A 49,109-nucleotide genomic window follows, 5' to 3' on the forward strand; every position below is an offset into this window, starting at 1 on the left:
TACATTATTCATTTACAAATGATATTATACTATATCTAATGTAATAGCATATAAACTCATACCAAGAGCAAATGAAGAGTATTCACTCGAAAGAAAATTATAATAAAAATGTACACCTAAAGCCAAGATGAACAAAAAAAATAGAAAATAAACAATATTGAAACAAATAAACACTTAAAAAAAAGGTATTTACAACAGTATACCCAAACTTGCGATTCATCCTCGACTTAAGAAGTCGAGTTATTCTCGCATTTTTAAGATAAAAATTAATAACACTTTCCTACTTAACTTAACAAATTGCTATCAAAAAAAACTTCATGAATAATATGCATCGATTCAATCTCAGTATATCTTACCATATTCTTTAATGATCTTCTCGATTGACATATCATTCTGGAGAGATTGCAATATGTCCTTTCCTGGATTGGTGTGCTTTTTAATACGTTCATATAATGGTTTTAAGAATATTTCCTCACCAATTGCCCTATTTTTTAGGCCATCTGCCGCAAGATCCACTATATCTTTGGATAACCTGCACAAATCATTCTTATCAATAAATGATGGAACTTCATCATGAATCAACAGTTTCCTAAGTTCCGATGCAGTATATCCGTTATGATAGATTACATCGTCATTATCAATGATGTAGCTTAACTCATCCAAATTGTCCTTTAAACCTAAATGGAATGCTGCAACACACATTGAATCCTTAATCGGCTGAGTGCATATGCTTCTGAATTCAACTGTTCCCCTAAAAGTCAGATTGATGAATTTAAATGGCCTTAGATATTTTATATCATTTATGCAAGGCCTAATGTCAATTTTTCTATATTCTCCCCTGCAGTATATTTCACCACTTACATAGTCACTTGCGAAATAGTCCAAGAGATTCATTGACGGAAAGTTAATGTATGCCCCATCCCTCATGACGCAATAGATATTCAGTGATTCAAGGTATGACTGAAGATCATTGATGTCCTTGAAATCGACATCATATGCACCGATATTATGCGGATTTACACCATGGGTCGAATACTCCCAAAGCGCATCCCTAAAGCAGGTCAAGTGATTATGTTCTTCTATCAAAACGGAATTGGAGAACAGTAAAGCTTTGATCGGCTCTATTTTTGAAAATATATTAATGGTTTTTATTAGATTGTCTTTTTGAACATCCAACTGAACCTGGGATGCTGATGAAAACATACCATATTCAGGGTATTTATGAAAATACATCGGAATGTTGTTATAATTCTTAAACGATTTCAAGTGATGATAGAGCATCAGGTATCTTTCTGAAGGAATTGGCTTGTTAATATTGTATTTTCTGTATGGATTTATTCCCATTCCTGTTAATATATGATCATACTCTTCAAATGACTCCTTAACAAAAGAATAATAGTCACAAAAGCGTTCATTAATGGAAAACAGTTCTTTTTCCTTACCCATTGCAAATTCGATATTATTGTATGAACAGTCATAGCAAACGATATCATCGGTTTCAGGATTTTTCAGGGAAAACACATTGCCGTCATAGTCAATTCCATCTTCCTTAAAATCACAGTATTGCTTTTGAAATTCGGAAGTTACTTTGTGAACCACATTAAAATCCACCGCTTCCCTGTTCAAGTTGATGATTGGAATTTCAATTTCAATACCTATGTAATTTTTAACCTGATTTGTTGGTTTTATAAACTCCTCATACAATTTACTTCTAACCAAATCATGACTAATCATTTATTTCATCCCGACTAATTGCTTTTAAGAGCTCTTCCATTGCTCTTTCATGTTCTTCAGTTAAAATGAATTCATTTTCATGCTCTTCACTTTCAAAAATGATACTCCCATCTATCAATCCGAATAACTTATTCAATTCGACTGATTTCCAGTTTTCATCATCAGTCAATGGTGTGGATGCCACCAGGAATTCCTCGTCATTTTTAAGATAATACAAGGAATCCCTCATGTTGGAGTGGATATAAGTCAAGTCCCCATCATAAAACATAAGATTGAGCTTGTTGTTCCTGGATAAATCAGTGATTACTTCTGTTAAAAGATTGAATCTTTCCTTAATTGTTGATGGTGCATTTTTAGCTTTTTCAAACTCATTTACTTTATCGATTATGTATAAAAGTATTCGCTCAGAATCAGTGTCACCATTTTCCACATCCCTGTATTTATCCAGTTCAGGGAAATCGAAAATGGTTCCGTTGTGTATTAACATCCATGATCGATTATTATCATCCGCTTCAATAAATGGATGACAATTGGGAGATATAATTTCGCCCACAGTTGCTAATCTGATGTGAGCGAATACATTTTTACCAACAACGGGGTTGGATAATATATCTCTCAAGTATTGACTACATGTTGCTTTTATTGGTTCTTTACGTATAACAAATTCATCTGATTGCATGGTTGCCAATCCCCATCCATGTGGATGCTCTTCTGAATGATTGTAGAAACATTCAAGGCACTCATTTACTTGTTTTGGCGTATTTGAATTAAAACAAAAAATTTCACACATCGTATATTATCCTCCCGTAATTTTTTATCACAATTGTTATATTATGATAACTATTGTTATATTATTCTTAGTATATAAAAGTAATGCTAAAAAAAGAGTGAGAGGCAGTGATTAACTACCATCCCAAAAAATTTTATCCTCAGAAATTGGTTTTTTGAGAACGCCCAACTCAACTTCCAGATTCATGAACTCGTTTACATCATCCTTGAAACTTTCATTTAGACCTGAAATGAATGGGAAACCTGCAATAGCTTTTTTCTCAACCTCAACATCACTGACAATGTCAGAAGGTAAAAGAGTAGCTGCTTCATCAGTGTTATTGTTGATGAAATCTGTTGCATTCTTGTGGATTTCAAGAATTGCTTTGGTTTCATTAGGATGAGTTTCAATGAACTTATCGGAAGCCACCACAACACAGCATGGATGGTCTGGCAAAATGTCAGATGAATCGACCAACACTTTTGCACCATTCTGCTCTGCAATGCTTACATAAGGTTCAAAAGTAATCATACCGTCAATATTGTTGGTCTTAAGAGCATCATTCATTGAAGGCACTTTCATTGCTGAAACTTTCAAATCATTAATGGACATGCCATTTTGCTCCAAATAGTAAGTGAGCAGCATGTGCTGGATTGAAGCTTCACCAGGAGTGGCTATTTTTTTGCCTGCGAGGTCTGAAACGGAATTGATGTTGGAATTTTTCGCAACGACAATACCTGATCCTTCAGTTTGGGCAGCTGAAATAACCTTGACAGGAACTCCTTTTTCAATTGAAGACAATACAGGAGTTATTCCAACATAACCTACATCGACATCACCACTTGCCATAGCAGTCATCAGGTCTCCTCCGTTATTGAACTGGACTAATTTAGTGTTAATACCGTTTTCTGCATATTTGCCCTGAGCATCTGCAACAAACAATGCTGCATCGTGATCAGACGGCAAATAACCAATTGTTACTGTGTCACTGCCACCGCCCATGAGGAAATATCCTCCAATGGCAACAACAGCAATAACAGCAATGATAATTGCGATAATCTTTTTATCCATTTAATCACCATATAATAATTAGATTGAAAAATAATTAAAGGTTATGATTATGGTCGCAGAAAAGATTACCCAGTGCATGAAGCCTCATGGTGAGGAAGGTGTTGAAACTATCCAAAACATGAATGAAAACCACAAGGAAATATCCGAATTCGCTTTTGAAAAGATTAATGTCGGAGCAAATGACAAAATACTGGATATTGGTTGTGGCGGTGGAGTCAACATTGAAAAGTTCCTTAAACTGACTTCAGAAAACGTGGACGGTCTGGATTATTCTGAAGTTTCAGTGGCCGAATCCATCAAAAGAAATCAAGATGCTGTAGACCGTGGAAGATGTGAAGTCATACAAGCCGATGTCAGGAATATGCCTCTTGAAGATGAAAGCTATGACCTAGCAAGTGCATTTGAAACAATTTACTTCTGGCCGGAGATTGGCGAGACATTCAAGGAAGTTTCAAGAATTATTAAACCAAACGGACAGTTCATGATAGCTCAGGGAACAGACGGAAATCATCCTGATGATGAAAAATGGCTGGCCACCGTTGAAGGCATGCATGTCTATACCGCCCCAGATTTAGAAAAATACTTGCTTGATGCTGGCTTTGAAAGTGTTGAAAGTTATGTGAAGGAAAATGACTATATCATGGTGGTAATTGCTAAAAAATAGCTAACCCCCATATATAATCTGAACCAGCTGAATCTCATCACCATCCTCTATTACACTGTCCTCAATTGTCAAATCCCCATTCTGTTTTGCAACAACAGTTTGTGCAGACAAATCCAATTCAGACAATAGATCATTGATTGTAAAATTCTCAGCTAACTCTCTAATCTCATCAATTTGTTTATATTTTAATCTAAATTCCATATTTTTCATCCTCCAGATTTTGATTTACTATTTTTGCCACTTTTTTTGCTATTGCAACAATTGTCAATATCGGCGGCCTTCCGGGAGCTTCAGGAATTACGCTTGCATCACAAACGTACAACCCATTTATTTCACTTTCAAAATTATTGTCCACAACTTCACCAACAGCTGCAGTCCCTCCGGGATGCGCTCCCTTAAGTGATGTCGCAACAATCGATTTAGGATCCACTCCCAATTTTAACAATATTTTTACTGCTTTATCATATCCTTCCTTTATTAAATCAACATCGACTTTAGCAAGTGTTTTTTTGATTTGGCCTTTCTCGTCTATGTTTCCGATACAAGTATCTGCGAATTTAAGCATTAATCCAATTATGTCTTTATCATCTGCATTAATACCCTTTTTGGCCATTAAAGGTTTCAATTGCATTGAGTAATGAGGTGATAAAAAATAAGGTCCGAATTCTGCCTTAACTCCCATCATAAGCTCATTTTTTAAATTTGCATCTTTTAGGTATCCTCCAACTGTTGTGAAAATATCAAAGAAAATGCTCTCGCCTACATTCTCAACACCTGAATTTTTCAATATCACTGGCGTGTTTAGGGCTCCTGCTGAGACAATAACCCTTTTTGCCTTGAAGATATGCTTTTCATTATTTTTATCAAGTCCAACCACACCAGTTACTTGATTGTTTTCATGTAAAATTTCAAATACTGTAAAGTTTTCAATTAGATTGGCACCATATTCCACAGCTTCACGAACGAAGTATGTCGCATCCCATTTTGCATCAAATACACAGCCATTAACACATTTTCCACAAAATTGGCATTTTTCAAAATTGATGAACTTTGGCATCGGCTCAACAATGTAGCCCAGCTCCTCACCGGCACTTGCAATTAAATTAGTGGAATGACCCCATAATTTCTTGGGGAAATATTTAACGTTAAGCTCGCCACTAGCTTCCAGAAGTTCTTCAAAGATATTTAAGTTCTTATCTTCAAACTGCTGCATTATTGAGTTTGTATAACACCCACTGCATGAAAAACATGCATTTCCTATTGAAGAAGTAGTTGTTCCCCCAATCTCTTCGATGTTAGTTAAATCCAAAGGATATGTCAAAAATTCATATTTCAGTTTATCTTCATCTGAAAGATTATTTTCTAAATGAATTTGCCTTGTTTTCATATGTTTTACATAGGTTCCATTATTTTGATTGCTTCCCTTGTCTAGAATTAAGATGTTTTTTGATTTTAGACTTAAATCCTTTGCAACAGTTGCACCTCCGGCACCTGTTCCGATTACAATAGCATCGTAGATAGGCTCACCTCCAAATAATATTAACAATTGTTATATAATTTTCATATCATTTAAATCTTACTATACCATTACAAAATAATCTCAAAATAATCAGATAATGTTTAATTATCTTTAAAAAATTATTTACAACAATTACAAACCCATACAAAAAGATTTATATATTAAAATATACAATTTTAATTTAGGAAAAAATAACTATTGTTATATTTCCTAGCTCGGGTAAAATATTTCAAGCAAAAGTACATATAAACTAACCTAATTGTTTTAAGACTCCAAAATTAAAACATACACAGTTTGAAATATTAAAACATGACTCCTTAATTCCAAGAGCATCTCTGATGCTCTTTAATTATTTAAAGGGATAAAATGAATTTAGAAAATAAAATTAAAATTGTTGAAAATATTTTAAAAGACAAAAAAGTTGCAATCGGATTTTCAGGAGGTGCCGATTCAACATTGATTGCATACTTATCATCCAAGGTAGCGAAAGACACATTGGCAATTACAATTGACAATCATTTGCTGCCAACAGGTTTTGTTGAAAATACAAAAAGAGTTGCAAAATCCTTTGGAATAAAACACGAAATAATTGACATTAACTTTTATGAAAAGGAATATTTTCTTTTAAACGATTCCAAAAGATGCTATAACTGCAGAAATCTGATGTATTCAAAAATTGAAGAGTTTGCCCTTAAAAATGGTTTTGATTTTATTTGCGATGGAAATAACATCAGTGATCTGGTAATCGACAGACCAGGAATATTGGTTACCTATAAAAAAGGTTTTAAAACACCATTTATAACTGCCAAGTTAACTTCTAAAGAAATTCACGCATACTTAAATATGAACAATATTCCATATTCCAGATCAACTACATGCCTTGCAACTAGAATCCCCACAAATACCCGAACCACTCCTGAAAAAATTCAAAGGATTAGTCATTGCGAAGACTACATTTTGTCTAACACTAACTGTGAAATCGTTAAAGTTAGAGACAATGGAAAGTTTGGTATAGTTGAAGTGGATAACCTGAATGAAATTTTATCCAACGACAACTATAAACAAATCAATGATGAATTAAAAAGCCAAGGATTTAGAAAAGTTGGATTAAATTTATCTCCAATCGATGATGATGAGTTCATCAGCATTGACTTCTGCGAGGATTCATTTTCATACCAACTCCCATTTACAATAAACCTTGAAAATACAAAAAAGCAGCTGGATGAAATAAAACTGGAAACAAAAGAAAAAATAAAGCTTGAAAAGATTACAATCCATGAAAGCGGATTAATAGAGGGACATGATTTTAAAAATTATGAAACCGCATTAGATGTGTTCATGGACATATTGCCAAAATTAAGAAGAAACATAGGTGATTAAATGCCAACAAGATACATAGGTGACGGATACTGGGAAATAGCTTCCAGACAAATGAGCATAGTGACAAGAAGTGAACAGGAAAGATTCAAAGATGCAAAAATCACAGTGATAGGCTGTGGTGGAATCGGCGGCGAAACCATTGAAATGCTTGCAAGAATGGGAATTGGCGAACTGGTTTTGGTTGATAAGGATGCATTTGATCTTTCAAACCTGAACAGGCAAACATTGGCCAACATTGGTGATTTGGGTCTTGATAAAAGTGCAGTGGCAAAGGAAAAAGTTAGATTAATCAATCCCTATGTTAAAGTTACCACATACAATGAACACATCGACCAAAGCAACATCGACAAAGTTATTGGAGACTCAGATATTGTAATCGATGCACTCGACAATGTTTTAACAAGAGTCATTGTTTCAAGAAAAGCAAAAGAAAAAGGAATTCCATACATTCATGGAGCAATACATGGAACTTTAGGTCAAATCACCGTATTTTTACCAAACAGTGATAAAACTTATGAAGAAATGTTTAACCTGCCTTCAATCGGCAAGGAATTAAACGAAGAAACAGTTGAAGCTTTAAAAAATGTAACTTCAGGAGTACCACCAGTCATCGGACCGACACCGAATTTAATAGGATGTCTTGAAGCATTTGAAGCATATAAAATAATAACTGGAGTAGGTAAAGTTACCGTAGCTCCAAAAATATTTACCTTTGACTTATTGGATTTAAGTTCATTCTCTTTAGATGAACTTTAAATCATCTATTTTTCTAAATTTACTCTTTCCGGTGCGGTATAAACAGTAAATCTGTTGTCACGTACAAAACCAACCATAGTGATGTTTCCTGCACGTGCCACATCAATACCTGATGATGCAGGTGCGGCATTTGAAATGATTATCGGAATTCCAACCCTGATTACTTTTATCAGCATGTCAGCAGGCATTCTTCCACTATATGAAATATAACATTTTGAAAAGTCATAACCCTCTTTTGAAGCGGCACCTATTACCTTGTCAACCGCAACGTGACGGCTCACATCTTCACGGATGATAATGTTGTCACCATATTTCAGCTGTGCAACATGCACCCCTGCGGTCTTTTGCCAGATTTTTGCTTCATCAGTCAGATGTTTGATATCCTTGATTATCTGTGTGGCGTCAATACTTAAATCGGACATGTTCGGTTCAATTGTTTTTAGCTCGGATCTGATTCCGCCTGCATTATCTGAATTCACTCCCTGATACTCGAGAAGTCTGCAGACACAGGCATGCTCACAGTTTCCTTTCCTTTCCTGAACAATGCCTTCCTGTTCCATGTCCTCTTCAGGATTGTGTGTGAGTTTTGTTGAAACAAGGACATTTGTACCGTCGAGCTTTATTGATTCAATGTCTGAATAATCCTTAATCAGACCTTCACCAAGACAATATCCTATAGCAAAATCCTTCAAATCTTTCGGATATGTGGAAAATTTCCTCGGAGGCAAATAATCAATGAATAAATAAGTATATTCGTCATCAACACTGTTTTCTTTAATGGTTTTGTATTCACCGTCTTTCCATTGGATAACCTCAGTTTGTCTTAAAAATTCCATTTTCGTCAACCTCAATTATAAATATTAACAATTGTTATATTTATATTTTAAAAAAAATTATTCCAAAAGATTTGTTAAAGCTGAGATGAAATCCTTTAAGAATCTTTCACGTGTTTCACAATCTAGCTCTAAAATAGATAGATATGGATTTAAATCCTCCAGTTCCACCAACAGTAACTCCCCGTCCTGAGTTCTGCAGGCATCTACACGCTGAATTCCATTTTCAATGTCATTCCATTCAATGAATCTCCTGGCAAATTCCTCATCTTTTTTAGTGAAATCATATTTCCTAAGCTCCCACCGTTTAGTTTTATCGGGAGCATACATGGCATATTCCAAAGTATCGTTAATGAAATAGAAAGAAACTTCATATTCAAAGTCAATTGCCGGCTGAATTAACATGTTATCCAATTCTTGGCCAAAGAGCTCTTGTTTAGTTAAAAATTCCAGACCTATTGAATCAGCACCGTCTTTTGGTTTGATAACATATTTATCGGATTCAGGCAACAAATCAAAGTTTTCAATTGAATCAATGGTTAGAATAACCGGAAATCCTTCTAAAGTCAAATCAAGGAGATATTGTTTACCGCACATGTCCGCTTTTCCGGTGAATTCATTGAAAGTCATGATGTTGTTTGATTTGACACGTTTTACAAATGAATCATATACATCTGGAAATTCGCTGACGGGACCTGTATTTCTGAAAATAACCAAATCAACATCTCTTTCAAAGCTTTCAGAATTCTTCGGATTGCATAAGACCAAATCAAAACTGTCTTTTAATCTTTCAGTGATATATAAATCCTCTTCGAAGTAGTCTCTTCCCTTAGCTTCATAATACAGGTCTGTTAAATACAAAATCTTTCATGATAGGATTCCCAAATTCAATTAGTTAAATATTGTTTACAATCATATTTAAACTATTCAATTAAACAGACACTTTCCTTTTTCCAATAACAGTTATTGCAGGTCTTACACTCAGATTTTCCATGACCTTCCGCTTTCCATTTGGTTAAAAATGTAGGATCCTTTACAAAAGGCCTTTGCATGGAAATAAAATCTATATCGGTAGTATTGATTAACTCATTGATTTTGTCCATATCAGACCTGCCCCCACCTAAAACAACTGGAATAGAAACATTTTTTGCGACTTTATCAGCAAAGCCAACCAGCATATCCTGATTTGATTGGCCTTTTCTAAAGTACTGAGGTGACAGGAATCTGGTGATTTGTAAGCTGTCAGCACCATTTTCTGCCAGAATCTTGCAAATTTCCAAAGAGTCGTCTTCATCCTGGTATAAATTAACTTTACAGTGTATATGCAAGTCAGTGGTATTTTTAATCAGTTTGATAATTTCCAAAACCATTCTTACACGATTATATGTGCTTCCGCCGTAATCGTCACTGCGTGTGTTTTCAAAAGGATCCATCACACGGGACAGATAGAAATTGTTACCAATGCATAGCTCTATTCCATCAAAGCCTGCAAACATTATCTTTTTAGCTGCCACAACATAATCAGCCTGAATTGTACGGATATCTTCAATAGTCAAGTCATTGACTTCCATCATCTGCTTGCCATTGATGTTGCAGTTAACAAAACCAATTTGAGCAAGTATCGGAGTGTTGTGCTCATGAGCAATGTCAGTTACTTCCTTAAAATCCTTAATGAATAGTGGAGAGTTAATGTAATGAGTATAGTCACTGAATCTGTCATGACTGTACATTGAAATTAGCTCCGTAGTTATTACTCCAACATTGTTCTTAGCCAATTTTTCATATCTGTCAAATACTTCTTGAGTTAAATTTTTTCCGGAGTCATTTTGAGATTCCCACAGTCCATTTCTAATAATGCGGCTGGAAACGTCAAGATTTCCAAATTTAGTGTTATCAAATATGCCTTTCATAGTTACATATTAGAAAAAAGAATATAAAAAGGAGAAAGTAATTCATGAATTACTTAGATTTAATTAACATCAGAATAATTCTTTTTCAGCCAAATATTTGCCTGTTAAACTTTCAGGAGCGTTAATAATATCATTCAAACTTCCGGTGGCTAAAATTTCCCCACCGCAATTTTCACCATCAATTCCAATGTCAATAATATGGTCTGCATTGGCTATTAAGTCCAAATCATGCTCAATTACGATTACAGTAGCTCCCCTATCTATTAGATTGTCGAATACATCAATCAATACCTTAACATCCAAAGGATGAAGACCGATTGTCGGCTCATCGAAAATGAAGATGGAGTTCTTTTGTGACTTGCCGATCTCAGATGCCAGTTTCAGCCTTTGCGCTTCCCCACCGGACAGGCTTGGAGTGGCTTCACCTAATGTCAGATAACCCAATCCCAAATCGGACAGCTTCTGCAGTTTGGAGGTTACCTTCTTAAGTTCAAACAATTCTTCAAGAGCCTCATCAATTGTCAGTGACATCAAATCTGCTAAAGATAACCCGTTGAATTTTGTCTTTTCAATGTCCGGATTATATCTTGAACCTTCACAGTCAGGACATGTCATTTCAACGTCAGGAAGGAACTGCACATCCATTGACACGCTGCCTGTTCCGTTGCAGGTTTCACATCTCAGCTTTCCAGTGTTGTATGAAAAATCAGCTGTCTTATATTCATCAGACAATTTAGAGAATTCCCGTCTTAACTCATCAAGAACCTTGGAGTATGTCGCAACAGTGCTTCTTACGTTTTTTCCGATTGGTACGCTGTCAATCAAATCAATCTTTTTAATGTCCCCACAATCCAAATCATAAACCGTATCAGGCAATTCTTCACCGTTAATGTGAGCTTTAACAGAAGGATATAATGCCTCCAAAAGCAATGTTGTTTTTCCACTTCCGGAAACTCCTGTTACGACTGAAAGCTTGCCTTTTGGAATTTGAACATCTATAGGTTTTACATTATGAATTTCAGAGGTTTTTATCTCGATAGCACCATTTTCAAAAACATCACCTGATTTGTCTCGAATGATGATCTTTTCGGAATTTGATAAAAATGGAGCGATTTGTGAAGAATCATTACCCATAATTTCATCAAGGGTTCCCTGTGCAATGATGTTTCCACCGTCAGCACCGGCAGTCGGTCCCAATTCAATCATATAATCAGCAATGCCCAATATTTTTGTGTCATGGTCAACCAGAATTATTGAATTTCCGTCATCAACCAGATGTCTGATGACACTGATTAATCCGTTGACATTATCCGGGTGAAGACCTATTGACGGTTCGTCCAGTACATACAATACTCCTGTAGTGTGGTTTCTTAAGGTTTTGGCAAGCTGCATTCTCTGCAGTTCACCGGTTGATAATGTATTGGCGGGCCTGTCAAGTGAAATGTAGCTTAAACCCAAATCAAGTAAAATGGTGGCATTGTCCATGAATTCCTCAAGAATGTTTTCCGCCATCTTCCTGACACCGCCTGGAAGCTCACTTACAACTTCCTGAATCCATATGACAAGCTCCTTTAGATTCATCTGACATGCTTCAGCCAGATTGATTCCGCCTAAAAGTGTTTCCCTTGCTTTTGAATTGATTCTTGCACCATTGCAGTCAGGACAAACCTGTGTTGTTAAGTATTTATTGATTCTTTGAAGACCCTTTTCTGTTTTTGCCTTTTTAAGAGCCTCTTCAACAGCCTTATGGGCATTCCTATACTCGGCATTAAGTTCAAATAACTTCCCGTTTTTAGATGGGATATTGATGTATCTTTTAACGGCAGGACCTTTATAGACAATGTCCTTTTCCTCATCAGTCAAGTCCTTGAATGGGACGTCAATCCTTACGCCCAGCTCGCCTGCAACATGATACATCCATGAAATTCCGAACATGTTCCATGACTCAACGGCTCCCTCCTCAAGTGTTTTTGTTTCATCTCCAACCAATGTTGAATCGTCAATGCCCCTTATATAACCTGTTCCGCTGCATGTTGGGCATGCGCCGTCTGAGTTGAATGCATATTCCTCTGCACCCAATCCATAGAATTCCTCACCGCAAACCGGACATTTGATTGGGATTTCACGAGCCACATTCAATGTTGGCTCCTGCAGGTGTCCGTTTGGACAAGTGTAATTACCGCATCTTGAATACAATAATCTTAAGGAGTTTAAAAGTTCGGTTGAAGTTCCAAATGTTGATCTGATATTGGGAACGTTAGGACGCTGATGAAGTGCCAGTGCTGCCGGAACATATTGTATTGAATCAACCTGTGCCTTTTCAGTTTGTGAAATCCTACGGCGAGTATAGGTTGAAAGTGCATCCAAATATCTTCTGGAACCTTCAGAATACAATACTCCTAATGCCAATGAGGATTTACCGCTTCCGGAAACTCCAGAAATTGCAACAATTTTTCCAAGAGGAATGTCAACATCAATATTCTTTAAATTATGAACTTTTGCTCCTCTAATAATTATCATATCTTGGTACATACATTAACATTAAGTTTTAAAGTATAATAATTTTGCCAATCAATAGCCCTGACTGTCAAAGTGCTCTTTAATTTTCAGATAAAATTCATCACTGGAAAATCCAAAGTCATTATTGAATGACTTATAAGCCAATTCACAGTCTTTATTTAAGTTGAATCTGAAATCAGGCCTTTTATCGAATAATTTTTTAAAACAAGATTTGGAATGCTCAGGCAACGGCACATCTTCAAATGAAAGCTTTTCAACAATCATAATCATTGAAAGAGAAAGAACTGTAAATTGAAGAGCGGATGCGTAGGCGTCATAATATTCCCCATAATCCAGATTGACATCAAAATAGATTAAAAAATTAACAAGCACGTGGGAAATCCATATCAGTGAGTTCGGCTCAAATTTTTCCAGCTGCAAATCAGTGAATTTGAAAAGCAATTTTTCCAAATCAACACCCTCATTCTCCTCACAGTATTTAACAAATTCAGTGAATGAATAATTAGTAAGATATTTGAGATAAGCATCTTTTAACTGCTCATCACAGGAATATTTTTCAATTTTTTTAAAATCTTTCTTTCTTAATACTTTTGGATATGTAAACATTAAATTTCTCCTCATTTCAATTTTTATCATTACTTACACAGTTATTGTTGCAATATACTCAGTGAATTCATCAGAATCAATTTCAGGGTCACAAATTACAAATTCACCATCACAAACACTTAAAAAGTGACAGATTGCAATTCCAAGGTCAATTTTTTGCACTTCCCAGTCAACAATGGATACATAACCCTCAGCATGTCTTACATAGAAATGATAGGAATTTCCGACTTTCACTATCCTCCATGGCTGCCTGTTAGCAGCAGATGGTGCCCAACGAACCGCTTCAAGACAATCTTCACTAGATTCCATCGGGTTTGAGAAATCCCCTTCAAAAAACAGTTCAGATGACGGGAATCTTTCATCTCCCCTAACGCTTTGCCTCAATTTTGAATCAACCTCAGATTGAGTTTCAGACGGATATCCCAGAGGAGTCACTATCATCATGTATTCATCGTCCTTTGTATCCGCAGCCCTTTCAAAAAGCTCACGGTTTAATGTTCCGCCAATCCAGGTGGTTCCGATTCCAAGGGACCATGCATACAAAACCATTTTTTCAAAGGAATAGCCGAAAGCCTCCTCGCAGTGTTCAACTTTAGGTACCTTTGCGGCAATGTAAATATCTTCACCTTCAATAACCGGAGATGACAGTCCGTATTTTTCCTTATCAAGTATCATGAATTCAACAGGAATATCATAGGGGTTGTCGATTGTTTTAATGTAGTTGCATAATTTTTTTAAGTCACTTTCAGAAATTTTTGTACCGTCAAAAGTTCTGAAACTTTTTCTGGTCTTGATTAATTCCATCATATCCATTATTATTCACCAGTTCAGCAATTACCTAAAAAATAGGATTTAATTATTAAATTGTTTTTGAAGTTTAAAAATTTAATTATGAATAGATAATGTAAACAAAAAATAGAAAAAAATAAGCCCAAAAAAGAGGGCTGAATTAAAGAATTATAACAATTCTTTTCTTAAATCAATAGTGTCTTTTAAATCTGGTCCAGTTGAGATGATAGTAACTGGCACACCAGTTTCAGTTTGAATGTCTTCAATGAAAGCTTTGGTTTCAGCAGACAATTCATCATAGTTTTGTACGCGAGCACAGTCGAATAATCTGTCGACACATGTTAAAGCGATTTGAGTTGCACCGTTGATTCTGCATGATTCTTTAGCAAGTTCCATATCAAAGTAACCGATTCTTCTACGTCTTCCGGTTACTACACCATACTCTTCAAGGCCTTTGCTTTCAGCTTCTTCTTGAGTCATCTCGGTTGGGAATGGACCTTCTCCAACACGGGAAATGTAAGCTTTAAATACATCAATGACTTCATCTACTTTAGTTGGTCCAACTCCAACATCCGCAGCAAATGTGGATGCTGTTGTGTCTTTACTGGTTACGAAAGGATAAGATCCATAATAAAGTGAAAGAGCGAAACCTTGTGATCCTTCAATGAATACATCTTCACCATTGTCGATAGCTTCATTAACTTCAAGGGATACATCGGTAATGTAATCTTCAAGCTCAGGAATATCTTTTGCCAAATCAATAGTTCTCAATACACGGTCTGAATTAGCTGGTCCACAGCCTGAACCAGTACTTCCTATTTTTTTAGCTAAATGTTCTGATTTGACATCACGTTCCATGTGGTCCTCAGAAATAATTGCGCATCTAGGATCAACACACATTCTTTCTTTTACATTATATTTTTTTAAGTCTTCAAATTCTTTAAATAACACATCCGGATTTACTAAAACTCCAGCACCAATCATGAGTTTAGCATCAGTATGCAGGAAACCAGATGGAGTTAATCTTAAACCATATTTTTCGCCGTTAAATTCAACGGAATGCCCTGCATTTGGCCCAACTCCTGCACGAGCAATAATATTTGGTTTATCATTGTCACAAAGGTAAGTGATACATTTTCCTTTACCTTCGTCACCCCATGCTCCACCAACTAAAATACTACAAGTCATCTAATAACTCCTTAAAAATTAATTATTGAAAATTTATAAAATTTTCATACCACTAATATTATATAGTTACTAATTAAAAAGCTTTTCCAAAATACAGGTTTAATATTTAAAAAAATGAGTATAATATAAATACAAAGTATTCAAAAAAATGGAAAAATAGAATAAAAAAATGAATAAATTATTTTTTAGGCATTTTTAACGGATGGTTTTCACACATCGGATCTTTAACAATATTCCTTTTGAGATGATATTTCAAAAAGTAAAGCATCCACTGGTTAGAAAGTTCCCTAAGTGATGAATCGTCCAATTTCTCATATTTGGTGAAGAAATCCATCTGGTCTCCGCCGACGGCAATAGCTATCTCCTTTGTTTCAACCAACATGAAAAAGTCATTGCGGATATTATGAATGTCAAAGTCTTCAACAACAGAAATTGTTTTTTCTTTTTTATAATTGTAGAAAAAGGTATTAAGATATTCAAAATCGACAAACTTAATATCCACTACATCAAACAAGACCTCTTCACTCAATATTTGATTTTTGAAATTATATTTAGCCAAAAAGTCAATATCCCAGATATTATTATAAAATGCAGTGATAAATGAATCAACCGCAAAACGAACTGTCAGTGAAAAATTTTCACTTTCTTTAGGAACGCCAAGTTCAACATCCTGAAATTCAATATATATTGAATCTTGAGCCATTTCTATAGAAGTCCATTTCCCTGAATTGATAATTACATCACGTATTAATTTTAGTGATCGAATATTCATTTTAACACCTACTGTTTACAAAAACGTCATATGCCCCTTCAATTTCATATTCTTTTTCGCCATCAAATGACTTGTCCCATTTGAAAGGATTAATTTCAATTTGATTGTTGATTGTTCCATCCCATACAAGTGAAAAACCTGCAGATTTTAAGCAATCCGCAACAATTTCGCCGATCTGCAATGCTTTTTTCTCATCATTTTCAAAATCGCCGAAAGTGATTTTTAATTTTTCCTCTTCAATTGCTTCCTCTATATCCTCAAATGAGTAGAAGCAAAATCCTTCAGGACGGAATTTATTATTTATAAGATGAACATTTAGTTCAAAAGCATCAGCGACACCCTCTTCGATATCATAACCGCAGTTATGAACCGCTACAATATCCTTAAGAGCCAGTGCCTTGAAAGCTTCTTCAAGTTTATTAAAATTATCGTTTGTGAAATCGTTTAAAGAAATGTTAAACTTAGAAAAATCAATTTCTTCTTCTATGAACTGATCTTCTAAGATTTCTTCAATTTCTTCAACATCAAAAAATCCAGATTTAGTAAGTAACTCTATCAGATATTCGATTTCATCAACTAAATCCTGATCCATAATACCACTAGTCATCTTCTAAAAGCATTTGAATATGAGTGACATTTCCTCTTTCAGTGAAACCTACAATAATTCTGCTTTCACCAAGTTTTGCAACTGCAAAGTCCTCATGTTCCTTAAAACCATATCCTTTTAGTTTTGTATATCCTTCAAATGCAATTTTAGGATATACCTTGAAATTCTTTTGGAAAATTGCAAAGGTATTTCTGAACTTTTCAACAGAGTTATTCTCTTTTATCAAATCAGATTCAACAGCTACAAAAATATCCAAACCGTCTTCGGATACTGCATAGTAACCGTCCAAATCCAAAATTGAAATTGTTGCCATTGCTAAAGCGTGGCATGCATTATAACCTGCATTGATAACTGGAGAATTAAATTCAGGAATGCCGAATTCATCCCCAATAGCTTTCATTTGACGTGCTGATTGAATTATATTGTCATCAAATCCTATGGATTCATTATCCCACGCCCATGACCATTGATTTAATTCTTCTGCAAAGAAACCTAAAATCTGAACAGGCAATTCGATGTCATCAAAGGAAATGACACCTTTTTCAATGTCCAAATCGCCTACTTTATCATCAATCAAATCTGATAAATTTTCTTGCTTGTCTAAAGCTAAAGCACCGTATTTTGATAAAACAACTTTAAATGAATCTCCTTCTTCTATTTGTATTGGTTTTTCAAACTTATCTTTCAAATTAAACACCTAAAATTCTAATTTTGAAATTCTATCCATTGCTTCTTTAGTATTTTCTAATGTATTGAATGCAGTGAGTCTTAAGTATCCTTCTCCGCTTGGACCGAATCCGGAACCAGGAGTTCCAACAACATTAGCTTCGTTTAACAAAATGTCGAAGAATGCCCATGAGTCCATGTCGTTAGGAGTTTTTACCCAGATATAAGGGGAGCTTATTCCACCATAGACTTCAAGACCTATATCGGTTAAACTTTCCCTGATGATTTTTGCATTTGCCATGTAGTAGTCAACTACTTCAGCAATTTGTTTTTGACCTTCAGGAGAGTATGTTGCTTCAGCGGCCCTTTGTACAGGATAGGATGCTCCGTTGAATTTAGTGGTTTGTCTTCTGTTCCATAACGGATTGATTTCCACTTCGTTTCCTTCACTGTCATATCCTATCAATTCTTTAGGTACAACTGTGTATGCACAACGGGTTCCAGTGAAACCAGCGGTTTTTGAGAAACTTTTGAACTCAATTGCAACTTCTTTTGCACCTTCAATTTCATAAATACTGTGAGGAACATTATCTTCATTAATAAATACTTCATAAGCAGCATCAAATAAAATAACAGCTTTATTTTCTTTTGCCCAATCAACAAATACCTTCAATTGGTCTTTAGTTAATGTGGTACCTGTCGGATTGTTAGGGTAACATAAGTAAATTATGTCTACTGGTTCAGATGGAAGTTCTGGAACAAATCCGTTTTCAGCATTGCATTTAAGGTAAGTTAAACCTTCATACATACCGTCATCGCCCATTTCACCTGTTCTTCCAGCCATTACATTGGTGTCAACGTATACTGTGTAAACAGGATCGGTTACTGCAATCTTGTTGTCAATGCCAAATATTTCCTGAATATTTCCAGTATCACATTTTGCACCATCACTTATGAAAACTTCTGAAGTGTCTAAATCAATTCCGTATTTATTGTAATCATTTTTAATAATAGCTTCAGCCAAAAATCCGTAACCTTGTTCTGGACCATAGCCCATAAAGGTGTCTGCGTTGCCCATTTCATCAACAGCATTTTTAAATGCCTCTACAACTGCTGGAACTAATGGCTTAGTTACATCCCCGATACCCATTTTGATAACGTCAGCATCAGGATTTGCTTTTGTAAATTCTGCTTCTCTTCTTGCAACTTCAACAAAAAGATAACTACTTTTCAATTTAAGATAGTTTTCATTAATTTTAACAACCATAATTATTCCTCATAAATAATAATCTAATTTATATTTGATTTTATGAATATATAAATATGAATGTATGTGAAAAAATGATAATTTTTTATTAAATGGAAAAAGAATAATATCACTAAAATAGAGTTAATGAAAAATAATCCAGACTTCTTATTTTTTAAAATAACCATATTTAACCCATAATAAACAATGTTTAGTCATTGAAACTATTTTAATTAAAAAATAAACAAATATAAGAAATAATTTACTTACATATGAAAATATTTAAATTAATGATTTTACATAATATAATATTACTATAAACTAGGATTGGAATTGGGATAATATGAACGGACTAACTATATTACTTTGGATAACAATTTTTATAATTGGTGTAATTGCAATCATTGCAGTTAAATTGCACTACAGAGGATCAGAATTGGAAAAAGATGAAAATTCTATCATACCTACCGATACCATAGATGGGTTGATATCCTTTGGTCAGGAAAAAATTTCAAACAGTAATAATAACAATAATCCTAAAAGTCTTTCCCCTCAATCTTACAATACTTATGATTATCCAATTGAAGAAGTTGTTGAAGAGAAATACGACATATATGAAGCTCCTAAAACCGAGGATTACTCATATGACAAAGTCGAATACGAATCTCAAAATCAAGTACTTATAAATTATAAAAATGAAGTTGAAAAGTTCCAAGAACCAATGACTCAAAGCCAGGTTGAAATTATGACTCAAGATAACGAAAAACATGAATTAAAGGATTTATTCACTATTGATGAACTCATTAAAGAATCTAAAAGAAAAGACAGTGAAAGAGAAAAAGAAGCACAGCAAATTAATAAAGATGATGACGATTTAACTGAAATTAAAGAAAGCATCAGAAGAAGAAAAGAAAATGAGGATGTTGAAGACAGCCTCATTGAAGAAATCTTAGCTGATGAAGAAATCGGAGAAATTTTAAGTTCAGAAGAAACTGTTGAGGAAAAATCCGAACCAACAATTCAAGACATCATTAATGAAAGCGAATCAAAAGCAGCCGAAAGCGTCGAAGAAGCTGCAGTTGAAGAAACCTCTTCAGAACCAACAATCGAAAGCATTATTGAGGAAAAACCTGAAGAAGAAACCATACAAAATGTTTTGGATGTTGAAGAACAAGCTGAAGAAAGTGTTGAAGAAGAAAACGTTTCCCCAAGTGAAATCGAAGCTCCATCACAAAAAGACATTGCAGAAGCTATTGATAATGCATCCCAAGAGATTGAAGAAAATGAAATCGAAAGCATTTCTGAAAGTGACAATATCACTGATGTCTTATTAAACTCAGAACAAGAAGCTGAAGAAGAAATCATTAAGGAACCTGTCTTAAAATCACCAACTAAAATTGATGATACACAAAATGATGATCTCAGTGCTCCAATTGATGACAGTAACTTAACCGAACCTGTAAATGACTTGGATTACAGAAAAGATTTAGCTAAAATCACAAACACCATCAAAGGTTCAAAATTATTCCAAGACGTTAAAGAAAGATTAACAGGAGAACCTGAAGAAGAAATTGACCCAATAGAAGACCTTAATTCATCCTACATCAGAAACGTTAATGAATATGAAGAGGAATACGACGAATATGCACCAATCATCAATGAAACACATGATGAATTCGGTGAAATCTACGAACCAGAAACTGACTATGATCAAGTCATTAGAGAAGAAAACACACGTAGATTAATGAATAATTCCGGAATCATTCCTGAACCTGAAATAGCTAAACCAAAAATTGAAACTATTAAATCCAAACCTTCAAGAGAAAACATAAAAATACAATTAGGCAATGCTGATGTTGTTCTTAAAAAAGGAGACGAAATCATTTTCAAACATGACGGAGAAACATACTCCAGCCAAGTTTATGCTATTAACGGTGATGACATCTCTGTTAGATACAGACGTAAAGACATTGTCATCAAACCTGAAGATGTCAAAAAAATATATTAGAGTTATTTAACTAACTCTTAACTTTCTTTTTTTATTTTTAAACAATTTCATTAATTATATCCAATTTGTCAGATTGAATCATTACTATTTTTCCATCAACAACATAATCAAAATAATATCTTGGATGAGTGTTTTTAACCAAACCAGAGGATTCAGTTGCTGATTCATTCTTAAATATTCCTTGAACGCCATTGATTGTTTTTTCATGATAGCTTCCATCATTTAAGAGATTTATGTCAACATTTTCACCCAAATCATATACTGTAATATTGAGCAACAGTATATCATTCTGATGGAAAGTTCTCTGCTCTTTTATTGCTTTGTGATTCAGTATTTCCGCATCATATCTTAAATCAGAGGAATTTTCATCTTCAAGGAATCCCCATGATATTGGAAAGTCAATACCGTTAATGTTAATATCTCTAGGATCATCAAGATGAAATCTATCAAGAGAAGGAGTGGGACTTGCATGATAATACATCAACAGCACAACCATGCTCAAAATAAAAAAGGTTATGCAAAAAACAGTTTTCTTATTCATTTTATCTTAAAAAAAAGAGATTAGAAGAATTAATTGGATTCTTCTTTGTTTAATTTGTAGCTTCCATTTTCAACTATATATTTTGGAACAATAATCTTGAGGGAACGAATAATATTCAAATAAAAGTCGTCAAGTTCCCTGTCCGCATAAGGATAGGTATATTCAAAAATATACAGGTTATTGTCTTCCACATATAAGAATTCATTGCGGCGAAGCTCATTTTCACCATCTGAAAATGATGAAACGATCATATAGTAAATATCATCGTTTATTGCCAGAAAGTCAGAATTTAATAATGTGATTTTATCCTGATTTCCTATATTCTTCTCAATGTCATCACGAATTTCAGGAAGACCTACCAATGTAGGAGTTGTTGAAAATTTAATGGACATCGGTATTTTAGTATTTACCAGATACATGTCATTAAATTCATCTTTTGTAGCTATTGGCTCAAAATCCTCTGGCATTTCAAGAGTTACAAAGCCGTTTGAAAACAATGTCACAAAAATCACCTATTTATGTGCATAGTAGAATACTAACTCATCATCTTTGATTTCATCCAAACGAGCAAATCCTACTCTTTCAAATTGAACTACATCACCGACGGATAAGTCGCTGAGTGCGCTTTCACCTAAACCGGATTTAACTGATGCGTCATCCATTACGATTTTAACATTGACATTTTCATCTACAGGAACCCATTGGATGATTCTTGCTTTAGCTTCCCTTGCATCTTCAAATGAAGTGGAGTGATAGGTCACGTCTTCACCTTTGATGTCAACATTTACGGCATCCATCAATCTGAATAATCCGTCTTTAACGTCTGAAGCTGCCAAATATGCACTTCCGTCAAATGGCAAGTGTCTGTTTCCCCTGTCCAGGTGGTCTGCATGAAGTGGTCTTTCAATATCAACTTTACCATCTTCATAACCGTCGACAGTGATTTCTACAGGATTTTCACAGAAGAAGTACCTGTTGGCTACAGGTTCCAGGAAGTTACGGTTTAATCCGTAAATCTTTTTCCAGCTGATAGCTGAATCAGCCATTTTAACACCCATTTCAGTGATTAAATCATAGATTGTTCTTGGGTCGATTCCACGTCTTGCAATAGCTCTGAGGGTTCCGAGTCTAGGGTCATCCCATCCGGAGTAAGTGCCGTTTTCAATTCCTTCTTTTGCTTTGGAAGTACTTAATGCAATGTCTTCCATTTTTAATCTTCCGTAGTGGATATATTCAGGCACATCCCATTCCATATGGTCATACAGGTATTTTTGCTTTTCAGTGTTTGCAAGGTGGTCTTTACCTCTCAATACATGAGTCAGTCCCATCAGATGGTCGTCCACTGCAACAGAGAAGTTCATCATAGGATATATTCTGTATTTTGTTCCTAAACGAGGATGTTCCTCATCAACCAATCTCATTGCAACCCAGTCACGGATAGCAGGATTTTTATGTGCAATGTCAGTCTTTACTCTTAATACTGCTTCACCAGCTTCCATTGTATCGAATTTATCCCATAACTCCAGGTTTTCTTCTACGGAGTTGTCCCTGCATGGGCATGGTTTGCAGTTATCCTTAAGCTCCTTGAATGTTGCTCCGTCACAGGTACACATGTATGCGGCACCTTTTTCAATCAACTGACGAGCGTAGTCATAATAAATGTCAAATCTGTCTGACTGATAAATAATTTCATCAGGTTTGATTCCTAACCATGCCAAATCTTCAGGAATCATTTCATAAGCAGGTTCAAAGACTCTTTTTGGATCGGTATCTTCAATTCTTAAGATTAATTTTCCTTTATGTCTTTTTACATATTCTGCATTAGGAACAGCTGCTCTTGAGTGTCCTATATGAAGTGGCCCGCTTGGGTTTGGAGCGAATCTCAATACGATGTTTTCATGAGTTCCTGGAAGTTCCTGAAGGCCTACTTCTTTTGCTTTAGGTTTTTTATCTTCAACTTCCACACCGTATTTTTCCATCTCAGCCGCTTGCTCTTCAGGAGTTAAAGCGTTGACTTTCGCTACAATTTTACCAGACATAGGGCCGATTTCTTTAGCTTTGCTTCTGAGTTCAGGTTCGTTTGCCATGATTGAACCCATTACAGCACCGGGATTTGCACTTCCCTTATGCTTTGCTGCATTAAGTAAAGCATGTTTATAAATAATCTCTTCTAAATCATTCATTTAATCATCACAATTTAATCAATTTTATAAAAATAAGCAATATTATTTATTTATTTAAAAATATATAAATATAGTGAGAGTAGTTATAAAAGAAATTGGAGCTTGAAAAAAATTAGGTTGATATAATGAATGAGCATATCTCAAAAGCAAAGCAATATATTGAAGAAGGCAATTTTAAAGAAGCTCTGAAATTAGCAAGAAAACAGCACGGGAAGGATGACGTAGAATCATATTTATCAATTTTAGACATGCTTGTTGAAGCGGGACATTTGCCTGCTTTGGAAGAGAAGGGAATGTATTACCAGTATTACGACCCAACCCATGACAACGGAGATTATGGTGAGAAATATTTCGATGAATACTTATCAATTCAGCCAAAATCAATCAATGCATTGTGCGATAAAGCAATGTCAAAGTTCAATAAGGGCAAAATTGATGAATCTCTGGAATACATGGACAAGGCCCTTGACAAATACAAACCTTACTCTAAAATTGAAGAGCCGAGACTGTCAAAAAAAGAAATCATTATGGCAAGGATTGAACTGCTTGTTCAGGCGAAAAGATATGACGATGCGCTGAGAAGCCTTAACAACTATGAAAATCAATTCGGTTCCGATCAGAAATCAGACTTATATAAAGGCCAGATGCTTCAAAAAACAGGAAAAAATGAAGAGGCATTGACCTATCTGGAAAAATCCCTTCAGGAAGAGGACACCATAATAGCTTTAAATGCCAAGGGTGATGCATTATATGAGCTTAAACGCTATAATGAAGCTCTTAAAGCATACGATGATTGCATTACCTACGAAAGTAAAATTGAAGATGATTTGGAACTGATTACCAATTTTAACTATAAGGCTGCATTCTGCTGCGTGAACCTTGGGAACAATCAAAAGGCAGTGCAGTACTTAAACAAAACAATCAACATGTTAAATGAACATGGCAGACTTCCAAAGGACATTGAAGCCATTTATCAGAAATGTGCCTTTAAGAAAGATGAGCTCATGAAACTTGGTGATGTGGAAGATAAGGAATTCAAGAAAACCAAATTTCTATCAACCAAACATTCCCTTATCGCATTGGCCATCATTTTAATTTTATATGTTATACTGAAAATGAACGGTTATTAAGATGAGACTTGGAAAAACTGATTTAGAAGTAAATAAAAATGGATTTGGAGCCCTTCCAATTCAGAGATGCACTATGGATGAAGCTGTCGAAATACTTAAAAAAGCTTATGACAACGGAATAAACTTTTATGACACTGCACACTTTTACACTGACAGTGAAGAAAAAATGGGAAAAGCATTCGAGGATATTCCGCGTGAAAGCATTTACATTGCAAGTAAGACTGCAGCGGAAACACCCGAAGTATTTTGGAGTGATCTGGAAACTTCACTTAAAAGCATGAAGACAGATTATCTCGATTTATACCAATTCCACAATATTTCATTTACTCCTAAAGAAGATGATGAGTTATACCAAGCAATGCTTGAGGCAAAAGAAAAAGGCCTAATAAGACATATTGGAATTACCACCCATAAAATCACATTTGCACATGATGCAGTTGAAAGCGGACTTTATGAAACCCTGCAGTATCCATTTTCATATTTAAGCGGAGATGAAGAGCTGGAACTGGTTGAAAAATGTAAAGAGCATGATGTCGGTTTCATTGCAATGAAAGCAATGGGCGGAGGACTGATTAAAAACTCCAAAGCCAGTTACGCTTACATCAACCAATTCGATAATGTGCTTCCTATCTGGGGAATTCAAAAGCTTGAAGAACTTGACGAGTTCCTATCTTATGATGAAAATACCCAGTTAGATGATGCTTTGAAAGCGGACATTGAAAAAGACAAAGCTGAACTTGGTGAAAACTTCTGCAGAGGATGTGCATACTGCATGCCATGTCCTGAAGAAATCAACATCAGCCAATGTGCCAGAATGTCCCTCTGGATCAGGCGTTTCCCGTCAGAGCCATACCTGACTGAAGAGTATCAGAAAATGATGGACAATACCCTAAACTGTCTTGAATGTTACGCATGTGTAGATAACTGTCCATATGAACTTGACATTCCTGAACTTTTAAAAGAAAACTACGAGGATTATCAAAACGTACTGTCAGGAAAGACAAAAATATAGATAGAATGGATACTATTTTAACAAATCAAAACGATGGGAGATTTCTAAAACTTGTAGAAGAACTAGACCAAGGATACTATGAACGCATTGGCGAGGAACTGTCAAGATATGAAAAATATAATGAGTTTACAAAACCTCATACCGTGCTTTTAGCCCTTGATTTGGATGAACCGATAGCCTGTGCCAGTTATAGGGTTTGCAGTGAAAACAATGTGGAATTTAAGAGAGTATACGTAAAAAAAGAATATAGGAAAAAGGGAATTGCCTATAAACTCATAAAACAGCTGGAAAACACCATCGATTCAAGCTACAAGTATTCATACATCGTTACCGGAAAAAACAATTATCCGGCGATAAGATTATATGAAAAATTAGATTATAAGGAAACTCCAAAATTTGGTCAATTTAAAGATGATGAAACTGTAATTTGTATGAAAAAGGAATTCTGGTGATATTATGAAACAATGTATTGAAAATCCCAATGATGTTGATTGGAAAGGTTTCTGGGCTGAAAAACTGGCAAATAAAGTAGATAAGGACTGGGATAAGGCAGCTCCCGGATTTTACAGAAGAACCAAAAAAGAAGACTATAACGATGCACTTTTCTCAAAACTGATTCTTGATAAGAACGATACCGTTTTGGATGTTGGATGCGGCGAGGGATCCATCACTATTCCCCTTTCAAAAAAGGTTAAAAAAGTAATAGGAATTGATTCATCACCAAAAATGCTGGAATATCTCGAAAAAAGAGCAAAAGACAATGATGCTGATAATATTGAAACCGTTCTAAAATCTATTGAAGAAATAAAATACGATGAAATTGGAGATGTGGACATTGTTGTCTGCTCAAGGTCACTGAATGGAATAGTTCCAATCGATGAGGTGTTAATGGAACTTGACAAAATTGCCAACAAATATGTTTTCATAACCATTTTCGGACCGGAAAACAAAAAAATCGAAAAGGACTTCGATAAGGAACTTGGAATAAAAACAGAAGACTTTCCTGATTACAACTACTTTTTCAACATATTGTTCAACCTTGGGATTTATGCCAACATTGAGCGCTTTGACTTGAATAATTATAGGGAATATGACAGCATTGAAGAAGCCATGGACAACGGTAAATTCAGGCTTGATTTATATTCCGATGCTCAAAAAGAGCAGCTTAAAGAATATCTTGAAAGAATATTAACCTATAATCCTGAAACTAAAAAATATTATAATTTTAAAGACAAGGCGGACTGGATAATGATTTGGTGGAAAAAATAGAGATGATTATTAGATGGAATACATCTAATACCACTTTATGATTGACCCATAATTTTCTAATTCGCTAAAAAAAAATGAAGTGATAAAATGAAATTAATCACTTTTAATCATGGTTAAAATCATTTTATATGGACTGTTTTCAGCCTGAAGCGCATGAGGTTCATTTGCAGGCATGATAATCATTTCACCTTTTTTGACAGTGTGTTTTTCACCGGAAATTGTAATTTCCGCTTCACCATCAATAATTTGAACCATTGCATCAAAAGGAGCGGAATGTTCAGATAAACCCTGTCCCTGATCAAATGCAAAGACAGTTACTGTGCCTAACTCCTTTTTGATTATTTCACGGCTGACTACGCTATCTTTTTGATAATCTATTAATAATTCAACATTTAACGCTTGTGATTTGATATCTTCATTCATACTTATTCTCCCATAATGGTTTTGATATCAGCTATCGCATCACCAGAAGTAGGAGTTAAATTGTAGTTTTCAACTAAAACATTTAAGATATCTTCATTACACCATGCAGGGAGCACTGGTCCGAGCCACATGTCGGTTTTACCAAGGTAGAGTAATGCCCAGAGAACTGCAGCTGCTTTTTGTTCCATCCAGGAGAGAACAATTGTTAATGGCAATTCATTTAATTCCATGTCAAATAATTCACATAATGCTACTGCAACATCAACAGCAACAATTGTGTCGTTACATTGACCGACGTCTAATAATCTTGGGATACCTTCAATGTCACCTAAGTCTAAGTCATTGAATTTGTATTTACCACATGCTAATGTTAAGACAACAGTGTCTTCAGGTAAGTTTTGTACAAATTCCCTGTAATAGTCATTGCGTTTTGCTGCTGTGTCACATCCACCTACTACGAAGAATCTTCTGATTTTACCGTCTAAAACTAATTCTTTAATTTTGTCAGCGTGTTCAACGATAGCTCCTGCACTCCAACCAGTAGTGATTGTGGTTAATTCTTCTGCTTCAAGACCACCTAATGATTTAGCACATTCAATTACTTCTGAGAAATCATAATCTTCAATGGTTTTTACGCCATCAAGTTTAGCTACATCCATTGTGAACATTCTTTCTTTGTATGAGTCCATTGCTGGCAATACACAGTTACTGGTTCCAACAATAGCTGCATTGTATTTTTTGAATGTCATTCTTTGATCATGCCATGCTCCACCTAATTGACCTGCTAAGTTTTCGTATTTGTTGAGGCCTGGGTATCCGTGAGCTGGTAACATTTCGGAGTGAGTGTAAACTTTAATGTCTGTTCCTTCAACTTGTTTTAATAATTCTTCTAATGCTTTTAAGTCGTGACCGGTTACGATAATAGCTGGTCCTTCTTGTGCTCCTACTTTTACTTCCACAGGTTGTGGTTCTCCGTATGCTTCAATATGTGCGTCTTTGAGTAATCTCATTACGTCTACGCTGACTTTACCTGCTTCAAGTGCTAAAGCAACCAAATCGTTTACATCAAAGTTGACGTTGGTTAATGTGGTGTATAACCCTTTAGTCAGGAATGCGTCGATTTCAGGATTGTATTTTCCTAAAACATTTGCATTGTAGTTGTAAGCACTGATACCTTTCATAGTAAAGATCAAGTTATCTTGTAATCTTGCTACAGTTGGTTTTTTACCGCAAACTCCACTTACGGTACATCCGGTACCATGAGCAGTTTGGGAACATTGATAACAAAACATATCTAAGCCTTCATTTGCCATAATAATAACCTCTTTAATTTGATGTTACTATTTAACATAAAGAAAGCATATAAAGGTTTTGTCACTATTCAAGGGTGAAAAATAACATTTATATATAAATGGGATTTAAAATTAAAAATATGGATGAAAATATAGAAGTACTTAAAGGAATCGGACTGACAATGTATGAGGCTGAAGCATATGTAACACTCACTTCATTAATCTCATCAAATGCGACTGAAATAGCTGAAAAATCAGGCATCCCTCGAAGCAAAATATATGATGTTTTGAAAGGTTTGGTGAAAAAGAATTTTATTGATGTCGAGGATGGAAGGCCACTGACATACAACGTCAAATCACCTGTAGAAGTATTGGGCAGAGAAAAGGAAAGGCTTGACAATGAAATCGATGATACCATAACCAGACTGACTTATATCTATGAAAACGGTATGAGTCAAGTCCAGGCCCCAATCTGGAGAATATACGGTGTTGACAAAATCATTTCACAGGAACTGGAAATCATAAAAAGGGCCAAAAAATCTGTAAACATGAGAATAGGATTTCTATTTGAAGGCGAAGGAGAACAGCTAATAAAAGCATTCAGGTCAAGGCCAACATTAACAGTGAACATTCTGGCATCCCCAACATGTTACGTTAACAATGAGGAAGTAAATATCATTAAATTGTTTAAAGATGCCGACATCAACATCCAAAAGGCCGACATTCCATTTGTAAAGGTTCTGATTTCCGATTCAAAGGAAATGATGCATACCTATACTAAATTCAGTGAGGATAAACGTAACGTAATCCCTGAAACTTCAATCGGAATCTGGAACAAATATGAGGACGTAGCGAGAAATTATGATGAGAGATTCCTAAATCAACTTAAAAAAATTAAAAACAAGCAAAAGAAGAAAAATTCATAAGAATTTATCTTCAAAATCATCAAATACCTTCAACAGGAAATCATCCAAATGCATTTTAGCATCACTGACTATCCTTTCAGGAACATCCCAGTATGCACTGGCAATACTTCCGGCAATAGCTGCCTGAGTATCTGCATCGCCACCTAAAGATACTGCATTTCTGACAGTATCCTCAAAATCATTACCATCCAAAAAGCAGACTATTGATTCCGGAACGCTTCCGGCACAGGACACATCGAATGAGTAAACAGGCCTGATTTCATCAACGGTCCTGCTCAAATCATAACCGTACCTGACTTCAATGTGATTTCTAATTTCATCTTTGGAAGCACCAATACGGGCAAGATAAATCGCATCGTTTGTTGCTAATGCACCTTTAACGCCTTCAGGATGATTGTGGGTAACTATTGCAGACATTTCTGCCAATTTTTGTGACTCTTCAAGAGATTCGGCCACCCATGCACATGGAGATACACGCATAGCAGACCCATTTGCCCAGCTTCCGTAGGCTTCGGGAGATTCCTGACCCAACCAACGGTAAAAACTTCCGCCATAACCTGCATTGATATATTTGTTTCCAAAAAGCTTCAGATTTTTAATCAATGCATCTTTTGATTCACGGTCTTCACATAACCATTGAGCGACAGCCAATGTCATCACAGTATCGTCAGTGAATGTGGATCCTAACGGGAACAGGTCAAAATCTTTTGTTTTAATTGAGTAATGTTCCCTTGTTGAGCCGATAATGTCTCCTGCAATTGCACCTATAATTCCTTTCATGAAATCATATTGTGTTTAAGTAGTTAATAACATTATTGATTTAACCATGAAAAATTGTTTTAACCCTGCAAAATTGCTTTAAAATCAAAGAAAAAAGATATATAACATTTGAAATAAAATTATTCTTGATAATAGTTTCTATTATCACCAAAACAGAAATTTCTATAGCATATTCAAAAATTCAACAGAATCACTTCCTTGAATAAATTCATATACTATTGTTACTTAAAGGATATAGAAATTTCAATTCAAAACTAACATAGAAAATATTGTTTCAAAAAAAGATTCCGGATTTTATCTGGAATCTTAAAAAATTAAAAAAAGTGAGAGAAAAATTATGCACTTCTCTCAAGTACAAAATCTGCAATGTCAGCAAGTACCTGTTTAGATGAAGAATCATCCAATATTTCGAGTACTTCTTTAGCTTGGTTGACAGATTCTAATGCTAAATTGCGAGCATATTCAATAGCACCACAATTTGTTAAAATTTCAATTGCTTCATCTATCTCATCTTGAGAATTATTTTCAGCTTTTAAGATTTCGAGTAATCTGTCATCTTCAACACTTGCCAAACCTTTAATTGCAATAATGGTCATTTTTCCTTTTCCGATATCAGAACCGATTGGTTTACCTAATGTCTCTTCATCGGCTGCAATGTCAAGATAATCATCCTGAATCTGGAATGCAAGACCAATTAAACGACCGTATTCATACATAGCATCAATGACTTCATCAGATGCTCCGCCCATAATAGCTCCAGTTTTTGTTGCTGCTGCAATCAATGCGCCTGTTTTTTTGAAAATCATTTCCATGTATTCATCTTCAGTTACATCAAATCTTTCTTCAAAGCCCATATCCAAAGCTTGACCTTCACAGATTTTGACACATGCATCAGCAACGGTAGCTAAAGCCTTATTGTTCTGTTCAGAACTGGTTCCTTCAGAGCCAATGATAATTTCAAAAGCTTTAGAGAATAATGTGTCACCTGCTAAAATAGCCACATCATCACCCCAGACCTTATGAACGGAAGGCATTCCCCTTCTCATGTCATCCTGATCCATAATATCATCGTGGATAAGTGAAAATGTGTGAATCAATTCAATAGCTGCACCTGATTTTAATGCAGATTCACGAGCCCCACCAACAGCTTCAGCAGTTATTAAGGTTAAAGCAGGCCTGAGCATCTTTCCTCCAGCTCTTGTAAGATAAACAGATGCTTCTGCAAGATTATCTGGTGTAATTGTTGCCAATTCTTCTTCAATTGTTTTTGTAATATCACCTGAATAATTTCCAAGTACTTCTTTTACATCACTCATTTACATCCCTCTTAACTTTTAAAAACTTGTGCTTGAGCATTTCTTAAAATATGAATATCATAGCCTATTCTATATCCTTCTTCTTCAGCAAGTTCTGCATAAGCTGCAAGCATTGATAAATCTCCGTGTGCCGGAATAATATGTTGTGGTTTTAACATACGTAAGAATTCCCTATGATCTTCTCTTCCAGCGTGTCCGGAAACGTGAGCATTCGGATAAATTCTTGCACCTTTCAATTTTAATCTCCTTTCCATAATGTGCCTGTTTGCAGCATTGGTTGGATTTGGAATGATAGGTGCTGAAATAATTACATTATCTCCTTTTTTAATATTGAACGGAGTTCTGCCATTGGCAATTCTTGGAAGCAATGCATCAGGTTCACCTTGGTGACCTGTGGTTACAAGCAAATAGTTAGCCCTGTCTTCATCGGCTTTCATTAATGCCTTGTTAACTGCTTTTGGAGAACCGTAGATACTGGCATTTTTCGGCAATTTTAAAATTCCTAGATTTTGAGCTATACCACAGAATCTTTCCATTGATCTTCCAAGGAAGAATATTTCCCTGTGGCTTTTTTTAGCAATGTCTGCAATTGCCTGTACACGTTCAACGTGAGATGAGAAAGTTGTAACAATCATTCCTGTCCTCTCTTGTAGAGGTCCTCTCATAACATCTTCTAAAATGTTTCTAGCAATTCTTTCGGAATGTGTTTTAACTTCATTGTAATTTTTAGCATTTGTTGTCTCAACAATTAATGCAAGTACACCTTTCCTTCCGATTTCTTTAAGTCTTTTATAATCAGGAGGTGGTGATACTTTTTGATGATTGTCAAATTTGAAATCTAATGCATAAACAATAACTCCTTCTAGAGTATGCAATACCGGAAATACTGCCTGTGGGATACTGTGTGTTGATTGAACAAATTCTAAAGTAATATCCTTGGATAATTTCATTTTATTTCCAGGATTTAATGGTTTAATAGGGTTTGTTACTTTGAATTTACGTTCTCCCTTAATCTGTTTTTCAATTAAAGCAGCAGTATACGGTGTTCCTATTAATGGCGCATCATATCTGTGAGCCAATTTAGCAACTGCACCAATGTGGTCTAAGTGACCGTGGGAGAATACTATTCCTTTTACTTTACCGTCCACATCTTTCATTAATGTATCATCAGGAATAACTCCTCTTTCAATTAAATCTAAGCTATGCATCCTGTCTATATCTGTATCTTCGTGCATGCTAATTCTGTCTAGATGGATCCCCATATCGAAGATTACAACATCTTCACCAATTCTAATCGCAGTCATGTTTTTCCCGACTTCCTGGTATCCACCTATAGCGATTACTTCTACGCTCATGTTTTATCTCCTTGAATAATTCTTAGTGTTGATTCCTCGTTCATTGAGCCACTCTCTTGTTTTTCCACGTATAACAAGATTGGATTGTTTTAACTCTTCAATATTACTAGCTCCAACTAAAAACATTGCTATTCTAAGTGAATCATTGAATCTGTTAATAAACTTGTTTAACTGCTCTTGAGATGCTGAATTTTTCAAAAATGGCAATGCCATGCCCACTGCATCCGCTCCAAGAGCAATAGCTTTAGCGGCTTCAAGACCAGTTCTGATTCCACCGGATGAAATAACAGGAACATTGACAGCATTAGTTACTTCAGCAGTACTAATTGCTGTTGGAATTCCCCAATCCCAAAATATTTCACCTAAATATTTATCTTCGGACCTGTATGTTTCAACAGCTGCCCAACTGGTTCCGCCAGCACCTTCAATATCAATAAAGTCAACACCAGCTTCAACTAATTTTTTAGCTGATTCCTGGGATATTCCGCAACCTGTTTCCTTTGCAAGAACTGGAATATCTACAGTTTCAGTTATCTGACCAATTAAATCCAGATATCCTCTTGCATCTAAATCGCCTTCAGGCTGTATTGACTCTTGAAGAGGATTTAGATGAATAGCTAAAATATCCGCATCCAATATTTCAACAGCTTTCTCAGCTAAATTAAGTTGTGGTGCGCCAATATTACCAACAAGTAAACAATTTGGAGCATTTTCACGAACAACAGTGTAGGTATCCTCAAGTTCAGGATGTTCACATGCTGCTCTTTGAGAGCCTACTCCTAAAGCAATGTTATTATTTTCAGCTGCAATGGCTAATTGTTTATTAATAGTTTTTGCATCAGGATGACCGCCAGTAATAGCGGTGATAAATAAAGGGGAGTCTAATTTTTTACCAAAAACTGAAGTTGATAAATCAATTTCATTTTTATCCACTTCCGGCAAAACATTGTGAACTAATTCAATGTCTTCAAAACCGGTAGTTTTATTCTTAAACTCCACATCATAATTTTCACAAATTAATAAATGCTCTAATTTTCTATCTGAAATCATATGCTTAATTTCCCCTTGAAATTACAGTTCCTTTAACATCTTTGTTTTCTAATACTTTGAAAATATTGTCATTAACTTCAGCATTTATTATTTTAGATTCAATTCCTAAATCTGCTAAATATAATAGTTCTTTAATTTTCCCAACCATTCCACCGGTAACGTCCACATTGGTTGTTCCCTCTAAAGTTTCTAAGTCATCAAGTGAGGAAAACCTTTCAAAAAATATTGCATCATCATGTGTTTTAGGATTTTTATCATAAACGCCATCTACATCGGTTCCCAAAACAACCATGTCCGGATTTAAGTTCTTGGCCAGATATTGGATTATCTGATCTCCTGAAATAACACAGATTTCAAGTTCACTGTCTAAAACAACATCACCATATATTACAGGAATAAATCCCTTATTCAAATATTTGTTGAAATATTCAAGATTTCCATCAGTGATTCTTTTATTTGTTGCACTCATGAAACTTGAAGCCGGAATAGCAATAACAGGCAAACCCTCTTCGATAAAAGCTTCACAGATTAACATGTTCAATTTCTTAACGGCATTTTGAACTTCGCAAAAGCCTATTCTTTTTTGAGGATATTCGCTTTTGTCGAATTTTTCACCAATCTTATATTTTTTTGCAGGGGGATGGCCAAAGGACCCTGCACCATGAACAATAATCAATTCCTTATCGGATAACTCGAGTGAAGCTTTTATTTCGGATGCTATTCTTTTCAGGCTAACATTATCGACTTCACTTTCAGTTGAATCCTTATTGGTAAGTATACTTCCACCAATTTTTAAAATTATCATAAAAATCACTTGTAAACTCTTGAAGAAACACCTTTTCTTGTGAAATGGATTTTTAAAATATTATCATCACGGGCAATAGCATTTGCAACTTCCTCTACTTTTCCAGGACAAAGTGCAATAATACTACCTCCACCACCTGCACCGGTGGTTTTTGAACCTATAGCACCTGCTTCCCTTGCATTATATACCATACGAGATAATTCTAAAGTATTTACGCCAATCACATCTAAAAATCCATGATTTATATTCATTAGCTCTCCCACTTTATTAAAATCTCTTTTTAAAATAGCTTGTTTAGCGTAGTTTGTTAAATTTCCCATTGCAGTGATAACCGGATTGATGATTTTTGGGTTTCTATCTTTGAGATTTCTAACGTCTTTAACCATTTTTCCAGTGTTTCCATGTTTAGTGGTATAACCTACAACAAAAGGAACATTGAAATTAACATTGAAACGCTCAACTTTCTTATTTCTTGATAAATAAACAAGCCCTCCATATGTGGAAACCAATGTGTCCAAAGGACTGGCTACTCCCTGAACAGCCTGTTCAACCATGTGGGCATCGTGAGCTAAAGATTTTTTGTTAAAACGAATGTTATGATATCTGTATAATGCAGCAAGTGTCGCTACGGTTACTGCGGCAGAGGACCCGAGTCCAGATCCAATAGGCACATTTGATGTTAATGTAATGTCTATTGGAGTATGATCGTGAGATCTATAAACTGATTCTAAAATATATCTAATAATACCCGGTTTTCCTTTCCTTAAAATATATTTCTTTTCCCTGGTAAGAAGTTCAGCTTCAAAATTAATATTAGGGGCTCTAAAAATAGACTTTTCACATTCAGATTCTTTTACGGTGACATAAGCACGTTTATTGACAGCGCCAGCTATCGCTGGTTCACCATAAACTACTGAATGTTCTCCGAATAAAATTGCCTTTGCTGGAGCAGAAGCTTTAGCTATCATGAATACACCTTATTTAAAAATTCCAGAAGCATAACCTACAACAGAAGATAAGTCACCGGTAACATCGCCGCTAGTCCCATATGCCAATATTTCACAATCTGTTTTATCGGTCATCTTTGATAGGGAAATGGCTGTCATTACCGGACCATAACCACACATGGTGATATTGTATTGAATAACCTCTTCAAAAAGTTTGAATTCGTTCATTTCTTCAATATCTTCCAATACGAATCCGTCAACGGTATTCGCTTTTTCCTGATTGTTAAAATGAGATAAATCTGTACTTGCAATGACTGCGTAAGATTTTTTTAACTTTTTGGCTGCTTCAAAGATGGCCTTTGCCAAATCGCTTGAAGCTGAAAAAGACTGTGATCCCATTGTTATTGGAACAATGGAAAAGTCACTTGAAAAATATTGTAAAAATGGCAGTTGAACTTCTATGCTGTGTTCATATAAATGTGCAGTAAAATCAGCGGTTGCAATATCAGATTGAGAAATTATCTCATTTGCAAACTCATCATCAACTTTTACATTTCCCAGAGGGGTTTTCCATTCCCCTTCATTGAACACTGAAACTTCACTACCGTAACCAGTATGATTAGGACTTAATATAATAAAAACTTCAGGAAAACCATTTTGAACTAAATTGCAATAGCCGTGAGAAGCTATTGCACCAGAATATTGGTAACCTGCATGTGGGACCATAATGTTGATAGGGTAATCTATACCTTCAAAAGTGTTTAACTTTGGTATTTCCCCAACGCCAAAATCACCTAAAAAACATTCTTCAATAAGTTTTTTGAGACTTTCAGGATCATCTGGATAGAATGCTCCGGCTACAGCAGGTTGTCTTAACATTTAACTCATTTAGAATTTAAGTTCAAAGTCGGTTGCTTCAATATCTAAGTCACCGTCTTCAGGAATGTCTCCTCTTTCTCTTAAGATTTGTCTTGCAAGTAACCAGTATACTAAAGCGATAGCTTTTCTACCTTTGTTGTTTACAGGTACAGCAATGTCAACAAAACTGAGTAAGTTTTCAGTATCACATAATGCAATAACAGGAATACCATTTTGTTTGGATTCTAAGATTGCTTGAGCGTCAGATCTTGGGTCAGTTACTACAATGATTTTTGGTTCGATGAATTTAGCGTAGTTAGGGTTGGTTAAAGTTCCAGGGATGAATCTTCCAGGAATAGTTTTTGCACCGGTAATTTCACCGAATTTTTTAACAGGAGCTTGACCGTATTGTCTGGTAGCTACTACTAAAATGTCTTCAGGGTCGTATTTTGCTAAGAGTTTTGCGATTTGTCTGATTCTTTCATCAGTTTTTTGAATATCTAATACGTATAAACCGTCAGATCTTACTCTGAAAATGTATTTTTCCATATCGCTAGTTTTTTGTTGGGTTCCGATATGTAAACCTGCTGCTAAATAGTTATCTAAATCAATTAAAAGTTCGTTAGTCATTAATAATCACCTTTTTTTATTATTTAATCTTCATCTTCAATTTTTACACATTCATTTGGACAAACATCCATACATACTTCACAATAGCTGCAATCTTCTGGATTGTTGATTGTTATTTTGTCTCCTTCGAGAACTAAAACTTCCATCGGGCAAACGTCAGAACATTCTGCACAGTCAGCGCCGTCACATTTGTCATAATCAATAGTTACTTTAGCCATTTTTCTCTCTCCGTTAAAATATTATTAGAATTTGCCCATTTGTGAATTTGAAAGTTCTTCTTCAATACGAATAAGTTCATTTAATTTTGCTATTCTTTCACCGCCGATAGCTCCTGTCTTAATCAGTGGAGCTGCAAAACCAACAGCAAGATGTGCTATAGTTTCGTCAGTGGTTTCACCAGACCTGTGAGATACAACCGGTACAATATTATTCTCTTTTGCTAATTTGACAGTAGCATAAGTTTCTGATAATGAACCGATTTGATTAGGTTTAATGATAATAGCATTTGCGGCGTTCATCTCAATTCCTTTAGCCAATAACTCTTTATTAGTTACGAACAGGTCATCGCCACAAATTAAACACTTATTTCCTACTTTGGAAGTTAATTGAGAAAATCCTTCGAAATCTGATTCGTCGAATGGGTCTTCTACATAAAACATTTTATATGTATCAATGATATCTTTTACGAAATCAATTTGATCTCCGGTGTCTCTTTTAACACCATCTTGAGCATAAACATATTTTTGCTCACTAGCATTCCATAATTCAGAAGCTGCCATGTCTAAAGAAGGCCTGATTTCTATACCTAACTCATCACCAACTTCCTCACATGCTTTAGCTTGTATTTCCAAAGCAGCATCGTTAGTGATATTAGGCACCCATCCTCCTTCATCGCCTTTACCGCCAGTGAAATTGGAATCTTTAGTTTGAATAAGTTCTTTTAATCTTTTATGAACAGAAGCATTTGCAAAAATTGCATCGGCAACACTAGCAGCACCAACAGGCACAACTAAGAATTCCTGAATATCAGGTGCATTAATACCTGCATGCGCTCCACCATTCATCATATTTCCTAAAGGAAATGGCAATTCATTTACTAAATTTCCACCAATGTATTTGTATAACGGCATGTTATAAGATTTAGCGGCGGCTTTAGCTACAGCCATGGATACTGCTACAGTAGTGTTACCACCAATAGCTGCGAAGTTATCAGTACCATCGATTTCTTTTAACACTTCATCAATAGTAGTTAAATCTTCAGCATCCATACCGATGAGTTCAGAAGCTATGAACTCTTCCATTTCGCGGACTACAACATCCACTCCACCTTCTGGAAAAGATACCACTTCTCTGGAACCTGTACTAGCCCCACTTGGTGCAGCGGCTCTACCGAAACCATTCCAAGTGATAACATCCACTTCAATAGTTGGGTTACCTCTGCTATCCAAAATCTTACGAACTTGGACATCTTCTATTACACTATCCAAAAAAAACACCTCAGTGTCATTTAATTTGTTACCATATAATCTATACTCTTTAAAAAATCAGTAAGTTTCTTTATAGAGTTATGTTGGTATTTTTTATTTTTTTTAAATAAATTTAAGGAATAAATAGAAAAACTATTTATTCATCTCTAATAACATCTAATGGTAAAACTCCAGCTTTTAACTCCTCATAAGCTATGTCAATTGGATCAAGAGAATCCTTAATTTCAACTAACGGTTTAGCACCCATTGAAATTTGAATTGCCCTAGCCCCAAGGAGCCTAGCTCTTTCAAACCTTGTTAATTTTTTTTCAACATTCATGAATATTACTTCCATTTAGGCATATATTTTACCAAGATTATATTTTACAATAAAATATCCCTATGATTGTAAAATTATTCCCAAGTTTCCACATGGGAAATTAACATTCTTCTACAACAGTATCTAGTTAAACCTAAGTCATCTAAGACATCTTTTGACTTTTCTCCAGCTGCAACTCTTTTGTTATATTCATCAAAGTAAGCTGAAACTGGTTTTCCACAACTTAAGCATCTAATAGGAATCATTTATATCATCTTTTTGATTTAATTTAAATAAAATATAAAAGGTACAGAGTAATTATCTGTAACTTTTTTGTTTACGTGCTCTTGCACCAGGACCACCATATTTTTTAGGTTCTGAACGTCTTGGGTCACCAACTAACATAGTTCTGTCATATTGGGTGAATTTTTCTTTTAAATCCATATCTTGTGACCATTGGACGAGTCCTTTTGCAATTACCATACGTGCAGCTTCTGCTTGGCCCATTACTCCTCCACCAATAACGTGAATGTTAATGTCAACTTCGTTAGCTAAGTCTCCAGCTAAAGTTAATGGTTCTTGTAATTTTAAGTTTGCAAGTTCAGGGGAGTAAAGTTCTAAAGGAATTCTGTTAATTCTAACTTTACCAGTTCCTTCTTTAACAGTACCTCTTGCGATAGCTGTTTTACGTTTTCCACTTGTATGAATAACTTTAACCATAATCACACATCCGTTTATCTAAAAGGTAGCTCCTAAAAGTTTGGAGATTTCTCCTAATTCGATACCTTTTTTAATGTTTTTGTATTCTGCTTCAGGAACTGCAGTGAGTTCAGCATCTGCATATTCTGCTGGTACACCAACAAAAGCTTTTAATCCTTTGTATGCGGTTTTACCTTTAGATTTTTTGAAAGGTAACATTCCTCTTACAGTTCTTCTAAATATATCATCTGGTCTTCTAGGATATTTTGGACCTAAATCACGAGGGTTAGAAATACTTGCCCTGTCAACTCTTTGTTTGTATTTAGCATAAGCCCAGTCTTTATTACCAGTTAACATAATTTTTTCAGCATTAAGAATTACTACTTCTTCGCCTTCTAAAAGATTTTTACTAGTTATACTAGCTAATCTTCCTAAAACGCATCCTTCTCCATCAATAATCATAATAACACCCTATTTATTCCATGATCCTAATGTTTGATCCTTTAGGATTTGATTCGATTATCTCATCAATTGAGATGCATTCTCCACCAGCACTTTCAATTTTTTCTTGTGCTTTAGCTGAGAATTTTAATGCTACAACATCTACTTTTTCTTCTAAATTACCGTTTGATAAAACTTTACCTGGTACTAAAATAGTTTCACCTGCTTCAGCATTTCTTGCAATATCAGATAAATTTACTTCAGCGGTTCTTCTATTAGACCTTTCAAGTCTTTGTGCAACATCTTTCCAAATAGCTGCATCTTCACTTCTTGATTGTTCATAAAGTTTATTAATAAGTTCAATAAGGTTAGGATTTGTTTTTACTACTTTCTTAACCATTATTTACTTCCTCCTTCTTCACTAAATTTGATAAACTTTTCTGCTTTGTCACCTAATACATCACAAGCTTTTAATAAAACTTCTTTAGGAGGCATTGCTCCGTCTGTTTCAATTCTAAATATGAAATCATTTTCACGATATCCTACGTTAATATAACCATTAGCAGAAGCTCTTACACAGCTTTTGCACATAGCACAGTTTTCAATATCTAAAATTTTGATCTTTTTGGATCTTCTGTCAGATTTTAAAACTCCACGAGGACATGCTGAAGCACAATCGTAATCGATTTCTACATCATCATTGAATGTTATTTCCGGATATTGTTTGTATGCACAAACAGTGGTTGGCATCCATTTAGCATGGTCTTTACCGTATCCTGCTTTTGCAACAGCTTCAATGTTGATTTCTTCATCTTCTTTAAGTTTTACTAAAGGAATTGTGTCGTATACAGGTTTAATTTTTGAGTCTGAAGATATTAAATCTTTAGAATAAACTACTTTAGGTCCAAATTCTTTTAATTCGAAAAAAATACCTTTTTTACAATTATCTGCCCATGTTTCATGTTCTTCATCATATGCCCAACCTTCATCTTCAGGTAAAAGCATACCTTCAAGAGCATCCAAATCAGAAACTAAAGGAGTTAAACCAAGCCTATGAGCAAGTACCTCATTAAACATTGCAGAGTCATTTCTAATAATATTTACATCTTCAATTGCTATTTTAGGTACATTTACCATTGCACATCTTCTAATAGCATTGACAAAAGGTACTTCTGCATCGCGAACAACGAAAACCATTTCATTGTCGCTTTGACTTCTAACTTCTATCTCCATGTTAAACCCTTCCACTTAAACTCTTCTTCCTCTTTTACCACCAGGTCTTCCAGTACCGTCGTGAGGAATAGGAGTAATGTCTTCTATTTTTCCTATTTTAATTCCAGCTCTTGCTAAAGCACGGATAGTAGCTTGTGCACCAGGTCCAGGACTTCTAGGTCCATTTCCACCAGGAGCTCTTACTTTAATATGTAATCCAACAAATCCTTTTTCTTTAGCATCATCAGCTATTCTAGTTGCTGCAGCCATAGCTGCGAAAGGTGAAGCTTGTTGTCTGTCTGCACGTACAACTTTTCCACCAGACCATTGAGAAATAGTCTCAGCACCAGTAATATCTGTTACAGTAATAATAGTGTTATTAAATGATGAGTAAATATTTGCTATACCCCATTTTTCATCTTTTGCCATAGTTACACCCTTTATTCTTCTGTATTAGCTTTGTTATCCTTATTTTGGTTGTACTCTTCAATTTGTTTTGCTACAGGTGAAGAACGATAGAATCCAATTTCATCTTCTTGACCTTTCAATACTACATAACTTGGTGAGTTGATTTTTTTACCGTTTAAAGTTATGTGACCGTGTACAACGAACATTCTAGCTTCTTTAGGAGTACGAGCTAAACCTTTTTTGTATACGATAGTTTGTAATCTTCTTCTTAAGATATCTTCAACGTTTAAATCTAAAATATCTTCAAGAGCTGCACCTTCTGGCAAAACACCGGTTCTAGCTAAGTGTCCTAATAATTCTAATTTTTCTTTGACCATTTGATCAGTACCGAAACCAAGTAAGTATCTTGCTTCCCTACTGTATCTTCTGACTAAAGTATCAGCTTTCCAAATCTCTTTTTTGTTTTTTAAACCGTATTTAGTCATTAATTTGTTTTCATTTTTAATTCTTTCCGCATTCCAAGGATGTGGTGGTGTATTATACTTTTTCCTTGATTTTCTAGGTTGTCCCATTAAAACATCTCCTTAATAAAATTGAATTTAAATTAATTAATTTCTAAAAAAAAGCTCTATGCCTATCCGCGTGAACGTTTTACACCAACTGAAGAACTTTTTCTGAAAGTAGATTTGGTTCTTTGACCTCTAACAGGTAAACCAACTTCGTGTCTTCTACCTTTGTAACTTCTGGTCTTTTTCATCCTGTTTAAATCATCTCTTAAAGTCATGTCAAGATCAGATTCAATTAAGTGAATGTCATCACCAGTTTCGTAATCTTCTCTTCTGTTTAACATCCAAGTTGGAATGTCAAATTTCTGAGGATTTTCTAAAATTTCTTCAATTCTTAAAACATCTTCGTCAGCAATGTATCCAATTTTAGCGTCTAAATCTAAGTCTAAAGTACGACACATAGTTTTAGATAAAGATATTCCAACACCTTTAATTTCGGTTAAAGCTTGTTCAATGGTTTTGTTACCATTTACATCCTTTCTTGAAATACGCACTAAGTGCTTGAAATCGTCTTCCATTAAATAACCTCCATTTATAGAGCGAACCTACGAGACGTAAAATAATAGATTCGAATGCTTTGTTTTACAAAGCACAGTTCTTTCAACAATTTAAAACTTAGCATATTAGCTAAGAGTGCAAAAATATCAGTTTAACAAGTATTTATTTAATTAAAACAAAAAACTAAGTTAAAAACTAATAAACGCCGAGACTGGGATTTGAACCCAGGAGGGCGGAATGCCCACGAGATTTCCAGTCTCGCGCCTTACCAGGCTAGACTATCTCGGCATAAAATAGTTAGCAATACTTGCGCATCATATCATCTAGAATAATATGATAAAATAATATATTCACTTCAACATATATAAACTTATTGTTTATAATGGATATTTCAAGAAAAATAACATTTCCACTACCAATTATATTTTTCATCCTTTAAAAAACCACGGTTAAAACGATAAAGTATATCTAATGATTAATATATCTAATATATAGGTGATAAAATGGATATCCTAATGACTATTGTATTAATTGTAATAATTATATTCCTTATTGTTACTGTAGTACACTTATACAACAATTTAGTTAATCTTAGAAACCGTGTGAAAAACAGTTATTCTCAGATTGAAGTTCAATTAAAAAGAAGAAACGACCTAATACCAAATCTTGTGGAAACAGTCAAAGGTTATGCAGGACATGAAAAAGAAGTATTTGAAAATGTTACACAAGCCAGATCAAATGTCATGAACGCTTCAAACATTGACGAGACAAGTGCAGCCAATGACCAGTTAACAGGTGCACTGAAATCACTGTTTGCAGTGGCTGAAAACTATCCTGAACTAAAAGCCAACTCCAACTTCCAGCAATTACAGTCCGAATTAACTGAAACCGAAGATAAAATATCCTATGCAAGACAGTTCTATAATGATGTCGTTTTAAAATACAACAATGCTTGCGAACAGTTCCCAAGCAGCATCTTTGCTAAAATATTTAATTTCCATGAAGCTGAATTTTTCCAGGCTCCAGAAAGTGAAACAGCAGTTCCAGAAGTAAAATTTTAAAATAAAAAAAGGTGAAATTATATGAATGTTAAAAAAACACTTTGTATAATTTTATTAATTTTCATTTTATTTTCAACAATAACTCTAGTTTCAGCGGATGACGACAAAAGTTACAGCATCGATCAGGCATTCATTGAGCTTACAGTTGGAAATAATGGTCTACTGCATGTAGAGGAAATATATGATTATACATTCGACGGCAGCTTTAACGGAGTATATAGGGATATACCCCTAAAGACTGGTGAAAGTATCGACAATATTACGGTTACCACCGATGGCGCCTATTCCGTTACAAAGGTAACCGACGAAGGAAACAAGAAACACTTGAAGATTTATTTATATGCTGATGAGGCGCATACCAAACAGATTTCAGATACTGAGGTGTATGTCTATATCAGCTATGACATGAAAAATACAGTCACAATATTCAATGATGTTGCAGGACTTCAATACAAGCTCTGGGGAGAAGACTGGGAGAAGGGAGTGGATACATTGACTGCAATAGTCCATCTTCCGGGAAATGAGAGCATAAGCTATTTCTTAAATCCTCAGGAGTACAATTCCTCAAGCAGCTTAACAAATGACACAATATCCGTAACATCAAATCACATCCCGTCAGGCGAATTTTATGAATTGCTCGTATTAATGCCTGTAAGTGACTTTGACAATGCAACATATGCCAAACATGTAAATGAAAATGGTAGAGAAAAAATCATGCATAATCTGGAAGAAAGCGTTAACGGCAGAAACTTCTGGAACACTTCATTTATTGTTTTGGGATTATTATCCCTAATAAGTCCTATTGCAGCTATTTTCATCTACCTGAAATATGGAAGAGAACCTAAAGTCGATTATGATGGAATATACGAGAGGGAATTACCGACCAACGACCCTCCTGCAATGGTGAATGCATTAATAGATAATTCTCAAGATATCGGAACACCTAATATGCACGGATTTGAAGCTACAATACTTGATCTTATCAACAGGAAAGTGTTTGAACTTGAAACCAGAACTGATGCTAACACCAACATGAAGGAATTATTCTTGAAATTGAATAGGGAAAAAACCAATGACCTGGCAATTCATGAACATACAGTATTTGACATTATGGAGATGTTTTCAGACAGCCACGACATAGTTAACTTATCCAACTTAAATTCAGACCTGTCCCACGAATCCAATGCGAAACTCTTTATGGAAGAATATGAGGAATGGCAACAGGACGTTAAACACGAATACCTTGAAACAGAAGAGCTTGAAACATACTTCAATAATGAAGGGTCAGTCATTATGAAAATTCTGGGAATTGGGGGTTTAATTTTAGGAATTATAATATTTGTGCTTGGAATAATGACAAATCTGAACAATGGAGTGTATGCAATAGGCGGAGGAATCATACTTGCAATTTTTTCATTTATTGTACTGATGCTTCCGGAGGATATCTTTGGACAATGGACCCAAAAAGGCAGAGTGTTCTATCTTAAATGGAAAAACTTTAAGAAGTTCCTAAAAGACAACAGTCTAATTAATGAACACCCTCCAGAATCCATAGTGATATGGAAACAGTACCTGATTTATGGTGCTGCACTTGGAGTAGCCGACAACGTTTATGATGCAATGAAACTTCAGGAAAAAAACATATCCTACTATGATGATGACCTATTCCTATACCACCATTATGGAGGATACTACATAATGCACGAAGCATTCAAAACTGGTGAAAGCGCTGCTAATCCTTCATCATCCGATTCAGGCAGTTTTGGAAGCCTCGGCGGAGGATCAGGTGGCGGAGGTGGAGGAGCATTTTAGCTACTCCATTTCTTATTTTTTTAAAACAATACCATCAACTTCCAGAAACCATTAAATTTTAATTGATTGAATTAGTTAATGTAGATGTTTAATTCGAAAAACTCAAAAAAATAACCATAGAATAAATTAAATGAAAATAGATTCAATGAAATTAAAAAGAAAATAAAAATATTAAAAATAAATTATCCTCCATTGAATATAATGGGGACTTATTTTTTCACAGAAAATTAAAAAAAATTGAAAAATAAATTTTATTTTTCAGGTGGCGCTGGCATATAAGGAATTAACGCTTCTGCCAGTCTGCTGATTGGCATAGTCTGCAGCCATACCTTTCCAGGTCCTGTTAATTTGGTAAAGAACAATCCCTCACCAAATAGCATATTTTTAACCCCTTTAACTCTTTCAATGTCAAAATCAACAGATTCTTCCATTGCCGCAACATGACCAGGATCGGTCAATATTGATTCGCCAGGTTTTAAATCTTTTTCAATTACTTCACCGTCAATTTCTAAAAAGAGCATTCCATTACCTGTGAATTTTTGAAGAATGAAACCTTCACCACCAAAAATTCCCGCACCGAGTTTGGTTCTGTAATATACATCTACCTCGACACTATCTTCAGCAGCAAGAAATGCATTTTTCTGACCAATGATAGTGTTAGATCCATTCAATCTTATTGGTATGATTTTTCCAGGAGTGCATGAAGAAAATCCTATTTGTTGATTATCTGATTCTGCTGTAAAGAAATTTAAAAAAAGAGTATCTCCTGAAAAGACTCTTCCGATTCCTTTTAAAAGACCTCCTCCAGTATTAGTATCCATTTTCATGTCAGAAGTCATGAACGCCATTGCTCCTGTTTCATTTTGCATGGTTTCACCCCTCTGTAATGTGCAAATTACAATAGGAAATGAACCTCCAGATATTTCATATTCCATAATATCCCCTAAATTAGTTAGTAATACATTACAATTTCATAATATAGATAGTTTATGGATAAATATTAAAAATAAGAAAAAATAGTGAGATTATTTCCAAAATCTTGGATAAGTGTCAGGTTTCATAAATACTTTACTGACGTTAACTGCAAAACCGGAATCGGCTTCTAAAATTTCATTGGAATTCAATAATGAATGACCTGCTCCAACCAATTCACCTTTAAGGGTTTCAATTGCAACAATATCATTTTTCTGAATGTTATCAGCCAGCTGGGAAATACCGCCGCATGCAAGGTCAGCACCATGGCAAACAGCATCAACTGCTGAGTCCTTAATAACAATCTTTGGAAGGTAATCTGCAGCTCTTTCCATCGGCATGATGGCCTGGCGCAAGAATGATTCATCGCCGTCTTCCTTCCAGAAATGATATGCATCTGTAACATCCTGCAATGTTACTAAGTTATTTTTTTCAGTGAAAGAACCTACCTGTGTTCTTCTAAGTTCAGCCATATGAGCGCCTACACCCAAAGCTTCGCCGATATTGTGACAGTATGTTCTAACGTATGTTCCTGCTTCACAACCAATTCTGAAAAGCACATCTCTACCTTCAATCTCATAAATGGTAGAATAGTAAATGTTACGTGTTCTCAATTCACGTTTTACAGCTGATTTTACTGGAGGCAATTGGAAAATTTTTCCTGTAAATTCAGCAAAGACTTCCCGAATTCTTTCTTCAGAAACATCCTGATGGAAAGTTAACAAGCACACATACTCCTTAGGAGCAGTTAACAAAAGTTGTATTGCACGGGTTGCCTCATCCAAACCCACAGGTAAAATTCCAGTTACCTTAGGATCCAGTGTACCTCCGTGGCCTGATTTTTCCAACGGTAAAATTCGTTTAATCCAGGAGTCTATTTCATGAGAAGTTGGACCTGATGGTTTATCTAGATTAATTACTCCTTTAGAAATATAATCAGTGATTTCTCTCTCTTCAGGCTTACACCCAAAATCAGGATTTGTAAAACTGCTAGATTTTGTAACCATGTCAAATTTCATGAAAAAAACCTTAAAAATAGTAAATAAAAAAAAGATATGAATAATATGATTAATTATTCATTTATAAGTCAGCTAAAGCTGCTTTGATAGATTCGATATCGCCAGAAACATCGATAGTTTCTTCGGTTGGTTCTAAGTGAGCAATATTACATCTTCTGTTTTTGACTGCTTCACCAACAACTTCAACAAAGTTTTCGTCGATAATTTCTACGATTGCGCATTTTTCGCCTGCTTCTCTACCAGCAATTTTAACACATACTCTACCTACTTCGATTGATGCCATTTATATCACCTTTAATGTTTGAATAATGATTTCTGATACATTTTCAGGATTGAAAGTATCAGTATTTATAATTAAATCATAGATATCCATATTAGAAATGTCAATATTATGGATTTCCATGTATCTTAAGGCTTCGCTTTTTTCACGAATAACAATTTCGTCTTTAGCTACATCCACAGTCTTATCTTCCCTTTCAGCTATTCGTTTAGATCTAACATCAAATGGAGTTACTAACCAAAGTCTTAAATCGGCATTATCAACAAAGTATGCTGATAATCTGCCTTCAATGATAAGATTTTCTGCTTCCTTAGCTTTTTGAGCTTGCCTTTTATCAATTTCTTTATCAATATCATCATTACCTTCAGCAAATTCACTAAACTCAAGAACACTCATGCCCCTTTCTGCAGCCATTTCCCTAAAAACAAATCCTGCAGAAATGTAAGGAATATCCAACTTTTCTGAGAGAAGCTCAGCAGTAGTTGTTGTTCCGGTTCCCGCTAATCCGCCGATTGTAATTATCATTATTTTCTAGCCTCGTTTTTGAAATGTTTACGAGCACAACTTGAGCATAAGTACCCACCGTATGGACGGCTAGGTCTTTTAGCTGTTTTTGATAATTTTCCAATTTCATATGGACGTCCACGAGGAACTCCATGTAAGACTGCACCACATTCAGCACAAACATGCTTAGATGGTTTTTTCTTTTTGTATCTTAAAACATTTTCTCCACCAGGAGTGTTTTTATGAACTCTTTTATATGATCTTGATCTAAACCTATTTGCAGGCATTTAATCACCT

At 35.1% G+C, this 49,109-nt stretch carries 56 protein-coding genes and 1 tRNA gene; 11 read left to right on the forward strand and 46 right to left on the reverse strand.

Annotation, left to right across the window (positions count from 1 at the left end; translation table 11 throughout):
- Positions 1-342 precede the first annotated feature (342 nt).
- From ACKI30_RS07640 to ACKI30_RS07650, 3 genes are all read right to left on the reverse strand, one after another.
- Positions 343-1,734, reverse strand: a complete 1,392-nt coding sequence (locus ACKI30_RS07640; RefSeq protein ID WP_407411327.1) for a hypothetical protein — start codon at positions 1,732-1,734, stop codon at positions 343-345.
- A complete protein-coding gene (locus ACKI30_RS07645) occupies positions 1,727-2,524 on the reverse strand; it encodes a class II glutamine amidotransferase (protein ID WP_407411329.1) in 798 nt (265 codons plus the stop codon). Before ACKI30_RS07645 ends, ACKI30_RS07640 begins: the two co-directional genes overlap by 8 nt.
- Positions 2,525-2,635: 111 nt before the next feature.
- Entirely contained in the window at positions 2,636-3,574 is a 939-nt protein-coding gene (locus ACKI30_RS07650) for an ABC transporter substrate-binding protein (protein WP_407411331.1), read from the reverse strand.
- A gap of 49 nt (positions 3,575-3,623) precedes the next feature.
- On the opposite strand from ACKI30_RS07650, the gene ACKI30_RS07655 reads away from it, so the two are divergent.
- Entirely contained in the window at positions 3,624-4,238 is a 615-nt protein-coding gene (locus ACKI30_RS07655; protein WP_407411333.1) for a class I SAM-dependent methyltransferase, read from the forward strand.
- Here the strand turns inward: ACKI30_RS07655 and ACKI30_RS07660 are convergent, their stop codons facing one another.
- Together ACKI30_RS07660 and ACKI30_RS07665 are read right to left on the reverse strand one after the other, a co-directional pair.
- Entirely contained in the window at positions 4,239-4,439 is a 201-nt protein-coding gene (locus ACKI30_RS07660; protein ID WP_407411335.1) for a MoaD/ThiS family protein, read from the reverse strand.
- Positions 4,429-5,784 (reverse strand): GMC family oxidoreductase N-terminal domain-containing protein, encoded by a 1,356-nt coding sequence (locus tag ACKI30_RS07665; RefSeq protein ID WP_407411337.1) that lies wholly within the window; start codon positions 5,782-5,784, stop codon positions 4,429-4,431. The genes ACKI30_RS07660 and ACKI30_RS07665 overlap by 11 nt, the downstream gene beginning before the upstream one ends.
- A 339-nt stretch (positions 5,785-6,123) precedes the next feature.
- Here ACKI30_RS07665 and ACKI30_RS07670 point away from each other — a divergent pair, with 339 nt between their 5' ends.
- Complete coding sequence (locus ACKI30_RS07670; RefSeq protein ID WP_407411339.1) at positions 6,124-7,137, forward strand: 7-cyano-7-deazaguanine synthase; 1,014 nt, start codon at positions 6,124-6,126, stop codon at positions 7,135-7,137.
- On the forward strand, positions 7,138-7,893 hold the full coding sequence (locus ACKI30_RS07675) for a HesA/MoeB/ThiF family protein (protein ID WP_407411341.1): 756 nt from the start codon (positions 7,138-7,140) through the stop codon (positions 7,891-7,893).
- Between the two features lie 5 nt (positions 7,894-7,898).
- Here ACKI30_RS07675 and fdhD read toward each other — a convergent pair whose 3' ends face one another.
- From fdhD to ACKI30_RS07730, 11 genes are all read right to left on the reverse strand, one after another.
- Complete coding sequence (fdhD, locus tag ACKI30_RS07680; protein WP_407411343.1) at positions 7,899-8,729, reverse strand: formate dehydrogenase accessory sulfurtransferase FdhD; 831 nt, start codon at positions 8,727-8,729, stop codon at positions 7,899-7,901.
- Positions 8,730-8,786: 57 nt separating this feature from the next.
- Positions 8,787-9,587, reverse strand: coding sequence for a hypothetical protein (locus tag ACKI30_RS07685; protein WP_407411345.1), 801 nt, complete (start codon positions 9,585-9,587; stop codon positions 8,787-8,789).
- 62 nt (positions 9,588-9,649) lie between these two features.
- Positions 9,650-10,636: an NADH-dependent flavin oxidoreductase gene (locus ACKI30_RS07690; protein WP_407411347.1), complete on the reverse strand. Its 987-nt coding sequence runs from the start codon at positions 10,634-10,636 to the stop codon at positions 9,650-9,652.
- Positions 10,637-10,705: 69 nt separating this feature from the next.
- Entirely contained in the window at positions 10,706-13,168 is a 2,463-nt protein-coding gene (locus tag ACKI30_RS07695) for an excinuclease ABC subunit UvrA (RefSeq protein WP_407411349.1), read from the reverse strand.
- Positions 13,169-13,207: 39 nt separating this feature from the next.
- Positions 13,208-13,762: a hypothetical protein gene (locus ACKI30_RS07700; protein ID WP_407411350.1), complete on the reverse strand. Its 555-nt coding sequence runs from the start codon at positions 13,760-13,762 to the stop codon at positions 13,208-13,210.
- 33 nt (positions 13,763-13,795) lie between these two features.
- Entirely contained in the window at positions 13,796-14,575 is a 780-nt protein-coding gene (locus tag ACKI30_RS07705) for a nitroreductase family protein (RefSeq protein WP_407411352.1), read from the reverse strand.
- 144 nt (positions 14,576-14,719) lie between these two features.
- Positions 14,720-15,739 (reverse strand): adenylosuccinate synthetase, encoded by a 1,020-nt coding sequence (locus ACKI30_RS07710; protein WP_407411354.1) that lies wholly within the window; start codon positions 15,737-15,739, stop codon positions 14,720-14,722.
- Positions 15,740-15,917: 178 nt separating this feature from the next.
- Positions 15,918-16,511 (reverse strand): hypothetical protein, encoded by a 594-nt coding sequence (locus ACKI30_RS07715; protein WP_407411356.1) that lies wholly within the window; start codon positions 16,509-16,511, stop codon positions 15,918-15,920.
- Position 16,512: 1 nt separating this feature from the next.
- Positions 16,513-17,103, reverse strand: coding sequence for a DUF6891 domain-containing protein (locus tag ACKI30_RS07720; RefSeq protein ID WP_407411358.1), 591 nt, complete (start codon positions 17,101-17,103; stop codon positions 16,513-16,515).
- Between the two features lie 7 nt (positions 17,104-17,110).
- Positions 17,111-17,806: a DUF6882 domain-containing protein gene (locus tag ACKI30_RS07725; RefSeq protein WP_407411360.1), complete on the reverse strand. Its 696-nt coding sequence runs from the start codon at positions 17,804-17,806 to the stop codon at positions 17,111-17,113.
- A gap of 9 nt (positions 17,807-17,815) precedes the next feature.
- The gene (locus tag ACKI30_RS07730; protein WP_407411362.1) at positions 17,816-19,051 is read right to left on the reverse strand and encodes an LL-diaminopimelate aminotransferase; all 1,236 of its coding nucleotides are present in this window, start codon (positions 19,049-19,051) and stop codon (positions 17,816-17,818) included.
- Positions 19,052-19,373: 322 nt separating this feature from the next.
- Here ACKI30_RS07730 and ACKI30_RS07735 point away from each other — a divergent pair, with 322 nt between their 5' ends.
- Positions 19,374-21,038, forward strand: coding sequence for an ATPase (locus tag ACKI30_RS07735; RefSeq protein WP_407411364.1), 1,665 nt, complete (start codon positions 19,374-19,376; stop codon positions 21,036-21,038).
- A gap of 37 nt (positions 21,039-21,075) precedes the next feature.
- Here the strand turns inward: ACKI30_RS07735 and ACKI30_RS07740 are convergent, their stop codons facing one another.
- The 3 genes from ACKI30_RS07740 to ACKI30_RS07750 form a co-directional block, all read right to left on the reverse strand.
- Entirely contained in the window at positions 21,076-21,534 is a 459-nt protein-coding gene (locus tag ACKI30_RS07740; RefSeq protein WP_407411366.1) for a hypothetical protein, read from the reverse strand.
- 74 nt (positions 21,535-21,608) lie between these two features.
- Positions 21,609-22,082 (reverse strand): hypothetical protein, encoded by a 474-nt coding sequence (locus ACKI30_RS07745; RefSeq protein WP_407411368.1) that lies wholly within the window; start codon positions 22,080-22,082, stop codon positions 21,609-21,611.
- 9 nt (positions 22,083-22,091) lie between these two features.
- A complete protein-coding gene (locus ACKI30_RS07750) occupies positions 22,092-23,762 on the reverse strand; it encodes a glutamate--tRNA ligase (RefSeq protein WP_407411370.1) in 1,671 nt (556 codons plus the stop codon).
- 125 nt (positions 23,763-23,887) lie between these two features.
- Here ACKI30_RS07750 and ACKI30_RS07755 point away from each other — a divergent pair, with 125 nt between their 5' ends.
- Genes ACKI30_RS07755 through ACKI30_RS07770 form a run of 4 tightly spaced genes read left to right on the forward strand, consistent with a single transcriptional unit; the run spans position 23,888 to position 27,173 of the window.
- Positions 23,888-24,892, forward strand: a complete 1,005-nt coding sequence (locus ACKI30_RS07755; protein WP_407411372.1) for a tetratricopeptide repeat protein — start codon at positions 23,888-23,890, stop codon at positions 24,890-24,892.
- A 1-nt stretch (position 24,893) separates the two neighbouring features.
- A complete protein-coding gene (locus ACKI30_RS07760; RefSeq protein ID WP_407411374.1) occupies positions 24,894-25,904 on the forward strand; it encodes an aldo/keto reductase in 1,011 nt (336 codons plus the stop codon).
- 5 nt (positions 25,905-25,909) lie between these two features.
- Positions 25,910-26,356 carry a GNAT family N-acetyltransferase gene (locus tag ACKI30_RS07765; protein ID WP_407411376.1) on the forward strand — a complete coding sequence of 149 codons (447 nt, stop codon included), beginning with the start codon at positions 25,910-25,912 and terminating at the stop codon, positions 26,354-26,356.
- Between the two features lie 4 nt (positions 26,357-26,360).
- Positions 26,361-27,173 (forward strand): class I SAM-dependent methyltransferase, encoded by an 813-nt coding sequence (locus tag ACKI30_RS07770; RefSeq protein WP_407411378.1) that lies wholly within the window; start codon positions 26,361-26,363, stop codon positions 27,171-27,173.
- Positions 27,174-27,266: 93 nt separating this feature from the next.
- Here ACKI30_RS07770 and ACKI30_RS07775 read toward each other — a convergent pair whose 3' ends face one another.
- Positions 27,267-27,596: a cupin domain-containing protein gene (locus tag ACKI30_RS07775; protein ID WP_407411380.1), complete on the reverse strand. Its 330-nt coding sequence runs from the start codon at positions 27,594-27,596 to the stop codon at positions 27,267-27,269.
- Positions 27,597-27,598: 2 nt separating this feature from the next.
- A complete protein-coding gene (gene hcp / locus ACKI30_RS07780; protein ID WP_407411382.1) occupies positions 27,599-28,909 on the reverse strand; it encodes a hydroxylamine reductase in 1,311 nt (436 codons plus the stop codon).
- Positions 28,910-29,028: 119 nt separating this feature from the next.
- Between hcp and ACKI30_RS07785 the strand changes: the two genes are divergently transcribed.
- A complete protein-coding gene (locus tag ACKI30_RS07785) occupies positions 29,029-29,814 on the forward strand; it encodes a TrmB family transcriptional regulator (RefSeq protein WP_407411384.1) in 786 nt (261 codons plus the stop codon).
- Here ACKI30_RS07785 and ACKI30_RS07790 read toward each other — a convergent pair.
- From ACKI30_RS07790 to ACKI30_RS07885, 20 genes are all read right to left on the reverse strand, one after another.
- The gene (locus ACKI30_RS07790) at positions 29,809-30,594 is read right to left on the reverse strand and encodes an ADP-ribosylglycohydrolase family protein (protein WP_407411386.1); all 786 of its coding nucleotides are present in this window, start codon (positions 30,592-30,594) and stop codon (positions 29,809-29,811) included. The genes ACKI30_RS07785 and ACKI30_RS07790 overlap by 6 nt on opposite strands.
- A 335-nt stretch (positions 30,595-30,929) precedes the next feature.
- The gene (gene idsA / locus ACKI30_RS07795; protein WP_407411388.1) at positions 30,930-31,910 is read right to left on the reverse strand and encodes a short chain isoprenyl diphosphate synthase IdsA; all 981 of its coding nucleotides are present in this window, start codon (positions 31,908-31,910) and stop codon (positions 30,930-30,932) included.
- An 11-nt stretch (positions 31,911-31,921) separates the two neighbouring features.
- Positions 31,922-33,265, reverse strand: coding sequence for an RNase J family beta-CASP ribonuclease (locus tag ACKI30_RS07800; RefSeq protein WP_407411390.1), 1,344 nt, complete (start codon positions 33,263-33,265; stop codon positions 31,922-31,924).
- A gap of 3 nt (positions 33,266-33,268) precedes the next feature.
- Positions 33,269-34,315 carry a type 2 isopentenyl-diphosphate Delta-isomerase gene (gene fni, locus ACKI30_RS07805; protein ID WP_407411392.1) on the reverse strand — a complete coding sequence of 349 codons (1,047 nt, stop codon included), beginning with the start codon at positions 34,313-34,315 and terminating at the stop codon, positions 33,269-33,271.
- A 4-nt stretch (positions 34,316-34,319) separates the two neighbouring features.
- Positions 34,320-35,120 carry an isopentenyl phosphate kinase gene (locus ACKI30_RS07810; protein WP_407411394.1) on the reverse strand — a complete coding sequence of 267 codons (801 nt, stop codon included), beginning with the start codon at positions 35,118-35,120 and terminating at the stop codon, positions 34,320-34,322.
- 5 nt (positions 35,121-35,125) lie between these two features.
- The gene (gene mvk, locus ACKI30_RS07815; protein ID WP_407411396.1) at positions 35,126-36,088 is read right to left on the reverse strand and encodes a mevalonate kinase; all 963 of its coding nucleotides are present in this window, start codon (positions 36,086-36,088) and stop codon (positions 35,126-35,128) included.
- Between the two features lie 9 nt (positions 36,089-36,097).
- Positions 36,098-36,946 (reverse strand): AmmeMemoRadiSam system protein B, encoded by an 849-nt coding sequence (amrB, locus tag ACKI30_RS07820; protein WP_407411398.1) that lies wholly within the window; start codon positions 36,944-36,946, stop codon positions 36,098-36,100.
- A gap of 9 nt (positions 36,947-36,955) precedes the next feature.
- The gene (gene rpsB / locus ACKI30_RS07825) at positions 36,956-37,555 is read right to left on the reverse strand and encodes a 30S ribosomal protein S2 (RefSeq protein WP_292740274.1); all 600 of its coding nucleotides are present in this window, start codon (positions 37,553-37,555) and stop codon (positions 36,956-36,958) included.
- 23 nt (positions 37,556-37,578) lie between these two features.
- Positions 37,579-37,773: a 4Fe-4S dicluster domain-containing protein gene (locus tag ACKI30_RS07830; protein WP_292740276.1), complete on the reverse strand. Its 195-nt coding sequence runs from the start codon at positions 37,771-37,773 to the stop codon at positions 37,579-37,581.
- Positions 37,774-37,797: 24 nt separating this feature from the next.
- Positions 37,798-39,042 carry a phosphopyruvate hydratase gene (gene eno, locus ACKI30_RS07835; RefSeq protein ID WP_407411401.1) on the reverse strand — a complete coding sequence of 415 codons (1,245 nt, stop codon included), beginning with the start codon at positions 39,040-39,042 and terminating at the stop codon, positions 37,798-37,800.
- 136 nt (positions 39,043-39,178) lie between these two features.
- Entirely contained in the window at positions 39,179-39,376 is a 198-nt protein-coding gene (locus tag ACKI30_RS07840; RefSeq protein ID WP_292740280.1) for a DNA-directed RNA polymerase subunit K, read from the reverse strand.
- A 59-nt stretch (positions 39,377-39,435) separates the two neighbouring features.
- Positions 39,436-39,606, reverse strand: coding sequence for a DNA-directed RNA polymerase subunit N (locus ACKI30_RS07845; protein WP_042694539.1), 171 nt, complete (start codon positions 39,604-39,606; stop codon positions 39,436-39,438).
- A 52-nt stretch (positions 39,607-39,658) separates the two neighbouring features.
- The gene (locus tag ACKI30_RS07850; RefSeq protein ID WP_292740282.1) at positions 39,659-40,060 is read right to left on the reverse strand and encodes a 30S ribosomal protein S9; all 402 of its coding nucleotides are present in this window, start codon (positions 40,058-40,060) and stop codon (positions 39,659-39,661) included.
- Between the two features lie 18 nt (positions 40,061-40,078).
- Positions 40,079-40,501, reverse strand: a complete 423-nt coding sequence (locus ACKI30_RS07855) for a 50S ribosomal protein L13 (protein WP_292740284.1) — start codon at positions 40,499-40,501, stop codon at positions 40,079-40,081.
- Between the two features lie 13 nt (positions 40,502-40,514).
- A complete protein-coding gene (locus ACKI30_RS07860) occupies positions 40,515-40,880 on the reverse strand; it encodes a 50S ribosomal protein L18e (protein ID WP_292740286.1) in 366 nt (121 codons plus the stop codon).
- On the reverse strand, positions 40,880-41,713 hold the full coding sequence (locus ACKI30_RS07865; protein WP_407411404.1) for a DNA-directed RNA polymerase subunit D: 834 nt from the start codon (positions 41,711-41,713) through the stop codon (positions 40,880-40,882). Before ACKI30_RS07865 ends, ACKI30_RS07860 begins: the two co-directional genes overlap by 1 nt.
- A 15-nt stretch (positions 41,714-41,728) precedes the next feature.
- Positions 41,729-42,121: a 30S ribosomal protein S11 gene (locus ACKI30_RS07870; RefSeq protein ID WP_069574667.1), complete on the reverse strand. Its 393-nt coding sequence runs from the start codon at positions 42,119-42,121 to the stop codon at positions 41,729-41,731.
- Positions 42,122-42,132: 11 nt separating this feature from the next.
- Positions 42,133-42,672, reverse strand: a complete 540-nt coding sequence (locus tag ACKI30_RS07875) for a 30S ribosomal protein S4 (protein WP_292740290.1) — start codon at positions 42,670-42,672, stop codon at positions 42,133-42,135.
- Positions 42,673-42,734: 62 nt separating this feature from the next.
- Complete coding sequence (locus tag ACKI30_RS07880) at positions 42,735-43,184, reverse strand: 30S ribosomal protein S13 (protein ID WP_292740292.1); 450 nt, start codon at positions 43,182-43,184, stop codon at positions 42,735-42,737.
- Positions 43,185-43,367: 183 nt separating this feature from the next.
- Positions 43,368-43,452 (reverse strand) — tRNA-Ser (locus ACKI30_RS07885).
- A 215-nt stretch (positions 43,453-43,667) separates the two neighbouring features.
- On the opposite strand from ACKI30_RS07885, the gene ACKI30_RS07890 reads away from it, so the two are divergent.
- Together ACKI30_RS07890 and ACKI30_RS07895 are read left to right on the forward strand one after the other, a co-directional pair.
- The gene (locus ACKI30_RS07890) at positions 43,668-44,225 is read left to right on the forward strand and encodes a LemA family protein (RefSeq protein WP_407411407.1); all 558 of its coding nucleotides are present in this window, start codon (positions 43,668-43,670) and stop codon (positions 44,223-44,225) included.
- A gap of 21 nt (positions 44,226-44,246) precedes the next feature.
- A complete protein-coding gene (locus tag ACKI30_RS07895) occupies positions 44,247-46,037 on the forward strand; it encodes a DUF2207 domain-containing protein (protein WP_407411408.1) in 1,791 nt (596 codons plus the stop codon).
- Between the two features lie 251 nt (positions 46,038-46,288).
- Here ACKI30_RS07895 and ACKI30_RS07900 read toward each other — a convergent pair whose 3' ends face one another.
- The 5 genes from ACKI30_RS07900 to ACKI30_RS07920 form a co-directional block, all read right to left on the reverse strand.
- Positions 46,289-46,972, reverse strand: a complete 684-nt coding sequence (locus tag ACKI30_RS07900) for a TIGR00266 family protein (protein ID WP_407411410.1) — start codon at positions 46,970-46,972, stop codon at positions 46,289-46,291.
- Positions 46,973-47,062: 90 nt separating this feature from the next.
- A complete protein-coding gene (locus ACKI30_RS07905) occupies positions 47,063-48,028 on the reverse strand; it encodes an RNA-guided pseudouridylation complex pseudouridine synthase subunit Cbf5 (RefSeq protein WP_407411412.1) in 966 nt (321 codons plus the stop codon).
- A gap of 61 nt (positions 48,029-48,089) precedes the next feature.
- A complete protein-coding gene (locus tag ACKI30_RS07910; protein WP_292740303.1) occupies positions 48,090-48,311 on the reverse strand; it encodes a 50S ribosomal protein L14e in 222 nt (73 codons plus the stop codon).
- On the reverse strand, positions 48,312-48,833 hold the full coding sequence (gene cmk, locus ACKI30_RS07915; protein WP_407411414.1) for a (d)CMP kinase: 522 nt from the start codon (positions 48,831-48,833) through the stop codon (positions 48,312-48,314).
- The gene (locus ACKI30_RS07920) at positions 48,833-49,099 is read right to left on the reverse strand and encodes a 50S ribosomal protein L34e (RefSeq protein WP_292740307.1); all 267 of its coding nucleotides are present in this window, start codon (positions 49,097-49,099) and stop codon (positions 48,833-48,835) included. Before ACKI30_RS07920 ends, cmk begins: the two co-directional genes overlap by 1 nt.
- Positions 49,100-49,109 lie beyond the last annotated feature (10 nt).

The organism is Methanobrevibacter sp., assembly GCF_045539575.1.
Taxonomy (GTDB): domain Archaea; phylum Methanobacteriota; class Methanobacteria; order Methanobacteriales; family Methanobacteriaceae; genus Methanocatella.

Bases quoted from the DNA above. Each gene is read 5' to 3' on its own strand.
- ACKI30_RS07640 (WP_407411327.1), bottom strand. From the start codon at position 1,734: ATGATTAGTCATGATTTGGTTAGAAGTAAATTGTATGAGGAGTTTATA.
- ACKI30_RS07645 (WP_407411329.1), bottom strand. From the start codon at position 2,524: ATGTGTGAAATTTTTTGTTTTAATTCAAATACGCCAAAACAAGTAAAT.
- ACKI30_RS07650 (WP_407411331.1), bottom strand. From the start codon at position 3,574: ATGGATAAAAAGATTATCGCAATTATCATTGCTGTTATTGCTGTTGTT.
- ACKI30_RS07655 (WP_407411333.1), top strand. From the start codon at position 3,624: ATGGTCGCAGAAAAGATTACCCAGTGCATGAAGCCTCATGGTGAGGAA.
- ACKI30_RS07660 (WP_407411335.1), bottom strand. From the start codon at position 4,439: ATGGAATTTAGATTAAAATATAAACAAATTGATGAGATTAGAGAGTTA.
- ACKI30_RS07670 (WP_407411339.1), top strand. From the start codon at position 6,124: ATGAATTTAGAAAATAAAATTAAAATTGTTGAAAATATTTTAAAAGAC.
- ACKI30_RS07675 (WP_407411341.1), top strand. From the start codon at position 7,138: ATGCCAACAAGATACATAGGTGACGGATACTGGGAAATAGCTTCCAGA.
- fdhD (WP_407411343.1), bottom strand. From the start codon at position 8,729: ATGGAATTTTTAAGACAAACTGAGGTTATCCAATGGAAAGACGGTGAA.
- ACKI30_RS07690 (WP_407411347.1), bottom strand. From the start codon at position 10,636: ATGAAAGGCATATTTGATAACACTAAATTTGGAAATCTTGACGTTTCC.
- ACKI30_RS07695 (WP_407411349.1), bottom strand. From the start codon at position 13,168: ATGTACCAAGATATGATAATTATTAGAGGAGCAAAAGTTCATAATTTA.
- ACKI30_RS07700 (WP_407411350.1), bottom strand. From the start codon at position 13,762: ATGTTTACATATCCAAAAGTATTAAGAAAGAAAGATTTTAAAAAAATT.
- ACKI30_RS07705 (WP_407411352.1), bottom strand. From the start codon at position 14,575: ATGGATATGATGGAATTAATCAAGACCAGAAAAAGTTTCAGAACTTTT.
- ACKI30_RS07710 (WP_407411354.1), bottom strand. From the start codon at position 15,739: ATGACTTGTAGTATTTTAGTTGGTGGAGCATGGGGTGACGAAGGTAAA.
- ACKI30_RS07715 (WP_407411356.1), bottom strand. From the start codon at position 16,511: ATGAATATTCGATCACTAAAATTAATACGTGATGTAATTATCAATTCA.
- ACKI30_RS07720 (WP_407411358.1), bottom strand. From the start codon at position 17,103: ATGGATCAGGATTTAGTTGATGAAATCGAATATCTGATAGAGTTACTT.
- ACKI30_RS07730 (WP_407411362.1), bottom strand. From the start codon at position 19,051: ATGGTTGTTAAAATTAATGAAAACTATCTTAAATTGAAAAGTAGTTAT.
- ACKI30_RS07735 (WP_407411364.1), top strand. From the start codon at position 19,374: ATGAACGGACTAACTATATTACTTTGGATAACAATTTTTATAATTGGT.
- ACKI30_RS07740 (WP_407411366.1), bottom strand. From the start codon at position 21,534: ATGGTTGTGCTGTTGATGTATTATCATGCAAGTCCCACTCCTTCTCTT.
- ACKI30_RS07750 (WP_407411370.1), bottom strand. From the start codon at position 23,762: ATGAATGATTTAGAAGAGATTATTTATAAACATGCTTTACTTAATGCA.
- ACKI30_RS07755 (WP_407411372.1), top strand. From the start codon at position 23,888: ATGAATGAGCATATCTCAAAAGCAAAGCAATATATTGAAGAAGGCAAT.
- ACKI30_RS07760 (WP_407411374.1), top strand. From the start codon at position 24,894: ATGAGACTTGGAAAAACTGATTTAGAAGTAAATAAAAATGGATTTGGA.
- ACKI30_RS07765 (WP_407411376.1), top strand. From the start codon at position 25,910: ATGGATACTATTTTAACAAATCAAAACGATGGGAGATTTCTAAAACTT.
- ACKI30_RS07770 (WP_407411378.1), top strand. From the start codon at position 26,361: ATGAAACAATGTATTGAAAATCCCAATGATGTTGATTGGAAAGGTTTC.
- ACKI30_RS07775 (WP_407411380.1), bottom strand. From the start codon at position 27,596: ATGAATGAAGATATCAAATCACAAGCGTTAAATGTTGAATTATTAATA.
- hcp (WP_407411382.1), bottom strand. From the start codon at position 28,909: ATGGCAAATGAAGGCTTAGATATGTTTTGTTATCAATGTTCCCAAACT.
- ACKI30_RS07785 (WP_407411384.1), top strand. From the start codon at position 29,029: ATGGATGAAAATATAGAAGTACTTAAAGGAATCGGACTGACAATGTAT.
- ACKI30_RS07790 (WP_407411386.1), bottom strand. From the start codon at position 30,594: ATGAAAGGAATTATAGGTGCAATTGCAGGAGACATTATCGGCTCAACA.
- idsA (WP_407411388.1), bottom strand. From the start codon at position 31,910: ATGAGTGATGTAAAAGAAGTACTTGGAAATTATTCAGGTGATATTACA.
- ACKI30_RS07800 (WP_407411390.1), bottom strand. From the start codon at position 33,265: ATGAGCGTAGAAGTAATCGCTATAGGTGGATACCAGGAAGTCGGGAAA.
- fni (WP_407411392.1), bottom strand. From the start codon at position 34,315: ATGATTTCAGATAGAAAATTAGAGCATTTATTAATTTGTGAAAATTAT.
- ACKI30_RS07810 (WP_407411394.1), bottom strand. From the start codon at position 35,120: ATGATAATTTTAAAAATTGGTGGAAGTATACTTACCAATAAGGATTCA.
- mvk (WP_407411396.1), bottom strand. From the start codon at position 36,088: ATGATAGCTAAAGCTTCTGCTCCAGCAAAGGCAATTTTATTCGGAGAA.
- amrB (WP_407411398.1), bottom strand. From the start codon at position 36,946: ATGTTAAGACAACCTGCTGTAGCCGGAGCATTCTATCCAGATGATCCT.
- rpsB (WP_292740274.1), bottom strand. From the start codon at position 37,555: ATGACTAACGAACTTTTAATTGATTTAGATAACTATTTAGCAGCAGGT.
- ACKI30_RS07830 (WP_292740276.1), bottom strand. From the start codon at position 37,773: ATGGCTAAAGTAACTATTGATTATGACAAATGTGACGGCGCTGACTGT.
- ACKI30_RS07840 (WP_292740280.1), bottom strand. From the start codon at position 39,376: ATGGAAGTAATATTCATGAATGTTGAAAAAAAATTAACAAGGTTTGAA.
- ACKI30_RS07845 (WP_042694539.1), bottom strand. From the start codon at position 39,606: ATGATTCCTATTAGATGCTTAAGTTGTGGAAAACCAGTTTCAGCTTAC.
- ACKI30_RS07850 (WP_292740282.1), bottom strand. From the start codon at position 40,060: ATGGTTAAAGTTATTCATACAAGTGGAAAACGTAAAACAGCTATCGCA.
- ACKI30_RS07855 (WP_292740284.1), bottom strand. From the start codon at position 40,501: ATGATTATTGATGGAGAAGGATGCGTTTTAGGAAGATTAGCTAGTATA.
- ACKI30_RS07860 (WP_292740286.1), bottom strand. From the start codon at position 40,880: ATGGTTAAGAAAGTAGTAAAAACAAATCCTAACCTTATTGAACTTATT.
- ACKI30_RS07865 (WP_407411404.1), bottom strand. From the start codon at position 41,713: ATGGAGATAGAAGTTAGAAGTCAAAGCGACAATGAAATGGTTTTCGTT.
- ACKI30_RS07870 (WP_069574667.1), bottom strand. From the start codon at position 42,121: ATGGCAAAAGATGAAAAATGGGGTATAGCAAATATTTACTCATCATTT.
- ACKI30_RS07875 (WP_292740290.1), bottom strand. From the start codon at position 42,672: ATGGGACAACCTAGAAAATCAAGGAAAAAGTATAATACACCACCACAT.
- ACKI30_RS07880 (WP_292740292.1), bottom strand. From the start codon at position 43,184: ATGGAAGACGATTTCAAGCACTTAGTGCGTATTTCAAGAAAGGATGTA.
- ACKI30_RS07890 (WP_407411407.1), top strand. From the start codon at position 43,668: ATGGATATCCTAATGACTATTGTATTAATTGTAATAATTATATTCCTT.
- ACKI30_RS07895 (WP_407411408.1), top strand. From the start codon at position 44,247: ATGAATGTTAAAAAAACACTTTGTATAATTTTATTAATTTTCATTTTA.
- ACKI30_RS07900 (WP_407411410.1), bottom strand. From the start codon at position 46,972: ATGGAATATGAAATATCTGGAGGTTCATTTCCTATTGTAATTTGCACA.
- ACKI30_RS07905 (WP_407411412.1), bottom strand. From the start codon at position 48,028: ATGAAATTTGACATGGTTACAAAATCTAGCAGTTTTACAAATCCTGAT.
- ACKI30_RS07910 (WP_292740303.1), bottom strand. From the start codon at position 48,311: ATGGCATCAATCGAAGTAGGTAGAGTATGTGTTAAAATTGCTGGTAGA.
- cmk (WP_407411414.1), bottom strand. From the start codon at position 48,833: ATGATAATTACAATCGGCGGATTAGCGGGAACCGGAACAACAACTACT.
- ACKI30_RS07920 (WP_292740307.1), bottom strand. From the start codon at position 49,099: ATGCCTGCAAATAGGTTTAGATCAAGATCATATAAAAGAGTTCATAAA.